48 protein-coding genes and 2 pseudogenes (2 of these 50 cut by a window edge) are annotated in these 57,671 nt (G+C 68.3%); 27 read left to right on the top strand and 23 right to left on the bottom strand.

The annotated features are described in order from the left end of the window. Window positions 1-876, bottom strand: the 5' portion of a protein-coding gene (locus A5789_RS21010; protein ID WP_063023706.1) for a UTP--glucose-1-phosphate uridylyltransferase. The gene continues 78 nt to the left of window position 1, outside the view; only the first 876 of its 954 coding nucleotides appear in the window; its start codon is at window positions 874-876; its stop codon lies off the left edge, out of view. A gap of 292 nt (window positions 877-1,168) precedes the next feature. On the opposite strand from A5789_RS21010, the gene A5789_RS21005 reads away from it, so the two are divergent. The 4 genes from A5789_RS21005 to mscL all read left to right on the top strand — a co-directional run bounded on the left by A5789_RS21005 (window position 1,169) and on the right by mscL (window position 3,751). Beyond that, entirely contained in the window at window positions 1,169-1,864 is a 696-nt protein-coding gene (locus A5789_RS21005) for a 5-formyltetrahydrofolate cyclo-ligase (protein WP_064905817.1), read from the top strand. A gap of 120 nt (window positions 1,865-1,984) precedes the next feature. Further along, entirely contained in the window at window positions 1,985-2,305 is a 321-nt protein-coding gene (locus tag A5789_RS35795; RefSeq protein ID WP_081879444.1) for an FmdB family zinc ribbon protein, read from the top strand. A 159-nt stretch (window positions 2,306-2,464) separates the two neighbouring features. Continuing rightward, a complete protein-coding gene (gene cpaB / locus A5789_RS21000) occupies window positions 2,465-3,199 on the top strand; it encodes a Flp pilus assembly protein CpaB (protein ID WP_064905819.1) in 735 nt (244 codons plus the stop codon). A 144-nt stretch (window positions 3,200-3,343) separates the two neighbouring features. Continuing rightward, window positions 3,344-3,751, top strand: coding sequence for a large conductance mechanosensitive channel protein MscL (gene mscL / locus A5789_RS20995; protein WP_063009130.1), 408 nt, complete (start codon window positions 3,344-3,346; stop codon window positions 3,749-3,751). Window positions 3,752-3,790: 39 nt separating this feature from the next. On the opposite strand, the gene A5789_RS20990 is transcribed toward mscL, so the two are convergent. From A5789_RS20990 to A5789_RS20965, 6 genes and pseudogenes are all read right to left on the bottom strand, one after another. Next, complete coding sequence (locus A5789_RS20990; protein ID WP_063009128.1) at window positions 3,791-4,477, bottom strand: MspA family porin; 687 nt, start codon at window positions 4,475-4,477, stop codon at window positions 3,791-3,793. A gap of 107 nt (window positions 4,478-4,584) precedes the next feature. Further along, window positions 4,585-4,806, bottom strand: a complete 222-nt coding sequence (locus A5789_RS20985) for a hypothetical protein (RefSeq protein ID WP_030515103.1) — start codon at window positions 4,804-4,806, stop codon at window positions 4,585-4,587. Between the two features lie 7 nt (window positions 4,807-4,813). After that, complete coding sequence (locus A5789_RS20980) at window positions 4,814-5,308, bottom strand: molybdenum cofactor biosynthesis protein B (RefSeq protein ID WP_081879443.1); 495 nt, start codon at window positions 5,306-5,308, stop codon at window positions 4,814-4,816. 98 nt (window positions 5,309-5,406) lie between these two features. Further along, window positions 5,407-6,946, bottom strand: a pseudogene (locus A5789_RS20975) (trypsin-like peptidase domain-containing protein). A 194-nt stretch (window positions 6,947-7,140) separates the two neighbouring features. Next, complete coding sequence (locus A5789_RS20970; protein ID WP_082857009.1) at window positions 7,141-8,538, bottom strand: HAMP domain-containing sensor histidine kinase; 1,398 nt, start codon at window positions 8,536-8,538, stop codon at window positions 7,141-7,143. A gap of 89 nt (window positions 8,539-8,627) precedes the next feature. After that, complete coding sequence (locus A5789_RS20965; protein ID WP_030515099.1) at window positions 8,628-9,317, bottom strand: response regulator transcription factor; 690 nt, start codon at window positions 9,315-9,317, stop codon at window positions 8,628-8,630. A 368-nt stretch (window positions 9,318-9,685) separates the two neighbouring features. Here A5789_RS20965 and A5789_RS20960 point away from each other — a divergent pair, with 368 nt between their 5' ends. The 5 genes from A5789_RS20960 (at window position 9,686) to A5789_RS20940 (ending at window position 14,987) form a co-directional block, all read left to right on the top strand. After that, entirely contained in the window at window positions 9,686-12,571 is a 2,886-nt protein-coding gene (locus A5789_RS20960) for a sensor histidine kinase (protein ID WP_064905823.1), read from the top strand. Next, window positions 12,568-12,978: a roadblock/LC7 domain-containing protein gene (locus A5789_RS20955; protein WP_174554973.1), complete on the top strand. Its 411-nt coding sequence runs from the start codon at window positions 12,568-12,570 to the stop codon at window positions 12,976-12,978. Before A5789_RS20960 ends, A5789_RS20955 begins: the two co-directional genes overlap by 4 nt. An 8-nt stretch (window positions 12,979-12,986) precedes the next feature. After that, window positions 12,987-13,361 carry a DUF742 domain-containing protein gene (locus A5789_RS20950; protein ID WP_030515096.1) on the top strand — a complete coding sequence of 125 codons (375 nt, stop codon included), beginning with the start codon at window positions 12,987-12,989 and terminating at the stop codon, window positions 13,359-13,361. A 151-nt stretch (window positions 13,362-13,512) separates the two neighbouring features. Next, window positions 13,513-14,136 (top strand): ATP/GTP-binding protein, encoded by a 624-nt coding sequence (locus A5789_RS20945; protein WP_051755848.1) that lies wholly within the window; start codon window positions 13,513-13,515, stop codon window positions 14,134-14,136. A 23-nt stretch (window positions 14,137-14,159) separates the two neighbouring features. After that, on the top strand, window positions 14,160-14,987 hold the full coding sequence (locus A5789_RS20940; RefSeq protein ID WP_064905827.1) for an MHYT domain-containing protein: 828 nt from the start codon (window positions 14,160-14,162) through the stop codon (window positions 14,985-14,987). 99 nt (window positions 14,988-15,086) lie between these two features. Here the strand turns inward: A5789_RS20940 and A5789_RS20935 are convergent, their stop codons facing one another. Next, entirely contained in the window at window positions 15,087-15,596 is a 510-nt protein-coding gene (locus A5789_RS20935; RefSeq protein WP_227462778.1) for a hypothetical protein, read from the bottom strand. Window positions 15,597-16,127: 531 nt separating this feature from the next. Between A5789_RS20935 and A5789_RS20930 the strand changes: the two genes are divergently transcribed. Further along, window positions 16,128-16,544 carry a hypothetical protein gene (locus A5789_RS20930; RefSeq protein WP_146098712.1) on the top strand — a complete coding sequence of 139 codons (417 nt, stop codon included), beginning with the start codon at window positions 16,128-16,130 and terminating at the stop codon, window positions 16,542-16,544. A 273-nt stretch (window positions 16,545-16,817) separates the two neighbouring features. On the opposite strand, the gene rpmF is transcribed toward A5789_RS20930, so the two are convergent. The 3 genes and pseudogenes from rpmF to mrf all read right to left on the bottom strand — a co-directional run bounded on the left by rpmF (window position 16,818) and on the right by mrf (window position 18,578). Next, entirely contained in the window at window positions 16,818-16,991 is a 174-nt protein-coding gene (gene rpmF / locus A5789_RS37980) for a 50S ribosomal protein L32 (RefSeq protein ID WP_063014266.1), read from the bottom strand. Between the two features lie 35 nt (window positions 16,992-17,026). After that, window positions 17,027-17,269, bottom strand: a pseudogene (locus tag A5789_RS20920) (type B 50S ribosomal protein L31); the annotation flags it as partial. A gap of 4 nt (window positions 17,270-17,273) precedes the next feature. Beyond that, entirely contained in the window at window positions 17,274-18,578 is a 1,305-nt protein-coding gene (gene mrf, locus A5789_RS20915; protein ID WP_227462777.1) for a ribosome hibernation factor-recruiting GTPase MRF, read from the bottom strand. A 94-nt stretch (window positions 18,579-18,672) separates the two neighbouring features. On the opposite strand from mrf, the gene rpmB reads away from it, so the two are divergent. The 4 genes from rpmB to rpsR all read left to right on the top strand — a co-directional run bounded on the left by rpmB (window position 18,673) and on the right by rpsR (window position 19,733). After that, on the top strand, window positions 18,673-18,909 hold the full coding sequence (rpmB, locus tag A5789_RS20910) for a 50S ribosomal protein L28 (RefSeq protein WP_063014262.1): 237 nt from the start codon (window positions 18,673-18,675) through the stop codon (window positions 18,907-18,909). Next, window positions 18,909-19,076, top strand: coding sequence for a 50S ribosomal protein L33 (gene rpmG, locus A5789_RS20905; protein WP_062964848.1), 168 nt, complete (start codon window positions 18,909-18,911; stop codon window positions 19,074-19,076). Before rpmB ends, rpmG begins: the two co-directional genes overlap by 1 nt. After that, the gene (rpsN, locus tag A5789_RS20900; protein WP_064901634.1) at window positions 19,076-19,381 is read left to right on the top strand and encodes a 30S ribosomal protein S14; all 306 of its coding nucleotides are present in this window, start codon (window positions 19,076-19,078) and stop codon (window positions 19,379-19,381) included. The genes rpmG and rpsN overlap by 1 nt, the downstream gene beginning before the upstream one ends. A gap of 97 nt (window positions 19,382-19,478) precedes the next feature. Then, window positions 19,479-19,733, top strand: a complete 255-nt coding sequence (gene rpsR / locus A5789_RS20895; RefSeq protein ID WP_040722001.1) for a 30S ribosomal protein S18 — start codon at window positions 19,479-19,481, stop codon at window positions 19,731-19,733. A gap of 60 nt (window positions 19,734-19,793) precedes the next feature. Here the strand turns inward: rpsR and A5789_RS20890 are convergent, their stop codons facing one another. After that, window positions 19,794-20,354: a LysM peptidoglycan-binding domain-containing protein gene (locus A5789_RS20890; RefSeq protein WP_063014260.1), complete on the bottom strand. Its 561-nt coding sequence runs from the start codon at window positions 20,352-20,354 to the stop codon at window positions 19,794-19,796. A 187-nt stretch (window positions 20,355-20,541) separates the two neighbouring features. Here A5789_RS20890 and A5789_RS20885 point away from each other — a divergent pair, with 187 nt between their 5' ends. Beyond that, window positions 20,542-21,003: a hypothetical protein gene (locus tag A5789_RS20885; protein WP_051755844.1), complete on the top strand. Its 462-nt coding sequence runs from the start codon at window positions 20,542-20,544 to the stop codon at window positions 21,001-21,003. An 85-nt stretch (window positions 21,004-21,088) separates the two neighbouring features. On the opposite strand, the gene purH is transcribed toward A5789_RS20885, so the two are convergent. The 6 genes from purH to sucC form a co-directional block, all read right to left on the bottom strand. Next, window positions 21,089-22,678 (bottom strand): bifunctional phosphoribosylaminoimidazolecarboxamide formyltransferase/IMP cyclohydrolase, encoded by a 1,590-nt coding sequence (purH, locus tag A5789_RS20880; RefSeq protein WP_064901635.1) that lies wholly within the window; start codon window positions 22,676-22,678, stop codon window positions 21,089-21,091. Beyond that, window positions 22,671-23,315: a phosphoribosylglycinamide formyltransferase gene (purN, locus tag A5789_RS20875; protein ID WP_193615579.1), complete on the bottom strand. Its 645-nt coding sequence runs from the start codon at window positions 23,313-23,315 to the stop codon at window positions 22,671-22,673. The genes purH and purN overlap by 8 nt, the downstream gene beginning before the upstream one ends. A 65-nt stretch (window positions 23,316-23,380) precedes the next feature. Further along, the gene (locus A5789_RS20870) at window positions 23,381-25,129 is read right to left on the bottom strand and encodes a DUF6350 family protein (RefSeq protein ID WP_064901637.1); all 1,749 of its coding nucleotides are present in this window, start codon (window positions 25,127-25,129) and stop codon (window positions 23,381-23,383) included. A 155-nt stretch (window positions 25,130-25,284) separates the two neighbouring features. Then, on the bottom strand, window positions 25,285-26,436 hold the full coding sequence (locus A5789_RS38415; RefSeq protein WP_267466199.1) for a DUF5336 domain-containing protein: 1,152 nt from the start codon (window positions 26,434-26,436) through the stop codon (window positions 25,285-25,287). A 346-nt stretch (window positions 26,437-26,782) separates the two neighbouring features. Beyond that, window positions 26,783-27,697 carry a succinate--CoA ligase subunit alpha gene (gene sucD, locus A5789_RS20860; protein ID WP_030515078.1) on the bottom strand — a complete coding sequence of 305 codons (915 nt, stop codon included), beginning with the start codon at window positions 27,695-27,697 and terminating at the stop codon, window positions 26,783-26,785. A 14-nt stretch (window positions 27,698-27,711) separates the two neighbouring features. Beyond that, on the bottom strand, window positions 27,712-28,878 hold the full coding sequence (sucC, locus tag A5789_RS20855; RefSeq protein WP_064901639.1) for an ADP-forming succinate--CoA ligase subunit beta: 1,167 nt from the start codon (window positions 28,876-28,878) through the stop codon (window positions 27,712-27,714). Between the two features lie 633 nt (window positions 28,879-29,511). Between sucC and A5789_RS38600 the strand changes: the two genes are divergently transcribed. Further along, window positions 29,512-30,804, top strand: a complete 1,293-nt coding sequence (locus tag A5789_RS38600) for a M23 family metallopeptidase (protein ID WP_063014243.1) — start codon at window positions 29,512-29,514, stop codon at window positions 30,802-30,804. 26 nt (window positions 30,805-30,830) lie between these two features. Next, window positions 30,831-31,358: a GNAT family N-acetyltransferase gene (locus A5789_RS20845; RefSeq protein WP_064901640.1), complete on the top strand. Its 528-nt coding sequence runs from the start codon at window positions 30,831-30,833 to the stop codon at window positions 31,356-31,358. A gap of 24 nt (window positions 31,359-31,382) precedes the next feature. On the opposite strand, the gene pcrA is transcribed toward A5789_RS20845, so the two are convergent. After that, window positions 31,383-33,932, bottom strand: a complete 2,550-nt coding sequence (gene pcrA, locus A5789_RS20840; protein WP_064901641.1) for a DNA helicase PcrA — start codon at window positions 33,930-33,932, stop codon at window positions 31,383-31,385. A gap of 326 nt (window positions 33,933-34,258) precedes the next feature. Between pcrA and A5789_RS20835 the strand changes: the two genes are divergently transcribed. Next, window positions 34,259-34,567, top strand: a complete 309-nt coding sequence (locus A5789_RS20835; RefSeq protein WP_036505489.1) for a chorismate mutase — start codon at window positions 34,259-34,261, stop codon at window positions 34,565-34,567. A 146-nt stretch (window positions 34,568-34,713) separates the two neighbouring features. Here A5789_RS20835 and A5789_RS20830 read toward each other — a convergent pair whose 3' ends face one another. After that, window positions 34,714-36,165, bottom strand: coding sequence for an NAD-dependent succinate-semialdehyde dehydrogenase (locus A5789_RS20830; protein ID WP_064903677.1), 1,452 nt, complete (start codon window positions 36,163-36,165; stop codon window positions 34,714-34,716). A gap of 124 nt (window positions 36,166-36,289) precedes the next feature. On the opposite strand from A5789_RS20830, the gene pgi reads away from it, so the two are divergent. From pgi to A5789_RS20815, 3 genes are all read left to right on the top strand, one after another. Then, the gene (pgi, locus tag A5789_RS20825) at window positions 36,290-37,942 is read left to right on the top strand and encodes a glucose-6-phosphate isomerase (protein WP_064903711.1); all 1,653 of its coding nucleotides are present in this window, start codon (window positions 36,290-36,292) and stop codon (window positions 37,940-37,942) included. A gap of 105 nt (window positions 37,943-38,047) precedes the next feature. Then, on the top strand, window positions 38,048-38,473 hold the full coding sequence (locus A5789_RS20820; protein WP_063014237.1) for a hypothetical protein: 426 nt from the start codon (window positions 38,048-38,050) through the stop codon (window positions 38,471-38,473). Between the two features lie 114 nt (window positions 38,474-38,587). Continuing rightward, a complete protein-coding gene (locus A5789_RS20815) occupies window positions 38,588-39,358 on the top strand; it encodes a metalloregulator ArsR/SmtB family transcription factor (protein WP_197516676.1) in 771 nt (256 codons plus the stop codon). A 36-nt stretch (window positions 39,359-39,394) separates the two neighbouring features. On the opposite strand, the gene A5789_RS20810 is transcribed toward A5789_RS20815, so the two are convergent. Continuing rightward, window positions 39,395-41,014: an acyl-CoA dehydrogenase family protein gene (locus A5789_RS20810; protein ID WP_064903680.1), complete on the bottom strand. Its 1,620-nt coding sequence runs from the start codon at window positions 41,012-41,014 to the stop codon at window positions 39,395-39,397. A 10-nt stretch (window positions 41,015-41,024) separates the two neighbouring features. Continuing rightward, complete coding sequence (locus A5789_RS20805; protein WP_063014230.1) at window positions 41,025-41,621, bottom strand: TetR/AcrR family transcriptional regulator; 597 nt, start codon at window positions 41,619-41,621, stop codon at window positions 41,025-41,027. 53 nt (window positions 41,622-41,674) lie between these two features. Between A5789_RS20805 and A5789_RS20800 the strand changes: the two genes are divergently transcribed. Both A5789_RS20800 and A5789_RS20795 read left to right on the top strand, forming a co-directional pair. Then, window positions 41,675-42,448, top strand: coding sequence for a crotonase/enoyl-CoA hydratase family protein (locus A5789_RS20800; protein ID WP_036524266.1), 774 nt, complete (start codon window positions 41,675-41,677; stop codon window positions 42,446-42,448). A 6-nt stretch (window positions 42,449-42,454) separates the two neighbouring features. Beyond that, the gene (locus tag A5789_RS20795) at window positions 42,455-43,681 is read left to right on the top strand and encodes a hypothetical protein (protein ID WP_064903682.1); all 1,227 of its coding nucleotides are present in this window, start codon (window positions 42,455-42,457) and stop codon (window positions 43,679-43,681) included. Here A5789_RS20795 and A5789_RS20790 read toward each other — a convergent pair. Further along, window positions 43,668-44,342, bottom strand: a complete 675-nt coding sequence (locus tag A5789_RS20790; protein ID WP_063014226.1) for a pyridoxamine 5'-phosphate oxidase family protein — start codon at window positions 44,340-44,342, stop codon at window positions 43,668-43,670. The genes A5789_RS20795 and A5789_RS20790 overlap by 14 nt on opposite strands. A 121-nt stretch (window positions 44,343-44,463) precedes the next feature. On the opposite strand from A5789_RS20790, the gene A5789_RS20785 reads away from it, so the two are divergent. The 4 genes from A5789_RS20785 to A5789_RS20770 form a co-directional block, all read left to right on the top strand. Then, window positions 44,464-45,870 (top strand): PLP-dependent aminotransferase family protein, encoded by a 1,407-nt coding sequence (locus A5789_RS20785; RefSeq protein WP_227463084.1) that lies wholly within the window; start codon window positions 44,464-44,466, stop codon window positions 45,868-45,870. Window positions 45,871-46,039: 169 nt separating this feature from the next. After that, window positions 46,040-47,425, top strand: a complete 1,386-nt coding sequence (locus tag A5789_RS20780) for a hypothetical protein (protein WP_082955844.1) — start codon at window positions 46,040-46,042, stop codon at window positions 47,423-47,425. A gap of 16 nt (window positions 47,426-47,441) precedes the next feature. Continuing rightward, the gene (locus A5789_RS36745; RefSeq protein WP_064903683.1) at window positions 47,442-49,046 is read left to right on the top strand and encodes a hypothetical protein; all 1,605 of its coding nucleotides are present in this window, start codon (window positions 47,442-47,444) and stop codon (window positions 49,044-49,046) included. 9 nt (window positions 49,047-49,055) lie between these two features. Further along, on the top strand, window positions 49,056-57,671 hold the beginning of the coding sequence (locus tag A5789_RS20770; protein WP_155525859.1) for a LuxR C-terminal-related transcriptional regulator. 9,735 nt of this gene lie beyond the right edge of the window; the window shows 8,616 of its 18,351 coding nt (coding positions 1-8,616); its start codon is at window positions 49,056-49,058; its stop codon lies off the right edge, out of view.

Genomic DNA, 57,671 nt, shown 5'->3' with positions numbered 1-57,671 from the left:
GTCTCGCTCCAAAGCGAAATCGACCGCAGCACGAAGATAACCGCCAGGGTTGCCGAGGTCGTGGCGCGACCCACGGTGGACAACGACATGTACCGGATGTCCCTCCGCGATCAACAGCGATACGGCGTCGGTGAGCTGCAGCTCACCGCCCGCACCCGGCTCGATGCGGCGCAATGCGTCGAAGATCGCGCGATCGAGCAGATACCGGCCCGCGGCGGTGAAGGTCGACGGCGCCTCCTCGAGCGCCGGCTTCTCCACCATGCCGACCACACGCAGCACGTCGGGGTTCGTACTGTCGGTCACCGGCTCCACGTCGAAGACGCCGTAGGCGCTGACCTCCTGCTTCGGGACGTCGATCGCGCACAGCACCGTGCCGCCGCGTTTGCGGCGGACACGGCTCATCACGTCGAGGACGCCGCAGGGCAGCACCAGATCGTCGGGCAGCAGCACCGCGATGGCGTCCTCGTCGGGGTCGAGCGCCTGCTCGGCCTGGGCGACGGCATGGCCCAGCCCGAGGGGCTCGTCCTGCACCACCGAGGTCACATCGAGCAGGCCCGGAGCCTTGCGCACCTTCTCCAGCAGCTGGAACTTCCCGCGCTCGGCGAGCGTGCTCTCCAGCACCAGGTCCTCGACGAAGTGGGCGACGACCCCGTCCTTACCGGGCGAGGTCACGATGACCAGCCGCTCGGCGCCCGATCCGGCGGCCTCGGCGGCCACCAATTCGATACCGGGCGTGTCCACCACCGGCAGCAGCTCTTTCGGCACGGTCTTGGTCGCGGGCAGGAACCGTGTCCCGAGTCCGGCCGCGGGGACCACCGCGGTACGGAAGCAGGAACGCACGGCCTGCGTCGCGTCCGATCCGGCGTCAGCTGTCATAAGTGCACACCCTATCCATCGCTCTTGTCGTCGGACCGGCTCAACACCGGCCCGGCATCTGGGAAGCCTAGGCGGCCGCGGCGGCGCCGTCGCACCGAAACGGTGCGGCAGCAACCCTGCCGAGGTCCGCCGCCGACCCCCGCGACTACCCGTCGGGGAACCGGCCGCAACCATGGTTTCACTGCGTTACCAGCGTGTTCGCGATACCGCGTCGGGTCAGCGATTCCCCGCCGAGGGCACCTGGAAACACGGGAGCGGGCAAACTCACCGTTCGCCCACCTAGGGTGAGCCTGTGGAGATCGCCGGTCAGCGGGACAAGGGGCGGTGGCGAGCGGAATTGCTGGCCGCCCGGGCGGCGGTGCCGCCGGAGGTCAGGGCCGCGGAGGCCGACGCCCTGGCCCGTTCCGTGACGCGGGTACTTGACATCGACCGGTCGCGTATCGATGGGTCCGGTGGCGAGCGGCACCGCCCGGCGGGCGGATCCGGCTCTGGTGCTCCGGGCTCGGCGTGGGTGGCCGGGTATCTCCCGGTCGCGGGTGAACCCGGTTCGGTGGCGATGCTCGACGCGCTGCGGGCCGCGGGGGCCCGGGTGATGGTCCCCGTGACCGGACCGCCCGGACCACTGGACTGGGCGGAGTACACCGGAATCGAAGGGCTGCGGCGCGCCCGCTACGGCCTGCTCGAGCCCGAGGGACCGCCGCTGGGCGTGGTTGCGATCGAGTGGCCGGAGGTGATCGTGATACCCGCGCTCGCCGTCGATCGGCGCGGCGTGCGGCTGGGACGAGGCGCCGGCTACTACGACCGGACACTGCCCGCGGCACGACCGGACGCACGCCTGGTGGCCGTCGTCCGGGACTCGGAACTGCTGGATGTGTTGCCGGAGGAACCCCACGATCGGCGCATGGGCTGGGCTCTGCTGCCGGAGGCCGGGCTGTGCACGCTCGACGCGGACGATCGCCGGATCGACGTCCGCCCGGTGCCACGGTGAGAGCGAGACCACCGCACCGCCGCCCGACCGCACCGGCACCATGGGAATCAATACCGGATTGGCACTGTTGGCACTGTCGGCTGTAGAGTGCTAAAAGACGAAAACCGTGGAGGTTCGCAGGTGCCTACTTACTCGTATCAGTGCACGCAGTGTGGCGACAAGTTCGACATCGTGCAGTCGTTCTCCGATGACGCCCTGACCACCTGCGAAAAGTGCAACGGCAAGCTGCGCAAGCTGTTCAACTCGGTCGGCATCGTCTTCAAGGGCAGCGGCTTCTACCGCACCGACAGCCGCAACGGCTCCTCGTCGGCCAGCGAGCCCGCCGCGAAGTCGAGCGAATCCAAGTCGAGCGATTCGTCCGCCTCGAGCAGCTCGGCCGGCTCGTCGAGCAGCTCGGGTTCCTCGTCGAGCTCCTCGTCGACCAGCACCGCCGTCGCCTGACCCGGCCCGCAATCGGGCGGCCACGGACCGCCCGGTCGGCCACTGTCTTCTGTCCGCGCCGGTCTCCGGTTGTCCACAGCCTCTTCGTTATCCACAGAGAAGTTCTGACCTGCTCTTTTCCGGGATGACCGAGCTGCTGCGGCCCCTACGGTGGCCGGTATGCGGACCTTGCGATTCGATCGTCTACGCCCCCTCGACGCCGATCTCGGCCGTGCTCGCGGCACCGAATTCCTGTCCCGGATACGGCCACCCTGGCTCGACGTGACGCTGATACGGCGCCTGTCGGCCGTCGGACTGGCCGCCGCCGCGGCCGTCGTCGCCCTGCGCGGCGACCCCGCCGGGCATCGCACGCCGGTCGTCGTCGCGGCGCGGGATGTGGCACCCGGACAGGTGTTGTCCCCCGCGGATCTGCGGGGCGCGAACCTGCCACCCGACGCGATACCGGACGGCGCCGTCACCGATCCCGCGAAACTGCTCGGCGCGACCTCCACGGGCGCCGTGCACGCCGGGGAAATACTGACCGATCTCCGGATCGTCGGCCCCCGGCGGGCAGCCGCGGCGACCGGTGTGCCGAATGCCCGGATCGTGCCGATGCGATTGGCGGACAACGCCATTGCCGATATTCTTCGGCCCGGCGACCGGGTGGACGTGGTCGCCGCGGAAGAGACCGGCGGCCACGGCGATCCGGATACGGTTGCGCCACGGGGGCGTTCACCGTCCGCGCACACCCTCGCGTCCGATGCCGCGGTGGTCTTGATCTCCGGCGCCGCCGACGCAGGCTCCCGGACCCGAGCCGCCCCCGACCGAATCGTGCTGCTGGCACTCGATCCGGGCCATGCGACCACCGTCGCGGCCGCCTCGTTGCAGACGGCGCTGACCGTGGTGTTTCACTGATGTTCGCTGTGTTCGCCAAGCATTTGCCGTAACTGTCCGTTAGCATCCCGAGTACCTCATTCGATAGCGGAAAGCGATCGCATCGGATGCCACGACCAGACCGAACGGCGAGGCGGGGGCACGCCGGATGAGACAGGAGCCGCAATGCTGAAGGGTTTCAGGGATTTCCTGCTCCGTGGGAACGTGATCGATCTGGCGGTTGCGGTGGTCATCGGTACCGCGTTCACCGCGGTCGTCACCGCCATCGTGAACGGAATCGTCAATCCCCTCTTGGATTTGTTCGGCGGCGCGAACGAACACGGCTGGGGCTTCTATCTGGATTCCAGTAAGCCGTCCACGTTCATCGCACTCGGCCCGATCGTCACCGCCGTGGTCAACTTCATTCTGATCGCGGCGATCTTGTACTTCATCCTGATCCTGCCGGCGGGCCGCCTGATGAAGCGATTCGGCACCGAGAAGGAAGCGGTGATGACCGAGGTCGCACTGCTCGCCGAGATCCGCGATCTGCTCTCGGAGAGCAGCAAGAGCGCCGGCGGCCGGCACGAGTTCTGAGATCGAATCCGCAGGCCGCCAGGGGTATCCGGCTCGGGCTCAGCCCAGGCTGAACGGCTCGCCCCACAGCGTCACCCATGAGATGACGTTGTCGGTCTCGACCTCGACGCTGACGAATGCGCGCGCCTGCGCGTCACCGCCACATCCGGTCAGGCCGATGGTTTCGTCGGACCAGGCCACCGAACCGCTGTCACCCCGGAACTTGTTGCGGGGCTTGTGCACATCCTGGCCGACGTCGTCCTTCTCCTCGATGTCTAGGACATAGAACGACTTCGCCTGGCCCGGCGCGAGAATCAGGTTGCCGCCGACATTTCCGCCGGCATCCGGCTTGGCGTTCTCGCCGTCGCTCCAATCCATGCTCGCGCCGGGACCGCCGTCGACGCCGACACCGGAGATGTCGACCTGGCAGCCCACGGTGTACCCGGGGTAGATGCTGCCGCCCACGACGGTCGTGTCGCCGGACAGTTCGACATGGGCGTTACCCGAGACCCGGGCAGTGCGGTGCACCGCCGGGACAACGATCGCCGGATCGATGGTCGCGGATTCGCCGTCCAGCCGGACGTGCACCACGGTGCCGTCGGACAGCGTCTTGGACAGGTCGCCGCCGGGCAGCGGGACGAAGGTGCCGGCGTTGGCGGCGCCGGTGGAGAACAGGCCGAGCGCGGCGGTCGCCACGGCACCGATGCCGGCGATGCGCGCACCCCAGACCCGACCGTTCGTATTCATATTTCTCTCATCAGCTTCTTGCGGTCGGCCGCGATGAACGTCGAGATTCACAGCTGCCGACAGGGGACGGTGACATGCCTCGGCATCCGAGACACCGCAAAGTCCGATTATCCGTGATGTGGCGGGACCTGCGCGCGCAGCCAGTCGTCCCCGGAGCGGGGCAACTCACCGTCGGGGGCGCGCTCGTCGCTGCTGGTGCGCGGCAGCGCCTCGCCGAAGATCCGCGCCAGGCGCGCGGACTCGGCGGCCGAACGGGTGCGCCCCTTCGCCGGGCGTTCCGCCGATTGCGAATCGTCCGGGCGCTGCGCCCCCGCCGGCCGGTCGGTCATACCGCGATTATTCCGCCAATCCGGACAGTTCGTCGACGACCCGGCTCACGAGCGGACCGAGCGTGGCCATGCCGTCGCGAACGGCGTCGCGCGTGCCGGGCAGGTTGACGACCAGGGTGCTGCCCGAGACGCCGGCCAGACCACGGGACAGACCGGCGTCGAGCGAACCGGCCGCGAGTCCGGAGGCGCGCAGGGCCTCGCTGATTCCGGGCAGTTCGCGATCGAGCACCTCCAGGGTCGCCTCCGGGGTGACATCCCGCGGCGACATACCGGTGCCGCCCACGGAGATCACCAGGTCGACCCCGCCGATGACGGCGGTGTTGAGGGCATTGCGAATCTCGATCTCGTCACCGGCCACCGACACCGTGGCATCCACGAGGAAGCCGAATTCGGTGAGCAATTCGGTCACCAGCGGGCCCAGCGAGTCCACCCCGCCGTGCGCGGTTCGATCGTCGACGACCACAACAAGTGCCCGGCCCGCCACGGGAGCATCGATTTCCATATTGCTCACCGTAGCGTCCGTGGGCGACAACCACTCCGGTCCCCCGGGCTCGTCGGCGTCGGGTGTCGGGAGCACTGTCAAAGGACGCGGTTCACGGATCATCGGCCACCCTCCGCCGGTGCGGCGCCGAGGGTCACCTCGACGGTTTTCGGATTCTGTCCCTGTGGATCGGTGTAGGTGACCTTTACCTTGTCACCTGGTTGGTGCGACCGCACGGCGGCGATCAGCGAATTGCCCGAGTCGATGACCTGATCGTCGACGCGGGTGACGATCGCGCCCGACGGGATGCCCGCCTTGGCGGCCGGACCGTCGGGTGTCACGTCCAAGACCCGGGCGCCGTTGACGTCGTCCTGCGCGCGCACCGAGATCCCGATTTGAGCATAGGTGGCGTGACCGGACTTGGTCAGTTCGTCGGCCACGCGACGGGCCTGATCGACCGGAATCGCGAAGCCCAGGCCGATCGATCCGCTCTGCGAACCGGGCATCTCGGAGGCGCCGAGCGTGGCGATCGCGGTGTTGATGCCGATCAGCTTGCCGTTCGTATCGACCAGCGCGCCACCGGAATTGCCGGGGTTGATCGCGGCGTCGGTCTGGATCGCGGAGATGACCGTGCTGTGAGCCGGCCTCACCACTGGTCGACACCGGGCGGCTGAGCGCCGACACGATCCCGGTGGTGACGGTTCCGGCCAGGCCCAGCGGCGAGCCGACCGCCACCACGGGCTGGCCGACCATGAGGTTGCGCGAGGTGCCCAGTTCGATCGGCGTCAGGTTGGTCTTACCTGCCGCCTTGATGACGGCCAGATCCGACACCGGGTCGACACCGACGACCGAAGCATTGGCGGTACTGCCGTCCTGGAAGGCGACCTCCATCTTCGCGTTGGGACCGGCACCGCTGGCGACATGGTTGTTGGTGAGGATCAGCCCGTCCGAGGACAGCACCACACCCGAGCCCTCGCCCTCCGCGCGGGCGCCCGCGACGCGGATCATCACCACGCTGGGGAGGACCTTCTGCGCGACCGCGGGGACGGATCCGGGCGGCGCGCTCGCCGAGGCCGGATCGACCGGAGCGGGCGCGTTCAGGGCATTGTTGACCGGCGCGTTGTTGTCAGAGCGCGTGGCGAGGCTGCCGACCGCACCGCCGATACCACCCGCGACGAGCGCCAGCACGACGGCGCCGGCGAGCAGCCCCGCCCGGCCGCGGCGGCGAGGTGTCCCGGCGTGGACACCGCTGGGATCGACGCCGGGTGGATACGGTTCGCCCGCGCGATGTTCGCCGGTGGCGGCGTAGGGCGTACCGGAGGGGTACGAGCCGGGCTGCTGATAGCCCTGACCCGAGGCGTGGCCCGGCGCGGCGTACGGGTTGTACGGCGGCATCGGCGCGGTGTGCGCGGGCTGTTCCTGCGGTCCCCCACTCGGACCCGCCGGTCCCGGCGACTGCGCACCGGCTTCGGCACCACCGGCCTGCGACGACGGCCCTGCCCATTGCGACGGTTGTCCCCACCCGCGCGACGCGTTTCCGGCATCGCCCTCCGGCGAAGCGGGCTGCGCCCCACTCGACGGCGACGTCGGCTCGGGCCCTCCCGACTGGGGAGTCGAACCGGTCGGCTCGTCGCGCCTGTCCCTCGAATCCTCGGTCATATTTCTCGTTTCTCCTCGAGTCTGTCGCCCAGCCTGGTGACAGCGACTGAGAGCGGACTGAGACCGTGCTTTCAGTTCTCCGTGACTCCCTGCCGTATCCGGCCGCCGCAGCCGGGTTTCCGCGGGACGGTACGCATGCGTGCCAGTTTATGGGGCCGCCCCACGCGCGCCCATCGATTCCGGATCGCCGCTGATCACTCCCGGCGGTCGGCGGCGGTCGGCGGTTCGCCGGGAAGGACGATGCGCACCAGCGTGCCACCGCGTTCGGAGGTGTCCACGGTGATCGTGCCGCCGTGCTTGGACACCACCTGCTTCACGATGGCCAGCCCCAGTCCGGATCCGGGCATCGATCGCGACGCCGTGGTGCGGTAGAAGCGTTCGAAGACCAGTTCCCGTTCCTCCGGCGGAATGCCCGGCCCGGCATCGTCGATCGCGATTTCCATGAGCCCCGGCCCGGTTTCGCGCATGGTCAGGACGACCTGCGCCTCCGGCGGACTCCACTTCGCCGCGTTGTCGAGCACGTTGAGGATGGCCCGCTCGAGTCCGGCGTCGTGGCCGTAGACGAACCACGGCCGCAGCTGCGCCGAGAATTCGACGTCCACGCGCCGCCGCCGCACCCGTTCCAGCGCGCGCTCGGCGACTTCGCCGAGATCGACCCGCTCGTAGACGGTTTCGGGCGCGTCCTCGCGAGCCAGGTCCACCAGGTCACCGACCAGCGTAGACAACTCCTCGATCTGGGCGATCACATCCGCGCGCAGCCCGGCCATATCCTCCTCGGGAATCGGCGGTGCGTCCGGGCGCGAGGAGGCGATGAGCAGTTCCATATTGGTGCGCAGCGAGGTCAGCGGCGTACGCAATTCGTGTCCGGCGTCGGCGACCAGCCGCCGTTGCCGGTCGCGAGATTCGGCGAGCGCCCGCAACATCAGATTGAAACTCTCGGTGAGCCGCGCCAGTTCGTCGTCACCGGTGACCGGAATCGGCGCCAGATCGTCGGTGCGCGCGACGCGTTCGGTGGCCGCGGTCAATCGGGCGATGGGCCGCAGCCCCGTCCGCCCGACCGTCGCGCCGGCGGCCCCGGCGACCAGCACGCCGCAACCGCCGATCGTGAACAGCAGCCACGCGAGCCGGTCGAGCACTTCACGGGTGGGTTCCAGCGACCGCGAAATAACCAGTGTCGCACCGGATTTCGTGCGCCGGGCGAGTACGCGCTGATTGTTCGCGGTCCGCAGCGAGACATCGGCCTTTCCGTGCGCCACCGCCATCTCGGCCGGGCCGATCGGCGGATCCATCGGTTGCGGCGGGGCATAGGGCACATCGACGTCGGGATAGATCAGCGCGATGCCGATATCGTTGGAGTACAGGCTGCTGAACATGATGATCGCCTGGAAGCCCTGCAGGTCGATGTTGTTCTTGACCATCACCTCCGAGCGGCTGCGCAACTGACTGTCCACATCGGCGTACAGGGCGCGGGCGACCAGTGCGTAGGCGGCGATCGAGGTCACCGCGACGGCGATCGCCACCACCGAGGCGGCCAGCAGGGTCACCCGCCAGCGCAGCGACACCGAGCGGGTCAGCGGCATCGGCGGGCGCATCTCGTGCGGATCGGGGCGCGGCCCCAGCCGAGCCACACGATCGGGGCGGCCGCCGTGCCCAGGATGAGCTCTTGCCACGACGACCCGGCCTACGGAGGAGTCTCGCGCAGCACGTAACCCACCCCGCGCACGGTGTGGATCAATCGCGGCTCCCCCTCGGCCTCGGTTTTGCGGCGCAGATAGCCGATATAGACCTCGAGCGCATTACCGGAGGTCGGAAAGTCGTAGCCCCAGACCTCTTCCAGAATGCGGCTGCGCGTCAGCACCCGGCGCGGATTCGCCATCAGCATTTCCAGCAGCGAGAATTCGGTGCGGGTCAGGCTGATGGCGCGCTCCCCGCGCGATACCTCGCGCGTCACCGGGTCCAGGGACAGATCCGCGAAACGCATCGTCTCCGAGGAATCGGTGGCCGCGTCGGGGGCGGTGCGGCGCAACAGCGCGCGCAAACGCGCCAGCAATTCCTCCAGCGCGAACGGTTTGGGCAGATAGTCGTCGGCGCCGGCGTCGAGGCCGGCCACTCGCTCCGATACCGAATCCCGGGCGGTCAGCACGAGAATCGGCAGATCGTCACCGGTGCTGCGCAGGCGGCGGCATACCTCCAGGCCGTCCAGCCGCGGCATCATCACATCGAGCACCAATGCATCGGGCCGGGACGCGCTGACCTTCTCCAAGGCGTCGACGCCGTCGACCGCCAGCTCGACGGAATATCCATTGAAGGTGAGCGACCGGCGCAGCGACTCGCGCACCGCGCGATCATCGTCGACTACCAGAATGCGCATGGCCTCCAGTTTGACCGGATCGACTGAGAGCCGACTGAGAACCGACCATTCGACACGCCGCGCATCCACAACAGGTGACCTGCGGAATCATCGAAAATAGTTCCGAGAAGTATCTGTTGCACACGAAAGTTGTTGCGCCGAGCCGTTTTAGACCGTTGTCGCCGGACCCCTCCAAATTGCCGCGAACGTGTTCTCGCGGTATGTTGCCTGCGGTAAAAGTAAACCTCTAGTTGGTTCTCAACCCGTTGGACCCGAACGGCCAGACGCGGGCGGCGGCCGGAACCCGGGGCACGTGCGCGAGCGGAGGCGACGGAAGCGGGATGGGCACTGCACCGCGGCCATGGCAGAGGAGTCTGTCCAATCTGTCCGTGACTAGCAAGGTCGGCATCGTGCTACTGCTGCCGGTCGTGCTGGCATCGGCATTCGCCGTTCTTCGAATCAAGGACGAACTCGGCACCATCTCACAGCTGAACACGGCCAGTGAGCAGGCGCGGATCATTCGGCCGACCCTCGACTTCGGTTCGGCGGCCAACAATCTCGCCGTGACCCTCGGCAACGGCGAACACGTTCCGCAGTCGGCGCTGGACCAGGCCGCGGCCCGGTTCGACCAGGCCGCGGCGGATCTGCAGACGGCGCTGCAGAATTCGGCGACCGACAAGCGGGTCGCCACCGAACTCACCGAGGCGCTGGCGGCCGGGCGCACGTTGCGCAACAGCCTGCACGGCGGCGCGCCGCAGGAGGTCGTCAAACAGGCGAGCGAGGTGAACGGCCACGTCAGCAACGCCGTCTCGTCCCTGGCGACGCCGAAGGAGACGACCCTCGAGCGCTATTACGTGCAGATGGGTGTCATCGCCATCGCCCGCCAGATGTTCACGCAGCAGCAGCTGGCCCTCGAGAGCGGTGAGATCGGCAACAACCCGGCCGTGCTGGCCCAGGTCCTGACCGCCACCGGCGCCGAACTCACCATGATCAACCAGTACGCGGTCGTGCAGCCGGAATCGGCGCTGAAGCCGGATGTGCTGCTGGGCGCGCTGCAGACGCGTATCGCGGCGATGAGTCAGAACGCGGTCGAGCCGATCAACGTGCCCGGTGTCGTGCAGTCGATGCAGACCAGTACCGACACCTACAACGAGGCCACCAACCATCTGGTCGACCTGATCGACTCCGGACTGTCGGACCGCTCGGTCGACGCGCGCGGCACGGTCCTGCGCGATGTGGCGCTGGTGGTCGTGACCCTGCTGGCCGGTCTGGCCCTGGCGCTGGCGGTCGCCCGCTCGCTGGTCGTCCCGATTCGCCGCCTGCGCCGCGATTCGCTGCAGGTCGCGCATACCGACCTGCCCGCCGAGCTCGCGGTCGTGCGCGGCGGCGGCGCGACTCCGGAGATCGTCCCGGTCGACGTGCAGACCACCGAGGAGATCGGTCAGCTGGCCCGAGCGGTCGACGACATGCACCGCCAGGCGCTGTTCCTCGCCGCCGAACAGGCCCGCCTGCGCCTGCAGATCAGCAACATGTTCGAAACGCTCTCGCGGCGTAGCCAATCGCTGGTCGAACAGCAGCTGTCGCTGATCGAGGATCTGGAACGCGACGAGGACGACTCCGATCGGCTGCAGAGCCTGTTCCGCCTCGACCACCTCGCCACCCGTATGCGCCGAAACGGCGACAACCTGCTGGTGCTCGCCGGTACCGCGTTGCGCCGCGGCCATCTGCCGCCGGTACCGCTGTCGGACATGCTGTGGAGTGCGGTCTCCCAGGTCGAGGACTATCAGCGCGTCGAAATCGGTTCGGTGCCCGACGGTATCGTCGCCGGTGAGCCCGCCGTCGACATCGAGCATCTGCTGGCCGAGCTGATCGACAACTCGCTGCGCTACTCGCCGCCGAACACGCCGGTGGCGGTCTCGGTGTCGCGCGCGGTGGACGGCGGATATCTGATCGAGATCACCGACCGCGGCCTCGGCATGTCCGCCGAGGATATGCGCGCGATCAACGAGCGCCTGGCCTCCGGTGGTGAGGTCACCATCGAAACCGCGCGCCGCATGGGTCTTTTCGTGGTCGGACGGCTGGCGGCACGGCACACCATCACGGTCGGCCTGCGCCGCACCTCCACGATGGCACAGCAGCCGGGCATCACGGCCAGCGTGCATCTACCGGGTGCGCTGGTCTCGCCCGCGGAGGCCGTGGTCCCACCGGCCATCTCGACCTTCACCACGCCGATCGCGGACTTCCCCTCCCCGGTCACCGAGTTCCCCGCTCCGGGCCGCACTCTCACCGCGGTGCCGAATCCGCCGGAGCGGTTCGGGGACAGTTCGGAGCCGGCCCGATTCACCAGCGCCGGACTGCCGCAGCGACGCCCGGCCGGTCAGTCGGACTCCGAAACCGCGGCCCCGGTCACCCGGCTCACCCCGCTGCCCGATGTCGCGGAGACCGACAACCGAGCGGCGGAACCCGTCGACGACGGCGTACTGCGCGGTGCCGAGACCGGACGTGAGGACGTTTTCCACGACGACCGCGCCGAGGAGCCTCCCCGCGACGAGCGCGCCGAGGCCGAGGAGCCCGAAACCGCGGGCCGCGGCGAAAGTTTCGCTCCGGCCTCCGATCCGTGGAACCCGGTGACCGACCGCGACCTGGAACAGATCGCGCCGCCCCGGCGTCCCGCCCCGGCCGATCCGCGGCCGCAGCCGCGGCCGCAGCCGCAGCCCATCGATATCTGGGCCGAAACGGCGATCATGGCCCCGGCGCAGCGCGCTCCGGACCGCGAACCGGCGCCGCTGTCCCGCCACGGCGCGACCCTCGCGCCACCCCGGCCCGACGCCTACCAGCACGATGCCCACCAGCAGGATGCTCAGGCGCCGGCCAAACCGGAATCCCCCACGCCGATCTATCAGCGCATGGTGTCGGAATGGCTGGTCGAACCGTCCTCGAACGCGCCGACCGGCGCCTGGTCGTCTCCCGCCGACGAGGGCTGGGCGGCGGCAGCGGACGCCAGCAGCCCGACCGCGACCACCCGTACCTCGGGTGGCCTGCCCATCCGCCGGCCCGGTGCGCAGCTGGTGCCCGGCGGACTGACGCAGGAGGATGTCGTCGAGGCTCGGGATCCGGAGGAAATCCGCAACAACTTGTCCAGGCATTTGAGCGGCGTCCGCAGCGGCCGCGTCAGCGTCCGAGACAACACGGCCCAGTACGACCCGGCCGATACGGCCGGCTACGACCCGGCCGGGCGGAACAACGCTCAGCAGAACGACGGAGGCTTTGCATGACCGACACTGCGCAGAACACCACAGACGAGAATATGAACTGGCTCGTCACCCGCTTCACCAGAGAGGTGCCTGGAGTCTCGCACGCGGTGCTCGTGTCGGCCGACGGCCTGCTCCAGGCGACCAGCCCGCATCTCCCGTCCGATCGCGCCGAACAGCTCTCCGCGGTGACCGCCGGTCTGGCGAGTCTGTCGGCGGGGGCGGCGCAATTGTTCAACGGCGGCAAGGTGATGCAGTCGATCGTCGACATGCAGCGCGGCTACCTGCTGGTGATGAGCGTCGGCAACGGCTCGCACCTGGCGGTGCTGGCCAACAAGCAGCACGACATCGGCCGCATCGGTTACGAGATGGCCCTGCTCGTCGATCGAGTCGGATCGGTCGTGCAAGCCACGGCCCGTTCGGCGGTCTGACGATTGCGATGTCCAGCTCGTTCGGAGCCGGGTCCGGCCGGCCAACCACACGCGTCCGTCCTTATGCGCTGACCGCTGGGCGCACCGAGCCCGCGGTCGAACTGCCCCTCGAGGCTGTCGTGGAAACACTGCCCTACGCCAATCAATTCGATTGGCCCGCAGGCGATATTCGAACAGATATTCTGCGTCTGGGCGCGGGTCGGCTCTCGGTCGCCGAAATCGCCGCCCATCTGCAACGTCCCCTGGGCATGATCCGGGTGGTGATCGGCGACCTCGTGGTGGCCGGAACCCTCCGGGTGCACACCACGCTCAGCGAGGACGCCAGTTTCGACGAGCGGCGATCCCTGATGGAGAGGACCCTGCGTGGACTCCGTGCCCTTTGACACCACGGCACCGCCCCAGAACGCCGCGGCGCCCTCGACTGCAGAGCGTTATCCGCCGCTACCGCAGACGAATTCTTCGCAGATCGCTCAGCCCGGAGCCAATTCCCCCGGCTCACACCCACAACCGCCGCTTCCATACCAGAATCCCCCCATGCACTTTCAGAACTCGACGGCTCCGACGCCGCCCCACCCGGAGCTCGACAGCCGCACCGCCTCGACCAAGATCGTGGTCGCGGGCGGGTTCGGCGCCGGGAAGACCACCTTCGTCGGTGCGGTCTCGGAGATCGTGCCGCTGCGCACCGAGGCCATGGTGACCGGCGTATCCGACGGTATCGACGACCTGTCCGCCACCCCGGGCAAGGAAACCACCACGGTGGCCATGGATTTCGGCCGCATCATCCTGCCCGGCAATCTGACGCTGTACCTGTTCGGCACGCCCGGACAGCGCCGATTCTGGTTCATGTGGGACGACCTGATCCGCGGTGCGATCGGCGCCGTCGTGCTGGTCGACACGCGCCGGATCGAGGACAGCTTCGCCGCGGTCGACTTCTTCGAGGCGCGCGGGCTCCCGTTCCTGGTGGCCGTCAACAGATTTCCGAGCGCACCGCGTTTCCCGGTCGCCGAACTGCGTGAGGCGCTGTCGATCCGCGAGGGTGTGCCGGTGGTCGACATCGACGCCCGTGACGCCGGGGAGGTGCGGCGGGCGCTCGCCGCGGTCACCGAATACGCGATTCAGCGGTTGACCGCCACCCACGCGACGGTGGGACAGAGCTGAGCGGTGCGAGCGGAGGGGAAGCGATGAACTACTTCACCATGGGGTACTGGGTGCTGGGCCTGGCACTCGGGGTTTCCGCGGCCGGCGCGGTCGTAGGACTGGCGTGTGTTCGCCAGTCGACGCTCTCGGTCACCGCGCGGTTCCGGATGGTGTGGCTCACCGCGGCGGCAGTGTCCATCGGCGGCGTCGGCACCTGGCTGGCGGTCTACGTCACCATGCTCGGCATCGGGGTGTCGACCGGTGAGATCCGTTACGACATCGCCCGGATGGTCGTAGCGACGGTCGTCGCGGTGGCGGGGGTCCTGGCGGGACTGGTGATCACGGGCAAGGTGAGCACGATCGTGCGGGTGATCACCGGCGGCGTGGTGATGGGCCTCGGCATCGGGATCATGCATCTGCTCGCCATGGGCGCGATCCGAGTGCAGGGATCGGTCGATGTGAACATCTGGATGTCGCTGGCGGCGGGAGCGCTGGCCATCGTGGCCTCGATCGGTTTGCTCTGGGCCACCACGCGTTTCGCCGCGATGCTGCCCCTGGCCGGTGCGGCCGTGCTGTACGCGGTGGCGGTCACCGCTGTGCACTACCTCGGTCAGGCCGGGGTGCACGTCCATCTCGACACCGCGGTCGGCCAGCCCGGCGGCGACGATCTGTTCACCCTCTTCGTCCCGGTCTTCGTGGTGGGCACGCTGTCGCTCGCGGTACCGATCACCGCGGTCCTGGTCGCACCCGACCGCACCGGCACCACCCGCTCGCGGCAACTGGCTCAGGCGGCGAATTCCACTGCCGGGCAGACCGCGTCGCCGGCCGCCAAGGCGCGGCCCGCGGGACGGACGCCGCAACCGGTGGGCTGAACCCCTCCGCGCCGGCCGGCCGGACGGGGCCGAGCCGCACACAGACGAGAATCGGGGCGGGCCGTAGGGCCCGCCCCGATTGCGTTGCGCTGTCCGAGATTACGATTCGGCGGGCGCGTTGATCCGGTTGAAGTACTCGATCGCGACCAGCACGCCGGAGATACCGCCGACGCCGACCAGACCGGCCGCGGCACCCAGCGGGGCGCCCAGGGCGGCACCGGTCAGGCAGCCGCCGATCCAGCCCGGAACGACCAGGAACGGGGTGCCGAGGACAGCGCCGAGCACGCAGCCGCCGGCCAGGCCGATCGCGGTGCCGACGAGGGTGCCGATGCTGGTGGCGATACCGAGCTCGTTGATCGCGCTCTGGTTGGCCGCGTCGAGATCCGAACGGCTGGCCACGTCGTGCAGCATCTGCGCCGGGTGGGCGGCAGCGCGGTCGGTGCTCGGGACCAGCGTGGCCTGATTGCCGTCGATCTGCGCGGCGATCGGGTACTCCAGACCGTCGTGCTGATAGCTCAGCGGAAATCCGGCTACTACCTTGCCCTGGTTGTCGCGAACCTGGAACTCGTTGCCTTCGGTCGTCAGCGATCCGGCGTCGGTCTTCACCACGACGGATTTGTCGACAACGTTTGCCGTGTAATGAATATCGGGGTTGGCGGCCGGAGCGGGGGCTGCGAATGCGGTGCCTGTGGAGATCCCAAGAGCAGCGATGACCAGAGCCGATGTTGCGGCGAACTTCCTGAGCTTCATTCCCTCATACACTTTCTTCAGCAGTTTGCGGCGCCGATACCCTGGCGCCTGAGCTCGAAATCGAAACCCTTAGACAGGCTGTCGTGACCCCATTACGAACACGTAACAAAGGCCGTTAATAAGCCGCCAAGAAGATGCCAGGAATGTTAAGAAGCTGAAAATTCGGACATTTTCGGGCCGATGAGCACCAGTTGGCAAATGTGCAGCCGCCCGCGAACCGGCCTCTTCCACTTCCGAATCACGGTGGCGTCCACACCCCTCACGGCCACGCCGGAACCGTCGCCCCACGGCATGGGCGCCCCGGTCTCGATGCACGGGAGGGGCTCCGCGAATTACAGTGTGGAGCAGGCAATTCGGCCCGCCGCGGAAGCGATGAGAGAGGTACCGGATGTGACTCCGGAGCAGGAAGCGATGTTGCGCGATGTACAGGTTCAGCTGCGTGGCCCCGGTTTGGCGGGCTGGCCCCAGCTGGGCGACGACGATGGCACGGACGGCGGCGCCATTTCGGAGCGGACGGTCGTCGAGGCGCTGGGTGCCGCGCTACGGCAGATCGGCGAGCTGCGCACCGAGATCGCCGACCTGGAGACGACTGTGCTGGAACTGACCGGACAGACGCCGCCGCCGGCCGAATTGCCGTGGCCGCTGTCGCTGGTGGCCGCCCTGCTGGAGAATCCGGCGGCGGTAATCGGCGAGCAGATCGCGCGCTGGGAGTCACTGCTCGACGCGCTGCGACCGAGGCCGGACGAGGCTCCACAGCCCGGGCAACGAGCCCTGGAAGCGCCGCCCTCTTCCGAACGACAGGGGTGAAAGGCCCCGAAAGTGGCGATGAGCGGGTTCTCCTGTCACCAGGAGAACCCGCCCTCAGCCACGAGGGTACCGGCATCGGCCTCGGAAGGCAGCGTTTCCACCGGACTTTTTCCGACGCCAAAAACCAACCAGCAGTTGCCGATTCACGTTCCAGCTACCACATCGCAAGCCCAGCGGCGGCGATATCCCAGCTGACTCCGGTTTGTTCGATAACCAAGTGATCGCTCGATTCAGGCAAATGATACAAACCATCGACTGATCGAAACGTGTGTCCTACAGCCGCTTCGGGTCGACCAGCCCACGCCGGACGGCCGCGACCAACCGGCGCGGGACCTTGTGGACGACACCCCCGACACTCACCGGCACCAGGTCGGGAGCAGTCGCCTTCCAATTCGAACGCCGGCTGTGGGTATTGGCGCGCGACAGGCGTCGCTTCGGGACCGCCATATCAGTTCTCCCCGCGCACCGAGTCGGGACGCGGTGCGCCTGCCGTATTTGCGTTCGAATTTCTCCACCCGGCCCTGGGTGTCGAGGACGCGGTGCGCGCCGGTCCAGAACGGGTGGGAATCCGCGGTGACATCGACGGTGATCAGCGGATAGCTGTTGCCGTCGGACCATTCGACGGTGCGGACGCTCGTCGCCGTCGAACGAGTGAGGAAGCGTGTGCCGGTGCTCACATCCTCGAAGACCACCGGGTGGTACTCCGGATGAATCCCTGATTTCATCGCCCTACCTTTCATTCGGCCGGGAATCGACACCGCGGCCGCTCGAGTTGTCGGATTGTGTTGTCTCGCAAGGGTCCTCGTGGAATTCGCCGAACGGATCGGCCCAGTGCGCGACCAGATCCGGCGCATTGCGCAGCAGGATCATCTCGCCCTCGTCGAGCAAGGCCCAGTGCAGCGCGGTACGGATCTCGTCCGCATCGGCGCCGCAGGTGAGGATCACCAGCGAGATGTCACGGTCCCCGAAATCCTCGTCCCAGCGCAGTGCCGCCAGCGCGCGCCGATCGGGGTCGACACACGCCAGTTCCGCGGGACTCATCGCCGCGAGCCACCGTCCCGCGTCGCCGACCCGCAATCCGCCACCGGCGGATTCCAGCCACACCACACGCTCGGGCTGAGTCGCCAGCCATATCCGCCCGCGCGCGGTGATCACACCCTCGAAGAGCACATCCAGCGCTTCGTGCAGGCGGGTCGGATGAAATGGGCGAGCGGTGGCGAATTCGATCAACGCCACACCGTGTTCCTCCACCAGCGGCGGCCGGCCACGCAACAGCGGCGCATGTGCGTCGAAGACGCGGCCGCGCCGGGAATCGGCGGGAATGCGGTCGAGTAGCATCTCGATGCGCGCCGCGGCGATGTCGCGCCCGTCACCGGCCCAGATCGACGGAGCCCGGGGCACCAGCCGATCCACGACCGCCCGCACCACGTCGCGCTCCGCGTCGCTCACCTGATCGGCCGCGAAAACCACCAGCGCATCGGCGAATTCGACCTGTCCGACGGCGAGCTGCGCCACGGTTCGATCGTCGTCCCCAGGCCCTCCCGCCCGTTCGTCGACGGTCTCGTCACTCAGCGCGTCCGCCGGCCAGCTGCGCGCATCGAGGCCGGTGACCACCGCCTCGATCCGCACATCGCGACCGGCAGGGCCGTCCACGCGGCCCACCAGGCCGACCACGGGTACGGTGTCGATCGCGTGGCATACGGCTTCCGCCTCGAAGGCCGGGTCGAGCGCGATCACGATGCGGCGCACCGAATCCCGGGCCGCCAACCGGCACAGCAGCGGCAGCAGATCGGCGCGCAGGGTGCAGGAGACGCAGCCGTGCGCGAGTTCGTGCACGCTCGCGGTCTCCCGGCCGTCGAGGCGCACCCGGCGACGCACCACGCCTTCCCGCAGCGAACTCAGATCGTGTCGCACGACGACCGTGCCGGGCGCCGCGCCCAGCAGTTGTGCGATGTGGTCCATGCCGTCCGCGACCGGCCCCTGGAAGCCCGCCAGCAGCACGACGGGCGTGCGGCGGTCGGGATGTGACAGCACCGGAACCCCTTTCGATAACGATTTTCATTTGCTACAGCCTCACGGTACAGTCTGCGGCGACCGTTGTCGAAAATCATTTTCAGAAAGGAGCCCCATGTCGGCCCACTGCCAGGTCACCGGCCGCAAGCCGGGCTTCGGTAAGTCCGTCTCGCACTCCCACGTTCGGACCAACCGGCGCTGGGATCCGAACATCCAGCGCAAGACCTACTTCCTGCCCAGCGAGGGCCGCCGCATCACGTTGCGGGTCTCGGCCAAGGGCATCAAGACCATCGACCGCGACGGGATCGAAGCGGTCGTGGCCCGGATCCGGGGTCGCGGGGAAAAGGTCTGATGGCGCGCAGCAACGAGATCCGTCCCATCGTGAAACTGCGGTCGACGGCCGGTACCGGGTACACCTACGTCACCCGCAAGAACCGCCGCAACGACCCCGACCGCATGGTGCTGCGCAAATACGATCCGCTGCTGCGCCGGCACGTCGAATTCCGCGAGGAGCGGTGATGGCGAAGAAATCCAAGATCGCGCGCAACGAGCAACGCCGCGACATCGTGGCCCGCTACGCCGAACGCCGCGCCGAGCTCAAGGAGCTGATCCGCGATCCGGCCACCGACGACGATCGCCGGGCCGCAGCGCAGCTCGCGCTGCAGCGGCTGCCGCGCGACGCCAGTCCGGTACGATTGCGCAATCGGGACGCCACCGATGGCCGCCCCCGCGGTCATCTCCGCAAGTTCGGACTATCCCGGGTACGTGTGCGCGAGCTGGCCGACCGGGGGGAGCTGCCCGGTGTACACAAATCGAGTTGGTAGACCATCGCAGATCTCGTCGGAAGGAACCGGCAGGAGCGGTCGGGGCGCCCGCGCGACAGCGTAGGACCAGAGCTCACGCCGAGAAAGGATGGCCCACATGGCAGTCAAGCGAGCACCGTCGAAGCGGATCCGCGCCGAACAGGCCCGGCGGCCCAAGAAGAACCCGCTGATCGCGGCCGGCGTCGAAACCGTCGACTACAAGGATGTGAACCTGCTGCGCACGTTCATCTCCGACCGCGGCAAGATCCGTAGCCGCCGCGTCACCGGACTCACCCCGCAGCAGCAGCGGCAGGTGGCGGTCGCGGTGAAGAACGCGCGCGAGATGGCGCTGCTGCCGTTCACCAGCAGGTAGCGAACGGACAAACGAGCGCCCCCGATACCGCGGCATCGGGGGCGCTCGGTCGTTTCCCGGTCAGGGAATGGTCAGCAGCTGACCCTCGTTGATGACATCCGGATTCTCGATGCCGCTCGCCCCGGCGATCTCCAGGTAGCGGTTGCCGTCGCCGTAGAACCGTTCCGCGATGGCCCACAGCGTGTCACCGGACTCCACGGTGTAGGTGCGGGGTTCCGGCGCCGCCGGCGGCGGAGGCACCTGCTCGGCGGCCGGAGCGGCGACCGGCTCCTCGACCACGATCGGGCTGTCGGTGTTGGTACCCGACGCCCACAGCGAGGCGCCGTCCCGGCCGTACAGGACGAGGTTGCGGTCCGATTGCAGGACCAGATGATCGGCGGCCTGCCCGTTGGTATCGGTGGCCCAGACGGGCCCGCTGCCGGAGTACAGCACGAAGTTGCCGTCCTCCTGCAGTACGGCGCGCTCGACGCCCCGCTCATGGGTCATGGTCGCCCACACGACGGTGCCGTCGGGCTCGGAAAGCACCAAGTTGCCGTCATTTTGGAGAGTCAGCGTGTACGCGCCGCCCTGAAGGGCCTGACCCAGGCCGAGTTCCTCGCCTACCTGCAACGTGTCGCCCACGCGGTGGATCCTTTCGAGAAGAGGTCGTGTCGATCGGTGATTCGATGGCGCAGAACCGCATTCGCTCATCGTTTGCGAACACTACTTGGCGCGCCTCGGATTTCGCAGCAGTTACGCGCCGGCGTTCGCAGAATGTTCACTGGGACGTGGCTCACAGCCACCTCGCCCCCGCCGATAGGGTGACTCCATGGACTCCATCCCCGGACGACGCCGCATCGCAGCGGCGGCACTCGCGCTCCTCGCACTACCGGCCCTCCTGGTCACCGCCTGCGGGAACTCCGACAACGGTGGGGCACAAGCGAATACGACGACAGCCGCGGTGAGCACTCCCACCGAGCAGAATCCACCGCAGCCCGGCCGGATGTTCACCGCCAACTCGACGATCACCAATCCGCACCCGCTGCCGTTCGACAGTTGGAGCCGGGTGGCTCCGGACCGGATCGCGGTGAATTTCCAGATCGGCTCACCGGAGTGTTACGGCGTGGACGCGACCACCACCGAAACCGACAGCACCGTCACCGTCGCCCTGAAGGCCGGCACCCTGCCCGAGGCGGCCGGGCGCATGTGCACCATGATCGCCGTCTTCGGCACCCTGGAGATTCCGCTGAAGAAGCCGCTGGGCGACCGGAAAGTGTTGAGCGCGAACTGATTCGCCCGGGTCAGCGAACGGCCCCGTCGAACGACGTCGCCGCCCGCCGGAGACTCCGGCGGGCGGCGACGTTCGTGTTCACCGATCAGTGCGCGAAGTGACGCGCCCCGGTGAGGTACATCGTGACTCCGGCCTCCCGGCAGGCATCGATGGTCAGCTGATCGCGCACCGAACCACCCGGCTGCACAATGGCTTTCACGCCCGCGGCGATCAGCTGCTGCGGACCGTCGGGGAACGGGAAGTAGGCGTCGGAGGCCGCCACCGACCCCTTGGCGCGGTCACCGGCGCGCAGCACCGCCAGATGGACGGCGTCGACCCGGTTGACCTGCCCCATGCCGACCCCGACCGAGGCGCCGTCGTGGGCCAGCAGAATCGCATTCGATTTCACGGCCCGGCATGCGCGCCAGGCGAATTCGAGGTCGGCGAGGGTTTCGGCATCGGCCGCTTCGCCGGTGGCGAGCGTCCAGTTGACGGGGTCGTCACCGTCCGCGTCGACGATATCGGTCTGCTGCAGCAGCGCGCCGCCGCTGATCGGCCGCAGTTCGACGCCACCGCGCCGGGGCTCGTCGGCGATCAGGATGCGCACGTTCTTCTTGCGCTGCAGCACCTCCACCGCGCCGTCGGCGTAGCCCGGAGCCACGATGACCTCGGTGAAGATCTCGGCCACCTGTTCGGCCATCTCGACGGTGACCTGGCGGTTGGCCGCGATCACGCCGCCGAACGCACTTACCGGATCGCAGGCGTGCGCCTTGCGGTGCGCTTCGGCGATATCGGCACCGACCGCGATGCCGCACGGATTGGCGTGCTTCACGATGGCCACCGCGGGTTCGGCGTGGTCCCAGGCGGCCCGCCAGGCGGCATCGGCATCGGTGTAGTTGTTGTACGACATCTCCTTGCCGTGCACCTGCTTCGCCTGCGCCAGCCCGGCCGGGCCGGAGTCGTTGCGATACAGCGCCGCCGCCTGATGCGGATTCTCGCCGTAGCGCAGCACCGCGTCGCGGGTCCACACACCGCCCATCCAGGACGGGAACCGGCTGTCCGCGTCGGAGTCCGCGGAATCGTCGGCGGTCAGCACGTTGGTCATCCAGCTCGCGACCGCGACGTCGTAACTCGCGGTGTGCTGGAAAGCCTTGGCCGCCAGCGTGGTTCGCTCGGCGAGGGTGAAACCGCCACCGCGCACCGCCGCCAGCACGTCGTCGTAGTCACCGGTGTCGACCACGACCGCGACCGAGGGGTGGTTCTTCGCGGCCGCTCGCACCATCGACGGACCGCCGATATCGATCTGCTCGACGCATTCGTCGGGTGTGGCGCCACTGGCGACGGTCTGTGTGAACGGATACAGGTTCACCACCACCAGCTGGAATGCCTCGACGCCCAGCTCCACCAGCTGATCGAGGTGTTCCTGCTTGCGGGTGTCGGCGAGGATGCCGGCGTGCACGCGGGGATGCAGCGTCTTCACCCGGCCGTCGAGGGTTTCGGGGAAACCGGTGAGGTCTTCGACCTTGGTCACCGGAATTCCGGCGTCGGCGATGCGGGCGGCGGTCGAACCGGTCGACACCAGCTCGACACCGGCCTCGTTCAGTCCGGTGGCCAGCTCGATGAGCCCGGTTTTGTCATAGACGCTCACCAACGCCCTGCGGATCGCCCTGCGTGCACTAACCGGGGACTCACTCATCTGGAATTACTGCCTTTCGTCCGTCGCAGACAATGCCTCGCGTGGCGACGGCGGCGACGGTCTCCGCCAGCAGCCGACGCTCCACAACTTTGATGCGCTCGTGCAGACTCGCCTCGTCGTCGCCGGGCAGCACCGCGACCGGCTCCTGAGCGAGGATCGGTCCGGTGTCGACGCCCGCGTCGACCAGATGCACGGTGGAACCCGTCACCCGCACTCCGTATGCCAACGCGTCGCGCACCCCGTGCGCGCCCGGGAAGGCCGGCAGCAGCGCGGGATGGGTGTTGATGATCCGGCCCTCGAATCGCTCCAGGAATTTCGGGCCGAACAGGCGCATGAATCCCGCCGACACCACCAGGTCGGGGGCGTAGGCAGCAACCGCGTCGGTGAGCGCGATATCCCAGGCGGACCGATCGGGATGGTCGGCGGGGGCGACACGGAAAGCCGGAATGTCGGCCCGCACCGCATGGTCGGTCGCCGCGCAGATCCGGTCCACGCCCACGGCGGCGATGCGCGCCGGGTAGTCCGGGCGCTCGGTGGCCGTGATCAGCGATTGCAGCAGCGATCCCGTGCCCGAGGCGAGTACGACAAGGGTCGCAGGCGCGGTCGGAGGGACCAGCTGGGCGGGCGGGGTGGTCAGCGCTCTACTCCCTGTGCGTCGGGGCTGCCGGAGGGCGGCGAACCCGAGGTCCGCCGGGTTAGAGCCTAACGACCGCCCCTGCCAGGACTCTCCGGCAGGTCACCCTCTATCACTTCGGCGTCGACGATGTCGGAGTTCCCGGCGTCGAATTCGTCGTCCGGATCGGCGTGCGCGGGCGCGAGATCGTCGTCGAGCAGTTCGCCGTCGACCTCCACCACCTCGACGGAGCCGGTGCGGCGGTAAGCCGGTCGTGGATAGTCGTCCTCGACGGCGATACCGTCGACATCGTCCTCGAATTCGTATTCGACATAGCGCGGGTCGTCGTACAGCTGGTCGATGTAGCCCGGCTCGGCGCGGTCGTCGTAGTCGTCGTCACGGTCGAAGTCCGGGTCGTAGCCGTGATCCCGGTGCTCGTGGTCGTACCCGCCCCTGTCGTACTCGTCCCCGTCGTTCTCGTCAATGTCGTACTCGTCTCGCGAGTAGTCGGTGGGCAGGTACCGGCCGCGGTGGCCGGAACGCCCGCCGAACCCCGGCTCGACCACAGCGGGCGGAATTCCGAGAATCCTTCTCCCACACAGCAATCCGAGATATCCGGCCACGGTCAGCCAGGCGAAGGTCAATCCCGCGGTGACCAGCACGCCGGGACCGATCTCGCCGAACGACCCGACCGCGCCGCCCGCCGGAAGTCCCAGCAGCACCATGGCGAGCGCCGCGAGCGCCGCCGAGAACACCGTCGCCCACGGACTGCGCACCTCGTCGGCGGAGTCGCGCGCGCAGTCCAGCCCGCCACGCACGCCGACCGCCGCCGGAACCAGCAGCAACACCGGCCACCAGGCGGCCGCGGGCCCGCTCGGCACCGCCGCGAGTACCGGCAGCGCGGGCACCGGCGCCCCGGCGACCGAGAAGACGCTCAGCGCCCCGGCGCCGATGTGCACGTCCGCACCGATCAGAACGCTGGTCGCCGCGATCACGACGTTCGGCAGATAGGCCAGCGACAGCACGGTCAACCCGACGACACCCGCGAAATTCCCTGCGGCCGCATAGGTATCGCCGATCACCGACCAGTGCAGCACGAACGACACCAGCGTGAGGATCGACCCGCCGAGCAGCAGTCGCCACAGCGCCCGCGCCGCCGCCCGCGCCCCGGCGAAAACCCAGTCCGGCAGATAAGAGGCGATCCGGTCGCGTAGCGCATTGGGCCTGGTCGCGATCCCGGTGGCCGCCGCGAGCAGATGTAAACCCCCGACACAGCAGAAGGCGGTGAGCGTATCGGGCGACTGCAGGGGCACGGCCGTCGCGGCGTCCTCGGCCACGGCCAGGCAGACGGCGGTGACCAGCAGCGGGCCCGCGAGCGCCGCGCCGACGATCCAGCCCGGATCGGCCCGCGAGGAACGCGGCGAGACGGCATGCGCGCAGTCGCGCATGGTCAGCCACAACACCACCGCGGTCGGCAGCAGCGGCAGCAGGCCGAGTGAGGTCTTGCCGACCACGACCGGGACCTGATGCACGGCCAGCCATCCGGCCGCGATCGCGCCGGACGCGCCGGTCATACCGCTGCCCGCGGCCATCAGCGTGACCAGCACGATCGCCACGATGGCGACCACGGTGAAACTCGACGCGCGGGCCGCGATGATGAGCAGCACCTTGGCCCGCTCGGGACTCAGTGAGAGGAATACCGGATCCTCGGGTCCGTCCGCGCCCGGGCCGTGACCGCTCCGCTGCTGCGGCGCATCGCCGTGCGAGTGAGCCTGCGCCGGTCTCGCGCCGGCCCGCTGTTCGCGAAGGTCGGCCCATCGGACCAGTGCGGACTTCATAGAACTACCTCGCGGGATCCTGGTTGACTCGTCCGGTTGACTCGCCGAAGCACGACACCACCACCGACATGTCAGGGTGTCAGCTGGAAACGGATCGGCGAGTCAGGCGCGCCGTGAAGAGCGCCTGACTCGCCGATCGTCGCGTCGGAGCGGATCTACTTCTGGTCGTCCTCGGGACGGAAGGCCTTGGTGGCGTCGGCGGCCGGGTTGCCGGTCTGCTCGCCGCCGAACGGCTGGGCGCCGGGCTGACCGGTCTGCCCCGCCTGGCCCTGCTGGCCCTGCTGACCGAAGTTCAGCGAACCGTACTGCTGGCCGGGCTGACCGGGCTGCTGGCCCGCGGCGCCGAAGTGCTGGGTCGCGGCCTCGTCACCACCGGTCTGCGGGCGCTGACCGTAGGGCGACTGGGCGCCCTGCTGGCCGTAACCCTGCTGGCCCGGCTGACCGTAGGGCTGCTGGCCGGGCTGGCCGTACGGCGAGGGCTGCTGGCCGTACTGCCCCTGGGCGTACTGCTGGCCGTACTGCCCATAGCCGGCCTGCTGCTGACCTGCCTGCTGCTGGGCCTGACTCTGCGCCTGGCCGTACTGCTGGCCGTACTGGCCGTAAGCGGCCTGCTGGCCGGCCTGGGCCTGACCGTAGGACTGCTGCTGGGCCGGCTGGCTCTGGCCGTAGGAGGACTGCTGGCCGTAGGCGCTCGACCCGCCGGCGCCGGGAGCGGCGGCCGCTGGCTTGGCCTCGGGCGCGGAGAGGATACCGGTCTCGAACAGCAGCGCGACCACGGCGGCGGCGAGCTGCACGAGCGCCAGGAAGACCAGGACCCAGGCGGTGCCCGCGGTCTTGTACAGCGTCGGCGTCACGAACGCCTGGAACAGGACGCCGAGGAAGCCGGCCGCCGAAGCCGCCGCGACCACCCCGTTCTTGGCTTCCTGCTTGGGCAGCAAGGCGATACCGGCCACGAGACCCGCGAACAGCAGCAGCAACAGCGGGGCCGTGCCGCCCTCCTGGAACAGGCTCATGCCCTTGTCGGGCTCCTTGGAGCTGTTCATCGCGCCCTCGTCGAAGGTCGAGAAATCGAGGAAGCCCAGGAAGAAGTTGATTACGCCCAGCGCGGCGATTCCGACGGTCAGGTAGAACGTCAGACCCTTGCCGCTCAACGCCGAAAGCCCCGAGCCGCCGCCGGTACTACCTGTCGGCTGCTGGCCGAAGCTCGGGGCGGACGAGGGTGTGGGCCCGGGCGTCTGATTGGGCGCGTTGTACCCGGATCCCCCGGTCGGGTAGGACATGTGGTCGTCTCCTATCGAGTCCTTCATCGGCTTTCAGGCTGAATGCCCTTGACGCTACTGCACTCGAGCGCGCCGGTCACGGCCACGACGCCACTGGCGGCAAGCTCGAGAATTCACTATGAACCGCATACCCGTCTCGATCGTGTTGTCACCGAAGACGATCGGAGGTATCGGATGGACGTTTCGGAAATGTTCTGCACGGTGGTGCGGACGCTGGGCCTGTGCCACCTGCTCCCGGCACCCTGAACGACGGTTGTTCCCTGCCCACGACAACCGCTGCCGACCTGCCCACTGCCCGGCAGCACGTCGTTCACCTGCCGAGATGAAAGAAGGCCGCCTTGTCGCAACAAGGCGGCCTTCGCAGTACCTGCGATCAGGCGGTGATCGAGGCCTTCTCCAGGATCTCGCGCGCCAGGGCGGCGGTCTCGGACGGGGTCTTGCCGACCTTCACGCCCGCGGCCTCGAGGGCCTCCTTCTTCGCGGCCGCGGTACCCGAGGAACCGGACACGATGGCGCCGGCGTGGCCCATGGTCTTGCCCTCCGGCGCGGTGAAGCCCGCGACGTAGCCGACGACCGGCTTGGTCACGTTCTCCTTGATGTAGGCCGCGGCCCGCTCCTCGGCGTCGCCGCCGATCTCGCCGATCATGACGATGAGCTTGGTCTCCGGGTCCTTCTCGAACGCCTCGATGGCGTCGATGTGGGTGGTGCCGATGACCGGGTCGCCACCGATGCCGATGGAGGTCGAGAAGCCGAAGTCACGCAGCTCGTACATCATCTGGTAGGTCAGGGTGCCCGACTTCGACACCAGGCCGATCGGACCCTTACCGGTGATGTTGGCCGGGGTGATGCCCACCAGCGACTCGCCCGGGGTGATGATGCCGGGGCAGTTGGGGCCGATGATCCGGGTCTTGTTGCCCTTCTCCACGTTGTAGGCCCACGCGTAGGCGGTGTCCTGCACCGGGATGCCCTCGGTGATGACCACCAGCAGCGGGATCTCCGCATCGATGGCCTCGATGATGGCGTCCTTGGCGAACTTCGGCGGCACGAAGGCGATCGACACATCGGCGCCGGTCTCCTTGATGGCCTCGGCGACGGTGCCGAACACCGGCAGCTCGACGGCCGAGCCGTCCTTGGCGGTGTGCGACACGGTGGTGCCGGCCTTGCGGGCGTTGACGCCGCCGACGACCTGGGTGCCCGCCTTCAGCATCAGCGCGGTGTGCTTGGTGCCCTCACCGCCGGTGATGCCCTGGACGATGACCTTGGAGTCCTTGTTCAGGAAGATAGACATTTCTCGTTCGTCCTTTACTTGGCCGCAGCCAGTTCAGCGGCCTTGTCGGCGCCTTCGTCCATGGTCTGGGCGAGGGTGACCAGCGGGTGGTTGGCATCGACGAGGATCTTGCGACCCTCCTCGACCTTGTTGCCGTCGAGGCGGACGACCAGCGGCTTGTTCGCCTCCGACCCCAGGATCTCCAGGGCCTTGACGATGCCGTTGGCCACCGCGTCACACGCGGTGATGCCGCCGAACACGTTCACGAACACGCTCTTGACCTGCGCGTCGTTGAGGATCACGTCGAGACCGTTGGCCATCACCTCGGCCGAGGCGCCACCACCGATGTCGAGGAAGTTGGCCGGCTTCACGCCGTCGTGCTTCTCACCGGCGTAGGCGACGACGTCCAGGGTCGACATGACCAGGCCGGCGCCGTTGCCGATGATGCCGACCTCACCGTCGAGCTTGACGTAGTTGAGGTCGTTCTCCTTGGCCTTGAGCTCCAGCGGATCGGTGGCGTCACGATCGGCGAACTCGGCGTGGTCGGGGTGGCGGAAGTCGGCGTTCTCGTCCAGGGTGACCTTGCCGTCCAGCGCCAGGATCTCGTTCTCCGGCGTGCGGACCAGCGGGTTCACCTCGACCAGGGTCGCGTCTTCGGCGACGAAGACCTCCCACAGCTTCTGAATGGTCACCGCGGCGGCGTCCAGCACGTCGGCGGGCAGGTGGCCCTGCTCGGCGATGGAGCGCGCGAAGGCCAGGTCCACACCCTTGACGGCGTCGACCGGCACCTTGGCCAGGCGGTCGGGCTTGGTGGCGGCGACCTCTTCGATCTCCACACCGCCCTCGACCGAGCACATGGCCAGGTAGGTGCGGTTGGCGCGATCGAGCAGGAAGGAGATGTAGTACTCCTCCGCGATGTCCTTGGCCTCGGCGACCAGGATCTTCTTGGTCACGTGGCCCTTGATGTCCAGGCCCAGGATGTTGGAGGCGTGGGTGAAGGCGTCGTCCGGGGTGGCGGCGTACTTCACACCACCGGCCTTACCGCGGCCACCGACCTTGACCTGCGACTTGATCATCACAGGCTTGCCGATTTCGGTCGCGATGGCACGGGCGTCCTCGGCCGAGTCCGTGACGCGGCCCTCCGACGAAGGCACTCCGTGCTTCACGAAGAGTTCCTTCGCCTGATATTCGAAGAGATCCATGTACTCACCGTCTCGTCTGCGTTGTTGTGACAACGACTTTGTTGGCGGCCCGTCGTCGGAAGCGGGTCGAGTCGGACTCTAATCAGTTCGATGTCGCCGAAATCAGCCGCATACAGCCTAAGTGGCGCAGGTCACGAGCGGGCATCCGCCCGGGCAAAACCGCTGGCCAAGGCTACTGGCGAGTAGCTTGCTGACACGCCGCCAGGTAGGGCGGACGATGGTCCGAATTGCCACATTGGCTACTACATAGTGTAGTTGCCTGTTCTCACTCGCGTGCCCAGCGGGATGTGAGATATTCCGAGAGTCAGACGTGATCAATCTCACAAGTACCCCCTTATCGAGCGGAGCGCTTGCCCACCTGCAATCGTTTCGTTACCGTCGATGCGGTCGATGTCACAGCCAGATCACAGGCGTGACGGGAATACTCGTCACTCGGTCGGAAGACCCAGCTGGTAGAACACCTGGTACAAGACATCGGCGAACCCACCCGGATGAGGCCGCGTACACCGCACCGATCAGGAGGACGGCAGGCTTGTTGCAGCACAGTGCTCCGCAGGTAGCGAGCCGTTGTACCGGCGCAGCGCGTCCCGCGTCATCCGGCTCCCCCGCGTTATCCGGTCTCGGAGTCCGCCGATGAGTCACGGTCGCCTACAACCCGGGCATCGGCCGCAGTCCGCTCGCCGTTACCGCGCCGACGGTGAATCCCTCGACCAGCATCCATACTTCGGTGGTAACCAATCCTTCGGCGGTTACACCGGTACCCGTTCCGAGGAGCCCGCGGCCGCGCCCGTGCGCAGTATGCCGGGGCGTGCCGACAGCTGGATGCCGTCCGGTGGCGCGGCCGTCGTCGGTCTCACCGCGACCACCGCACACTCGACCGAGAACACCTGGGGCGCAACCGGTTCGGACGATTCCGGGCAGTGGCAGCCGTGGGGCGCCCAGGCCCGGCCCGACGGTGACTGGACCGCCGATCCGCAGTGGCCGCGGACCGATGAATGGGCCGCCGCCGATCCCGGTTACGACGACAGCCGGGGCGTGCACTACCCCGAGGACGAGGCCGACTACGAGGCCGCCGACGGCTACGACGAGCCCGCCGGCAACGAACCGTTCAACCTGGCCCGGCTGCGCAGCCCCTGGAAGCGTGACGGCGCCGAGGCCGAAGAGGCCGGCGCCACCGCGGAGGGCCCGAAGCGGTTCAGCGGCGCACACCGGGTGCCGACCCCACCGGCCGCGCTCAAGGGCCGTGCCGCCGTGGTGGCGGTCGCCGCCGGCGCGGTGGTCGCCGCCGGACAGGCCGGAATGGAGTCCGGCAGCCAGCACCACAATGCGACGGCCGACTACGACGCCGCCGGTCAGGTTCACGAGATCGCGGCCCAGGCGGTCAGCACCCAGGCGGGTAATCCGCAATCGCCGCAGGTTCTCAATGTCGCGCCGGTCGCGGATCTCAGTCAGTTCCAGGACATCCTGCAGCACGGCCAGGAATTCGCCGCCGGACTCGCGGCCCAGGAATCGGCGAAACTGCGTCCCCTGTTCTCCAAATTCGCCAACGGCACCTTCACCTCCGGCTTCGGTAGCCGCTGGGGTGTGCAGCACCTGGGTGTCGACATCGCCGCCCCGATCGGTACCCCGATCTACGCGGTCGAGGACGGCGAGGTGATCAGCGCCGGCCCGGCCTCCGGTTTCGGCATGTGGGTCCGCCTGCGGCACGCCGACGGCACCATCACGGTCTACGGCCACGTCGACACCGCCACCGTCTCGGAGGGCCAACACGTGCTGGCCGGCGACCAGATCGCCACCGTCGGCAACCGCGGCTTCTCCACCGGCCCGCACTGCCATTTCGAGGTGTGGCTCAACGGCCAGGACAAGATCGACCCGCTCCCCTGGCTCGCCTCCCGCGGCATCTCCCTCGGCCCCGAACGCGACTAGGTTCGGGCGGCGGTCACTCCGGCGTCATGATCGAAATCAGGGTGGTCGGCGCTGAGGACTGGCGCATCTGGCGCCGAGTTCGGCTGGCAGCACTGGCGGGGGCACCGCGGGCGTACCGGACCCGGCTGGCGGAATGGCAGGGCGACGGCGATCGCGAGCACCGCTGGCGCGCGCGGTTGGATATCCCGGGAGCCCGCGATCTGCTGGCGTTGCACCACGGCGAACCGGTGGGAATAACCAGCGGGGTGCCCGGGCCGGAAGATACTGCGGCCAGGGTGATTTCGATGTGGGTCGACCCGTCCGCGCGGGGTTTGGGCGTCGGCGATCTGCTGCTGACGACTGTCGAGCGCTGGGCTGCCGAATGCGGCTACACCACGCTCCGGCTCGGTGTCTTCGCCGACAACGAGCCCGCCATCGCGCTGTACCGCCGTAACGGATTCGAATTCGAGACCGGGCCCGGCGAAGACGCCGAACGGTTCCAGCGCACCGATCTCGACTCGGACGACCGCGTGGAACTCGTCATGGTCAAGGCCGTGGTCCCGGCGCGCCGCTGAGCGCGAGTCCGCCGGAACCGCCGCTCAGAGCTTGACCAGGGTCCGGCTGTACTGCGGGATGAGGCGGATCTTGCCGGCGGTGCCGAAGTCGATGGTGACCGTGGCGAGGGCGCCGAAGCCTTCGGCGGCGACCACTCGGCCGAGGCCGTACTTGTCGTCGCTGACGCGGTCACCCACCGCGAGGACGAGGCCGGAGTTGTTGTGTTTGGCCGCGGGCCGGGCGGGACCGCGGTCGCGCAGGCCGGGGCGCTGCTGGGACCAGCCGTCGCCGCGGGTCCAATCGCGTTCCAGGCCGTCGTCCTCGCCGCGGCGGCGGAAGCCACGTCCGCCCGAAGGCGGAGTCGGCTCCAGACGCTGCCAATCCATCAGATGGCCCGGAATCTCCTGCAGGAAGCGGGACTCCGGATTCGACACCGCCTGTCCCCACCCGGACCGCACCACCGCACGGGACAGGTAGAGCCGTTTCCGGGCGCGGGTGATGCCGACGTAGGCCAGGCGGCGTTCCTCGGCCAGTTCGGCCGGATCGCCCAGCGCGCGCATATGCGGGAACTGGCCGTCCTCCCAGCCCGTCACGAACACCACCGGGAACTCCAGCCCCTTCGCGGTATGCAGGGTCATCAGGGTGACCACGCCGGAGCCCTCGTCCGGGATCTGATCGGTATCGGCCACCAGCGAGACCCGTTCCAGGAACGCCGCCAGAGAACCGGGGTCCGGCTCGCCGTCGGCCGCCTCGGGCAGCAGACCCTCCTCACGGGCGGCCTCCACATTGTTGCGCGCCTCGGAACTGAATTCCCTTGCCACGCTGACCAATTCGTTCAGATTGTCCAGCCGGGCGCCGTCCTGCGGATCGTCGGAGGCCTCCAGTTCGGCGCGGTAGCCGGTCTTGTCCAGCACCGCCTCGACGACATTGCCCACATCCGGGAATTCGGTGTCCCCGGTAACGCCCGCGGCGCGGATCTCGTCGAGCAGATCGAGGAAGCCGGCGATCGCACGCTGCGCGCGGGTGTTCAGCAGGGCCACCTTGCCGTCGGCGGCGTCGCGCAGCGCGGCCGCGAAGCCGATATCGCGCTGTTCGGCGTGCACCGCCACACAGGCCTCGGCGCGGTCACCGATACCGCGGCGCGGCGTGTTGAGGATGCGACGCAGGCTCACCGCATCGTCGGGGTTCTCCAGCACACGCAGGTAGGCGACCACATCGCGGACCTCCTTGCGCTCGTAGAACCGGACTCCGCCGACCACCTTGTAGGGCAGGCCCATGCGGATGAAGATCTCTTCCAGCGCGCGCGAATTGTTGTTGGTGCGATAGAACACCGCGACATCGCCGTAGTTGTAGTCGCCCTGTTCGACCAGCCGGTCGATCTCGCGCGCGACGAACGACGCCTCGTCGTGTTCGTTGTCGGCGACGTAGCCGACGATCAGATCACCCTCGCCGGAATCGGTCCACAACTTCTTGTCGCGCCGATTCTCGTTGCGGGAGATGAGCGCATTGGCCGCCGAGAGAATGTGCTGGGTGGACCGGTAGTTCTGTTCCAGCAGAATCGTTTCCGCGTCCGGGAAATCGCGCTCGAATTCCTCGATATTGCGGATGGTCGCCCCGCGGAACGCGTAGATGGACTGGTCGGCGTCACCGACCACGCACAGTTCGCTGGGCGGCACCACATCGTCGCGGCGCGCCGGTGTGAATTCCGGATCTGCGGCCTCGGCACCCGCGTCGGCGTCGGCGAGTTCGCCGGCCGGCGGTCGCACATGATGGCCGACCAGCTCACGCACCAGTACGTACTGGGCGTGGTTGGTGTCCTGGTACTCGTCGACCAGCACATGCCGGAAGCGACGGCGGTAGTACTCGGCGACCTGCGGGTGGCTCTGCAGAAGCGCGACCGTCTCGCCGATCAGATCGTCGAAGTCGAAGGCATTGGCCGCGCGTAGCCGCCGCTGGTATTCGGTGTAGACGCGGGCGACGATGCCGGGCAGTTCGGTCTCGTCGGATTCCGCGTCCGCCGTGGCCGTTTCGGGGTCGATGAGCTCGTTCTTGAGATTGGAGATCGCGGTCGCGAGCAGTCGCGGCGAATACTTCTTCGGATCCAGATTCTGGTCGCGAATGATCATCGCCAGCAGGCGGCGCGAGTCGTCGGCGTCGTAGATGGAGAAGTTCGAGTTCAACGCGCCGGGCAGCAGGTTCGCCTGCATGCGCAGGATGCGCACGCAGGAGGAGTGGAAGGTGGACACCCACATGGCGGCCGCACGCGGACCGACCAGGTCGGTCACGCGCTCGCGCATCTCCGCGGCGGCCTTGTTGGTGAACGTGATGGCGAGGATCTGCCCGGGCGTGACGCCGCGTTCGGCCAGCAGATAGGCGATGCGCCGGGTGAGGACCGCGGTCTTCCCGGAGCCGGCGCCGGCCACGATCAACAGTGGCGAACCCGCGTGCACGACCGCCGCCCGCTGCTGCGGATTCAAGCCCTCGAGCAGGCGCTGCGCCTGCCCCTCGGCCTGCGCGGACCCGACCGCGCCTCGCGTTGCCGCCGTACTCACCGTTGCCGTCCCCGCCGCTGTTCCCGCCACCGTCGTCTCCATCGTCCATCCACGCTACCGGCGGCCACCGACATGCTGTAGTCCGGCGCGATCTCAGCGCATTCTCGACCGCGATCTCAACGCATTCTCAACGACGAGAACTTTGCCTCACTTGCCCCACGTGGCAGACTGGCCACATGACCAGCGCGCTCACGACCTCTGCTGTTCAGGCGTACGAAGGTATTCGTGGTCGCCGATTTCGCACGTGAGCGCACACTCGACGGGGGACAATTCAAGGCCGAACAGGTCTGTTTCACGGTGGAGGAACTAGATCGGTAACGGGGCAGGGCCGCACGCCGATCGAAGTTCTGACACGAGGAGAAGAAAGTATGAGCACCTCTACTGAGCCGATTGATCAGCCCGCGACCGGTTCCGATGCGACGTTGCCGAGTAGCGAGGCGGAGATCGAGAAGCTCCGCAAGGAGATCGATCGCCTCGACGCCGAGATTCTCGCGGCCATCAAGCGGCGCACCGAGGTCTCGCGCATCATCGGCCGCACCCGTATGGCCAACGGTGGCCCGCGCCTGGTGCACTCTCGCGAGATGAAGGTGCTGGAGCGCTTCAGCGAACTGGGCCAGGAAGGTCACACGCTGGCCATGCTGCTGCTCCGCTTGGGCCGCGGCCGCCTCGGCCACTGATCTACAGCCGCCTCGGCCACTGACCGGACTGCCGAACAGGCAGCCCTCGAGACCACGCGGCGATCGTCTCGACGAACTCCGCGACCCCAGGCCGCCCCGGGTGCCGATCCCCCGGGGCGGCCGTTTCGTATCCGGGAACCGCCGGATCAGGGCAGGGCGATGTACTTCGTCGACAGATACTCCTCGATTCCCTCGAAGCCGCCCTCCCGGCCGAATCCGGAGGCCTTGACCCCGCCGAACGGCGCCGCCGGATCGGAGATGACGCCGCGGTTGATGCCGACCATTCCGCTCTCCAGCCCCTCCGCGATGCGCAGCGCACGATCCAGATCGCGGGTGTACACGTAAGCGACCAGACCGAATTCGGTGTCGTTGGCGGCGGCGAGGCCCTCCTCCTCGGTATCGAATCCGACGATCGGCGCGACCGGGCCGAACACCTCCTCGCTGAGAATGCGGGCCTGCTCGGGTACCTCGCACAGCACGGTCGCCGGGTAGTAGTACCCGGTCCCGCCGGGCGCCTTACCACCGATGCGCACCTCGGCGCCGCGTTCGACCGCGTCCTCGACCAGTTCGCTGACGGTGTCGAGCTGGTCCTGGTTGATCAGCGGGCCGAGGGTGGTCGACGGGTCGTCACCCGGGCCGAGCTTGACCTCCTGCATGGCGACGACGAGTTTGTCGGTGAACTCCGCGCGGACCGAGTTGTGCACGTGGAACCGGTTGGCGGCGGTACAGGCCTCGCCGCCGTTGCGCAGCTTCGCCAGCATCGCGCCCTGCACCGCGGCATCGATGTCGGCGTCGTCGAAGACCACGAACGGGGCGTTGCCGCCCAGCTCCATCGAGGTGCGCAGCAGGCCGTTGGCGGACTTCTCGACCAGTTTCTTGCCGACCCCGGTCGAGCCGGTGAAGGTGAGTTTGCGCAGCCGCGGATCGTTGATCAGCGGCTCGGTCACCGCGCCCGAGTGGCTGGAGGTGATCACCGACAACACGCCGTCCGGCAGCCCGGCCTCACTGCACAGCTTCGCCAGCAGCAGCATGGTCAGCGGCGTGGCCGAGGCCGGCTTGACGATCATCGTGCAGCCGGCGGCCAGGGCCGGGCCGATCTTGCGGGTACCCATCGCGAGCGGGAAATTCCAGGGGGTGATGGCCAGGCACGGTCCGACCGGCTGCTTGTGGACCACGATGCGACCGGTGCCGGTGGGCGCGGTCTGGTAGCGGCCGTGCACCCGGACCGCCTCCTCGCTGAACCAGCGGAAGAATTCGGCGCCGTAGCGCACCTCGTTGCGGCTCTCCGGCAGCGCCTTACCCATTTCCAGGGTCATCAGCAGTGCGAAGTCCTCGGTGCGCTCGACGATCCGCTCGTAGACCGAGCGCAGGATCTCACCGCGTTCGCGGGCCGGGGTCGCCGCCCAGCTGTCCTGAGCGGCCACGGCCGCGTCGAGGGCCCGCACGGCGTCCTCGGGCGTGGCGTCGGCGACGTGTGCGAGGGGCTCTCCGGTCGCCGGATTCTCGACCGCGAAGGTGGCGCCACCGGTGGCATCCACCGGCCCGCCGATCCAGAGTTGAGTGGGGACGGATTCGAGTAACTCGGTTTGCGACACCATGTGCTCAGGGTAGGCCGCGATGGACGCGGGCGCGGGCAACTGCCGGGTGGGCGGTGACCATCTGCGAGAGAGCCGGCGACATCACTCCCTGCGCATACGGGAACAGGTCTGTAATCTCGCGGGAGTGAGCAGCGACATCACCGCGACGGCGGCCTGGCGGAAACTGCACGATCACTATTCGGCTGTGGCCGACCGGCATCTGCGCGAATTCTTCGCCGAGGATCCGGACCGGGGACGCGAGCTGACCGTCGAGGTCGGCGATCTCCACATCGACTACAGCAAGCACCGCATCACGCGCGAAACCCTGGATCTGCTGCTCGATCTGGCGGAGACGGCGGGTGTGGCGCGGCGCCGCGACGCGATGTTCGCGGGCGAGCACATCAACACCTCCGAGGACCGCGCGGTGGGACATGTGGCACTGCGCCTGCCGACCGGCGCGTCGATGATGATCGACGGCGCCGACGCGGGTGCGCAGGTGCACGAAGTCCTGCGCCGGATGGGCGATTTCACCGATGCGGTGCGGTCGGGACAGTGGCGCGGCGCCGGCGGTGAACGCATTTCCACGGTGGTGAACATCGGCATCGGCGGCTCGGATCTGGGTCCCGCCATGCTGTATCAAGCGTTGCGGCACTACGCGGATGCCGGGATCTCGGCACGATTCGTCTCCAATATCGATCCGGCGGATCTGACCGCGAAACTCGACGGCCTCGATCCGGCGCGCACTCTCTTCGTCGTTGCCTCCAAGACGTTTTCGACGCTGGAGACGCTCACCAACGCCACCGCGGCGCGGCGCTGGCTGGTCGCGGCGCTCGGCGAGGACGCGGTCGCCAAACATTTCGTGGCGGTGTCCACCCACGCGCAGCGGGTGGCCGATTTCGGTATCGATACCGCGAATATGTTCGAGTTCTGGGATTGGGTCGGCGGCCGTTATTCGGTGGATTCCGCGATCGGGCTGTCGATGATGGCGGTAATCGGGAAGGAGCGGTTCGCCGAATTCCTGGCCGGAATGCACAGTGTCGACGAACATTTCGTCTCCGCGCCGCCGGAGCGCAATGCGCCGATCCTGCTCGGCCTGCTCGGGGTCTGGTACTCGAATTTCTTCGGTGCCCAGTCGCGCGCGGTGCTGCCGTACTCCAACGATCTGGCGCGCTTCCCGGCCTATCTGCAGCAGCTGACCATGGAGTCGAACGGCAAATCGGTACGGCTGGACGGCAGTCCGGTGACGACCTCGACCGGCGAGATCTTCTGGGGTGAGCCCGGAACGAACGGGCAGCACGCCTTCTACCAGCTGCTGCATCAGGGCACCCGGCTGGTGCCGGCCGATTTCATCGGATTCGCCCGTCCCACCGACGATCTCGCGACGCGCGACGGCTCCGGCAGCATGCACGACATTCTGATGAGCAATCTGTTCGCGCAGACGAAGGTGCTGGCCTTCGGGCGCACGGCGGCGGAGATCGAGGCCGAGGACGGCGGAACTCCGGGGTTCGATCCGGCCCTGGTGCCGCATCGCGTGATGCCCGGTAACCGCCCCTCCACCACGATCCTGGCCCCACAGCTCACCCCGTCGGTCGTCGGGCAGTTGATCGCGCTCTACGAACATCAGGTCTTCGTCGAGGGCACCATCTGGGGAATCGACAGTTTCGACCAGTGGGGCGTGGAGCTGGGCAAACAGCAGGCGCTCGCCCTGGAGCCGCTGCTCACCTCCGCGGAAGATCCGGCACCGCAATCGGATTCGTCGACCGATGCGCTGATTCGGTGGTATCGCGGCCACCGCTGACCCACCACCACGGAAAATACCCCGCCCGGATGCGTAATTGATCTCATGCCGGGAATGTGAGCAGGGCACTGCCATGGCCCGATGCCCCGTTGTAACGTCCGGAATATGACCTCGGTTGCACAACATCTGCTGTGGTTCCTGCCGATGCTGTGGCTCGGCATGGTGCTGGCCATCTCCTTCCTGGAGGCGCCGCTGAAGTTCCGCGCGCCGGGAGTGACGCTCGCCCTCGGGCTGGGTATAGGTCGGCTGGTGTTCAAGGCGCTCAACATCACCGAGGCCGTCTTGGCGGTGCTGTTGCTGATTTCGGCAGCCGTAGTAGGCCCGAGCGGGGCGACCTGGGGATGGCTGATCGGCGCGGCGGTCGTGCTGGCGATACAGGTGGTGGCGGTCCGGCCGCCGCTGACCCGGCGTTCGAATCGGGTCCTGGCCGGTGAGGACGGACCGCGCTCGACGGCGCACTACTGGTACATCGGGCTCGAGCTGCTGAAGGTGGTCGCGCTGATCGGCCTGGCCATCGCCGCCGCGCCCTGACATCGGTAACGCCCAACGGCGCCGTATCTTCGCCTGCTTGCTCACCCGACGCGTTGACTTATGCAGGTAAATGCCTGCATAATTTTCCCCGTGCAACCCGAACCGGATTTGGACGTGGTCTTCAAGGCATTGGCCGACCCGACGCGGCGGCTGGTGCTGGATCGGCTTCGCGCGCAGAACGGGCAGACTCTGCGCGAACTATGCGAGCGGGTGGAGATGGCGCGCCAGTCACTGACGCAGCATCTCGACATCCTGGTGCGAGCGGGACTGGTCACCGTGCTGCGACGCGGGCGGGAACGGGTGCACTACATCAATCCGGCACCTATCCACGACATCGAACAACGATGGATCTCCGTCTTCGACAGGCCGCGACTGGATGCGATCCGGGCCATCAAAAACCAGGCTGAGGAGTGCGCCATGAGCACCACCGTGCCCAACTACGTCTACGTCACCTATATCCGTGCCAGCGCCGACCAGGTGTGGAAGGCACTGACCGACGCCGATCTCACCGCCCGATACTGGGGACACGCGAATGTGTCGGACTGGCAACCGGGTTCGAGCTGGGAACACCGTCGCGTCGACGGCTCGGGGGCCGTCGACGTCGTCGGCGAGGTGATCGAATCGGATCCGCCGCACCGCCTCGTGGTGACCTTCGAGGATATGCCCGACGCCGACCGCTCGCCGTCGCTGGTCACCTTCCTCGTCGAACCGCACCGCGATATCGTCCGGCTCACCGTCACGCACGAGAATCTGCCGAATCAGGAGATGCTGCAAGGCATTTCGAGCGGCTGGCCGGCCGTGCTGGCCAACCTCAAGTCCCTGCTCGAGACCGGCGACGTACTGCCGCAGGCCCCGTGGGAGATGTCGAGCGAACCGGTGGGCTGAGCCGGATCGGGCGAATCCGGATCAGCCGAATTCGGATCAGACGAAGGCGCGCTGCAGGATCGCCTCGGTATCCACTCCCACCGGGAGGGTGCCGAAGGCGATTCCCCAGTCGCCACCGAATCGGCTGGCGCAGAAGGCATCCGCCACGGCGGCATGGCCGTGGCGCACCAGCTGCGCGCCCTGCAACACCAACGCCATCAGTTCGATCACCCGCCGGGCGCGGAACTCGATATCACTGAGGTCGGTGAGCTCCTTGCCGATCCGGTCGATCGCGTCGTCGAGGTGGTGGTTGGCGCCGCGGGCCAGCGAGACCTCGTTGAAGTAGGCCTCGACCGTCTCCGGCTGCCGGCCCATGGCGCGCAGGGCGTCCAACGCCGCCACATTGCCCGAGCCCTCCCAGATCGACATCAGCGGCGCCTCCCGATAGAGCCGCGGCATACCGGATTCCTCGACATAGCCGTTGCCGCCGAAGCATTCCAGCGCCTCGGCCGCGTGTGCGGGGGCGCGCTTGCAGACCCAATACTTGGTCACCGCCAATGCGATTCGACGCAGCGCCGCCTCGGCGGGATCGGTCGCCGCGCGGTCGGCGGCACCGGCCAGCCGCAGCATCACCGTCGTCGCGGCATCGGATTCGATGACCAGGTCGGCCAGCACATTGCACATGGCGGGCTGGTCGACGAGCTTGGCGCCGAACGCTTCCCGATGCCGGGCGTGGTGAGCGGCGTAGACCACGCCGGTGCGCATGCCGGTCGCGGAGCCGATCACACAGTCGAGACGGGTCATGTTCACCATCTCGATGATGGTCTTCACACCCGCGCCCTCGGCGCCGACCAGCCAGCCTGTCGCGTTCTCGTACTCGATTTCCGAGGACGCGTTGGACTTGTTGCCCAGCTTGTCCTTCAGGCGCTGCAGCCGCAGCGCGTTACGGGTGCCGTCGGGCAGCACGCGCGGCAGCAGGAAGCAGGACAGGCCGCCGGGCGCTTGCGCCAGCGTCAGGAACATATCCGACATCGGCGCGGAGGTGAACCACTTGTGCCCGACGATGCGATAGGTACCGTCGGATTGCGGTGTGGCCGTGGTGGTGTTGGCCCGCACGTCGGAGCCGCCCTGCTTCTCCGTCATCGACATCCCGGCGATCAGACCGGCCTTCGTCGAGGGCTCACGCAGGCCGAAATCGTAGGTGCGCGAACCGAGTAGCGGCTCGAAGCGAGCGGCCAGTTCGGGATTGTGGCGCAGTGCCGGAACCGCGGCGTAGGTCATGGAGATGGGACACATGTGTCCGGCATCGGCGACGCCCCAGGTGTAGAACTTCGCGGCGCGGGCGACGTGCGCGCCGGGCCGATCGTCGAGCCAGGGGCTGCCGTGCAGGCCGTGCCGTACGGCGACGTCCATCAGGTTGTGCCAGTAGGGGTGGAACTCCACCTCGTCCACCCGATTGCCGTAGCGGTCGTGGGTGTGCAGCACCGGCGGGTACTCGTTGGCCAGCCGGCCCCACTCCTGCGCCTCGAAACTTCCTGCCAGCGCGCCCAGTTCGCGCACCTCGGCTTCGGCCCAGCCCGCACCCTCACGGTGCAGGCCTTCGATCAGGGCCGGGTTGCGGGAGAAGTCGAACGGGGTGATCGGCGGGACCTGGTTGAACACTTCGTGGGTGGCCATATGAGTTCTCCTATTCGTGCGCGCCGAGCGCGCGCAGCGCGAAGGCGACGAGTTCGGGCACCACGGATTCGCTCTGCAGCTGCTCGGCCAACGGTCCGACCAGCACCTCACCGATGGCGCCGACCAGGGCGGTGGCGGTGGTGCGCGGGTCCTGGGGCGGCAGTTGCCCGGCGCCGACACCGTCGGCGATCGCGGACTCGAAGGTTTCGGCGAAGGCCCTGCGGAAGCGCAGGCGTTCGGTATCGACGCTCGCGTCCACGGGTTCGGCGAGCAGGACGTAGGCGAGTTTGGGATTCTTCAGCGCGCGCCCGGCGAAAGTCTCCACCGCGGCGGTGACGCGCTCGACGACGCCGCCCTCCGCCCCGGCCTGTGCGACCGCGGCGACCTCGCGCGTGACGACGTCCCGGAACACAGCGGTGACCAACTCGGCCTTCCCGCTGAAACTCTTGTAGACGGTTCCCGTGGCGACTCCGGCCTCCGCCGCGACGGTGGCCATCGACAGCCCGCCGAAGCCCTGCTCCGAGAGCACCTTCATGGCCGCGTGCACGATCGCGCGCGACTGTGCGTCCAGTCGCGCCTGCACGGCGGGGGTTCTGCGGTACGCCACGCAAGAAGTGAATCACAAATTCATTTCTTGACGCAAGGGCCGGGGCGGGCCGTATGGTCGAATTCGTGAGCGTACGAATCGAGCGCAGCGGGCCGGTCTTCACGGTGATCCTGGATCGCCCCGAGGCACGCAATGCCGTCGACGGACCGACCGCACAGGCGCTGGCCGCCGCGTTCCGCGAATTCGATGCCGACGACACCGCGGCGGTCGCGGTGCTCTGGGGCGCGGGCGGTACCTTCTGCGCCGGGGCGGATCTGAAATCGCTGGGCACCGAGAAGTCCAACCGGGCGGCCGAGGACGGCGACGGCCCCATGGGCCCCACCCGCATGACGCTGTCCAAGCCGGTGATCGCCGCCGTCTCCGGCTATGCCGTAGCCGGCGGGCTGGAACTGGCGCTGTGGTGCGATATGCGGATCGCCGAGCAGGACAGCACATTCGGTGTGTTCTGCCGCCGCTGGGGCGTCCCGCTGATCGACGGTGGCACGGTGCGCTTACCGCGCATCGTCGGCGCGGGCCGGGCGATGGACATGATCCTCACCGGCCGAGCTGTCGCCGCACCCGAGGCTTTGCAGATCGGGCTGGTCAACCGGGTCGTCGGCCCCGGTGAATCCCGTTCCGCCGCAGAGCGACTCGCGGCGGAGCTGGCCGCCCTGCCGCAGACCTGCCTGCGTTCGGACCGGATGTCGGCGCTGGAGCAGTGGGGGCTGGACGAATCGGAGGCGATGGCCCGCGAGTTCCGCTACGGCTTCACCGCGCTGGCCGACGGTGCGCTCGAGGGCGCGCAGCGGTTCGCCGGCGGAGCGGGCCGCCACGGATCGTCGGCCTGAACGGCGATGGGCCGGCTCAGCGTAGTCGACGAGATCTTTCTGCGCGCCCATCGCGGTCTCGGCACTCCCAGTGCGCTGCAGGGATTGTGGCGCACCGCCGACCCGATCGACAGGCGGCTGCTGGAACAGATCCACGCCGCCCTGCGCGTCGGCCCCCTCGGCCGCCGCGTCGTCCGCCCCCGAGTTCCGGGTGCGCGGCCGTACTGGCGGCGCAACGACGGCGCCCATCCGTTGCGCATCGCCGGCGGCGGTATCGCCGCCGCCGACCTGCTGAGCTGGGCCGACGAACAGGGCTACGATCTGGATCCGGAATTCGGGCCGGGGTGGCGGCTGTCCGCGGCGGCGCTGCGCGAGGGCGGTTCGGTGGTGGCACTGACGTGTTCGCATGCCCTCGCCGATGGACGCGGCCTGGCGCTGGCCGTCGACCACGCGCTGTCCGGCTCGCCGCTCACGGATTATGCGGCACCGCAGTCGGATTGGTCCGATGCGGCCAGGCAGTGGAGCACCGTGTTGTCCGGCAGTGCGCGCGCCCTGCGACACGGGGTGCCACGGGAACCCGGTGACGGAGCGTGCCGCAGCGCCGAGACGGCGACGACAACCGATGCGGTCCTGCAATTTCCGGCGGCGGACTGGGAGCTCGCCGCGGCGGGGCGGGGCGGAACGGCGAACAGCCTGTTCCTCCACGTCGTCGCGAAGATGCTGTGGGACAGCGGTTTTCCCGACTCACCGATAACCGCCGCCGTTCCCGTCGATACCCGCGACGATCGCCGCGTCAACAACGACATGGCCATGACCGAAGTGGTGGTCGAGCGCACCGATACTCCCGCGACCCTGCGTGAGAAGTGCCGTGCCGCATACGAATACCGTATGTCCGGTCCCCCGAGCATGCCCGCGGAACTGCTGCAGGTGCTGCCCGCGCGCGTCGCGCACCGGCTCTCCCGGGGTGCGGGCGAACGTGACATTCTGTGCTCGAACATCGGCACCCTCCCGGCCTCGCTGGCACAGCTGGGCCCGCATCGCTGCACCGGCGTAGCCGCCCGGGCCATCCATCCCGGACTGCAACCGACGGCGCTCCCCCGCACCCGCCTCGCGGCCTACCTGTGCCGGATCGGGCACACGTACACCCTCGCTCTGGTGGGCCTGGATCAGGAGCGAATCGAATCCTCCGATGCGCTGGTCGATTTCGCACGGAAGGCGATCGAACGATTCGAGGTACCGGTCACCGCGTGGTGAGGATCCGCGTCGTCACGTGGTCCGGGACGGCGCCCGGGCGTACCAGGTCCGGCGCCGGGATCGGAGTGCCGAAGACCTGACGGACCGGGAGCAGGCCCGCCCAGGCGTCGCTGTTCAGGTCGGCGGGATCGTCGGAGGGATCGCCGGCGCGGATCTTCACCGAGGCCTCGGTGAGGTCGAGGGCCAGGACCAGGGTGGCCGCCAGCTCCTTCTTGTCGGGCGCGCGCACGGTATCCCAGGCGCCGGGGGCGGAATGGTCGACGATGACGCGCAACGCGCGTAGCCGCTCCTCGGGGTCGGTGACCTCGACCGGGCGCCCGTGGATCACGGCGGAGCGGTAATTCATCGAAAAGTGCATGGCCGCACGGGCGTACACGATCGCATCGACCAGACTCACCGCGACACAGATGTCCCCGGTGAGGGCGGCGCGCAGGTTGCCGGCGCCGGTGGATCCGTGCAGGTACAGCGTGTCCGCGCTGCGGCCGTAGACCGTCGGCAGCACGACGGGCGCGCCGTGCAGGGTCACCCCGATATGGCAGATCAGTCCGGCATCGAGCACCTCGTCCAGGGCCGAGCGGTCGGTGGCGGCGCGGTCCCGATAGCGGGTGACGGTGCTGCGCGGGGTCGGCGAGAGCTTCGGGCGCGTGGGTGTTCCTGGCATATGACCAGGGTCTACGATCGGGTGGCATCGTCATATGGCCAATCAGGAGCTATTTCGGAAGTCCACTTGTGCGGACGCCGCGCGATCGTCGCAGTGGGGCATTCGAGCCGAAGGGAGCATCGTGGAGGACCTCCCGCTGTCGATCGATCGCGATGCACCACGCCCGCTGTCGGTCCAGGTGGCCGACGAACTGCGCGCCGCGGCGACGGCCGGCCGGCTGCGAGGCGGCGAGCGACTCCCTTCGTCCCGCGCTCTGGCCGAACGCCTGGGCGTCAGCCGCACGGTGGTCACCGCCGCCTACGACCAATTACATGCCGAGGGCTGGATCTCGGGACGGCACGGCTCGGGCACCTACCTCACCGCCGCACCGGCATCGGTACCGGAACCCGTTGCGGCGAGCGCTCTTTCGGATGCCGTCGGCGAACTGCTCGACCTGGCCCCGGGCGCACCCTGCGTGGCGGCGATAGACCGCGCGGCCTGGCGTCGCGCCTGGCGCGCCGCGAGTGACCGGCTGCCGTCGGCGCGCAAGGACCGCGGCGGCGAACCGGATTACCTCGCCATGATCACCGAACATCTGCTCCGCCATCGCGGCCTCGCTCCCGGCAGCGACAGTGTCGTCCTCGCCACCTCCGGCACCAGTTCGGCGGTCGGCGAACTCGCCCACGCCGTGCTGCGCCGCGGCGACACCGTGGCCGTCGAAGATCCCGGCTACCTCCGCGCGGTCGGCGCCTTCCGCGCCGCGGGTATCGAGGTACTGCCGATACCGTTGGACGACAAGGGCATTCGAGTGGACAGAATTCCCGCCGGTGTGCGCGCCGTCTACTGCACCCCGGCCCATCAGTTCCCGCTCGGCGCCCGGATGCCCGCCGCCCGCCGCGTCGAACTGATCGACTTCGCCCGGCGTACCGGCGCGCTGATCATCGAGGACGACTACGACGGCGAATTGCGTTACGACAGTGCCCCTTTGCCATTGCTGGCGAGCCTCGACCCGAGTCGGGTCATCCATCTCGGCACCACCTCCAAAATCCTGTCCACCACGCTCGGCGTCGGCTGGCTCGTCGCCTCCCGGGCTGTCACGGACGCCGTGACGGCCCACCGGGAAAGCACCGGCACCTGTCCGGCTCCCGCCGGTCAGCTGGTGTTCGCCGAGCTCGCCCGGCACGGCGACCTGGCCCGTCATCTGCGCCGCCTGCGCCGTGAGATGCCGCCGCGCCGGGCACTCGTGGTTGCCGAACTTCGCGCCCGCGGGCTCGATGTCGTCGGCGACCATGCCGGATCACATGTGCTCGTCCCGCTCGAATCCGCCGCGGTCGAGGAAGCCGCGATCGCCCACGCTCGTGATCGCGGGGTACGGCTCGACGGCCTCGCCCGCCATCACGCCGATCGACCGCACACCTTCGGCGCCCCGATCGGCTACGCGGCCCTACCCTCCGCCGAACTGCGCGCCGCGATCACCATCGCCGCCGAATGCCTCGCGGCCGCGTCATACGCCGGTCCGATGCGGCCCCCTTTTCACGGGTGGCAATAGCAGCTCGGTTGCGTGCTGGCCTCGGGGTACGAAATTCTCGAACCGAGTGCGACCCTGACGAGCGATAGATCGAGGCGGTTGTGGAAATTGCTTCTGCTCCTCCCGAGGTCGAGGTGCGCAGCTGCGAGCGTGGTCGCGTATCGGCGGTTCGTGGATCGGGGAGTGTGTGGTGAGCGGTTCCGGGGGTGAGGATCTCGCGGACGTGGTGGACCGGATCACCGCCGGCTTGCGCGAGCTCGCGCCGCCGGGATGGCAGCGGCTGGAGGCATCGTTCGCGTTGACCGTTGTCACCGAATCGGCGTTGTTCGTGGTCGATGACGGGCACGGGCCGGTCAGGTGTCAGGTGTCGGATGAGGTGTGGGCGTCGGTGCGCCGGCACCGGCAGGTTTCGGCCGAGCTGGAGAGCGAGCCGTGGTGGCGGATGGTGGTGCGCGCCGACGCGGAGGACGTCGAGGTCGTCGTCGATCACGGGGCCGAGCCGTTTCCCGGTGAGCAACTGTTCGCACCACAGGCGTATCTGGCCGACCTGGAAAGGTATCCGCGCGGCCGGCTGCCGGTGTGGTTGGCGGCTTACATCGGGCGCGGTGAATCCCAGTCGAGGCCGCCGCGCGCCGCCTGGGACGGAATGCGGGCGGACCGGAGTGCGGGCGTGCGGGCGGTGCCGGTGACCGGCGAGTTGCCGGACCTGCGAACACTGTGGGCGCGGTGGGCGGTGCTGGCCTCGGCCTTCGTGGCGGCCGGCTCGGAACGGGGGCCACGGATCGGTCCATCCGTGGGCGTCTTCGAAAGTGCGGGACACAGCGGTTCGACGTTGACGCTGCTCCCCGGAGACCGGGCGGTGCTGTCGGGTGGAGTATGGGAGGCCCCCGCGTTGGACCTCGCCTACAACGGTGGTGGCGCGATGCCGAATGTGTTTGCGGGAGCACCTGATTGGGTGGCCGACCCGGTGCTCGATCCGCGGGTGATGACCGGCATGCTGTCGTTTTGTTACTGGTGGGAGAAGGGGCGGTGGTACCGGGGCGGATCCGCTCCGATGTCGGAATGCGCGGCGGCGCTGCCCGCGGTGTGGACTGCCGACACGGTGGCGCGAGTGGTCGCCGACGTGGTGGAGCAGTCGTCGCCGGATGCTGCCGAGTTGCTGGTGTCGGCGGCGCAGGCCGCCGCGGTGACACGGGAGGCGATCGTGCAGGCGGTCGGTGACGAGACCGAGGTCGACGTCGCCGGTGCGCTGTTCCAGTTCGCACTCGCGGATCTGACGGCCGGCGCGGTCGCGGGGATCAGCGAAGCGGAGGCGTTGAAACTGGTTCGCGATCACATCCGCGAGCGAGGGTACGACACCGCGGATTATCCTCCGTCGTCCCTGCGCGCCGACCGGATCAGCGTGGGCTGGATGGTGCGATCGCCGGTGCCGGACAACGACATCGCCCTGGACCGTGCGGTCTTCTATGTCGCCGACGACGGCGCCGTGGAGCGATCGAGTTCGTCGGTGCCGCTGTCGGTTTTCGTGACCGACTTCGAGCGACGGTTCCGCCTGCGGGTCGGCGACCGGATGTGACGGCTCGAGGCGGGATATGAGCGGCGAACTTCGATTGGACCTGGCCGGCCTGCGCGAACGGGGTGCCCGGCTGGCCGAACTCGCCGACCGGGTGGGGCAGACCTATGCCGGACTACGGGATTGCCTGGACCAGGCCCAGGGCAGCTGGGGCGACGACTATATGGGCCGTCAGTTCGCCGAGCAGTTCACACCGCATGCCGATCAGATGCTCGCCAACGTGCGCGCGATGGAGAAGGGGCTGCACAGCACGGCATCCGGAATAATCGGTGTCGCAAACGAATTCGACGCGCAGGATGCCGGCAGCGCCGCCCGGCTGGCCGACGCCGCGGGGAATCGGGATCCGGGCACCGGGAGTTCGGCCACGGTTGCGCCGGATACCCCGACCGGCCGGCCGTCGCCAGCCGATGCCGGTCCACAGGTCCCGTACAACCCCGCCGCGGTCTCCCCGGCGCGGAACTCTCCGGTCGCCGGCGGTCCGGCGCATCCCACCGGCGGGGCGCAGCGCGCCGACCAGCCCCCGGCCGGTGGTTCGCGGTCACCGAACGGTTCTCCGACCGACCCACAGGACGGGACGGAGTCCCGCTCGCCGTGGAATCGGGACCGGCCGGAGTCCGATCCTTCCGGGCGGGACGGGCGCCCTCCCTCCGGCGACTCCGGTCGCCGGCCCTCATCCGTTTCGGCACCGCCCTCCTCCTCGTCGGGGCTACCTCCGGCCGACCGGCGCGGCGCGCCGCGAGCTGCGGACGCCTCGTCCGGGAGTGGCGCGGGACCTACGAAACGGGGCGATACTCCGTGGGACGGGCAACAGCCGCCTCGCCATCCCGGCACACCAGGAAGAGCCGAAGGCCCTGGAAAGCCCGGATCTCCCGGCAAGCCGGAGGCAAATCCCCGGCACGGTTCCCCGCCACGATCCGACCGCTCGTCCCGCGACAAGGCACGTGCGGGTGATCGGCGCCGCTCTCGCCAGCAGCAGGCGTCCGACCCGATGATCGGTTGGCTGGCGCGCACATTGGCCGAGCGCCACGGTGTACAGGTGACCGGGTTCGACACACCCGGCCTCCAGCTGCCGCCGATACGAGACTTCGTGGCGGCGGTGGACCGGGTGCTCACCGACTATCCGATGATCGGTCTGGATTCGGTCGCGGTGGCGGAGCTCGGCGGCGAACTCGGCACGGTGCGATGGAGTCGTGAACCGGGCATCGAGGACGCCGCCGGCTCGATGACGCTCGACCGGCGCACCGCGCAAGAGCCGGCGGCAGCCGCCCCCACCGTGGAACCCGACGGCGAGCCGGCGCGATCGGACATCTATCCGGCGACGCTTCGGGAATTCGGCCGGGCCCTCGACGCCGCAGGCGGCGGCGTAGCGCGCAAGCAGGCGCAACGTGTTCTGATCGCGGAATACCTGCGCCTGCAGCCGGACCGCACTCTCGCCGAAGTGGTGAGCGGTTACCGGGACTGGCGAGCCGGGCTGGCCGGGAATACCTCAGCCTCGAGCGAATTCGATGTGGGTGAGGCGCTCGGCATCGCATTCGCCGAGGTGGTGCAGCACGGCGAGGAGGCGGGCATACAGGCGAGATTGCTCCATGCGGTGCTGGTCGCCGCGGCGTCTCGACCGGTGTAGGTGGTGCCGGTGGACGGTTCGCTGTTCAGCCCGGTCGTGGAGCTGCGGAACACTTTCGAAAGTCTGCCCGGATTCCTGCGGACTCCGATCGAGATGGTGGTGTTCGGCGGAGAGCTCCCGCGCGCCGACATTTCCGAGATGCGCCGCATGGTTGCAGAGTTCCGGGCCCGCGCCCGCGAGCTGGAAAACCATTCGACCGATATCGAAGACCTTTTGGCACAAGAAGATTCAGCCGGAGAGCTGGCCGACAAATTGCGCGAGGCATTGCGGTCGTACCGAAAGGGTGCGGCCCGGCTCGGCGATGACGTGAACACCCTGGCCGATCAAGCGCAGCAAGCAGCCAATGACGCGGAGAAGTGGCTGTGCGTGATGTTCGCGTTCGGAATCCACTTGGCATGGAAGATCTACGGATTGATGGCCGGGGCTGCAGCAGCGGGGCCGGCCGGACAGATTGCGGCAGCACCGGCCGTGGAGACCGTGCTGGCCGAGGGACGCGCCGAGGCTGCCGTGATGCGCACGAGTATGGAGCGGGCAATTGCGACGGGCGGCGCGGAGGCGGCTGCACGGCTGAGCAGCATGGGGCCCCTGCAGTTCGTCACCATGCTGGGCAAGGCGGCCGCGCTGCCCGTAGGCGTCGACGCGGGTGTGCAGGCGCTGCAGGTCGCCACCGGCGATCGCACCGCCGACATCATCGGATCGGACGGCGCGAATCCGACCGGAATCGATCTGAATTCGATCGAAGTCGCCGCCTTGGCCGGCGCGGGTGGAGCGGTGGGCGGCATGGTCGCCGGCAAGTTCGCGCCGATGGTGTTCCCCCGGATCGGCAGCAGTCGCTTGGCCTTGGGCCTGGTGCACGGTACCGCCGGCGCGATATCGGGTTTGGGTGCGGCGTCGCTGGTGGCTGGTTGGCCGCGGCATTACGACCAGGTGCTCGCGCCGCTGCTCAACGGCGCATTCGCCGGGGGCGTGTATTCCCGCAGCGGAGCCCATCCGTCGGCGATCGACGGCGGCGCGACATTCACACCGCCCGACGCGATCTCGGCAGGGCACGACGGGAAAGCCGCGACACCTCGGCGACCGGTCGAGGTGTCGGCGGAATCGAAACGGGCGTGGGCGGACGCGCAGAAGGCCTGGGGCTCGACCGCGGAGACCACGAAGACCGCAGGTGAGCGTGGCGGAACCACGGAAAAGACCGGGGCCGCGGAACCACCCTCACGCGAGCAGGGCCCAACGATCGCGGCCGACGGAGCCGGTGGTCGACAGCCCGGGCAACCCATCCGTCCCGCATCTTCCGACGCCGCCGCGGCGCGGTCGGGAACACATTCCGAGACGGCGGCTCCGGTCGAGCGGCCACCGGCCGAGAAGCCGGTCGCCGCAGGGAAGGCGACCGCACCCCGATCGGTCGAGGCGGTGGGCGAGACCTCGCCGCCGCCGAAGCTCCCGACGAGCGCCCCGCCACGCCCGGTCGGCGAGGTTCACGAAAAGGCCAGCGCGCCAACAGGAAACAGCGCGCACGCGAAAGCCGGGCCGAGCCCGGCCGGAGAACACACGGCGGTCGCGGACGGTGCCGGTACGCATACATCGGCACGACCCCATCCAGCCGCTGCGGGCGAGGCGGGAACTCCCGGCGCTCGCGGCGAACCCGGATCGTCCAGTGCTCGCGGCGAACCCGGATCGTCCAGTGCTCGTGGCGAACCCGGATCGTCGAGTGGCGAAGAGCATGCGACCCCGCAGCGAGAGGAGACTGCCGAGCAGTCCGGTCAGGAAAGACCCGAAGGCTCCGGCCGGACCGAGGCGGACGGCACCGAAACACCTGCCGTGGAAGAACATTCGTCGTCGGTGCACGACGAGCAGAGCGTTCCGTCGGCCGATCACGACAGTCTCGCCGACGCCGCCGGTATGCCGCGCAGCGACCGCGACAAGGCGGTCGATCTGCTGATCGACTTCCACCAGGCCTCCGCCGAGCATGTTCCGGAAGGTCAACGCCTGTCCAACCTTCCGGACGACGTGCTGATGGCCGGCCTGCACAGCGGCGACGAGCACCAGTCGTTGCTGGCGACGATGGAGATCATCCGGCGCGGCACCATCAGCGAGAAAGTGCCCGGCGGAATGGTGTTGCGGGTCGAACAGGCGGAAGCCGTCTACGCGATGAAATCGCGTCCGGTGGAAATGAAACCCGGCGAGGGCAAATCGCTGGTATTCATGGCCGGCGCAATCCAACGTGCGGTGCAACACGGCTCGGTTCTGCTCGTGACCACCACCGATGGACTGGCCAATCGCGAAGTCAGCACGTATCGGAAGCTGTTGACCGGCGATGAGGAATTCGCCGACATGCAGAATGTGCTGGGCACATTCGGGATCGACGTGTTCCGCGCCGATCAGCAGAACGGTTTCGGGCCGATCACGAAGGGGCGGCCTGCGATCGTGGTCGCGACCGGCGAGACAGTCGGGCATCTGTGCAACGCCGGTATCAAGCCACCGCGCCATGCGCTGATCGACGAGATGGACGGCATCATCGACCGGGGCGAACGGCAGTTCCTCCGGTCGGAAGGTGCCGAGCAGGCGGCGCCGGAGGTCACGGCCCAGCAGGTGTTCGGCGCACACGACTTTCTCACCAAGGCACTGGCGGACGGGTCGCTGACGCACGACGATTTCGGCCTCAGGCGAATAGCCGAGGAAATCGGCATGCAGGCCGACGGCACACCGGAGGTCATGTACTGGTACGACGGTCAACCCGAGCTGACCCCCGAGGGGCGGGCGAAGGTCGAGGCGCTGCCCGGCGGACAAGACTGGCTGGATGGAATGGGGGCCTCCCGGCTGGAGACCGCGGCCCACGCAGAGTTCCTCGTCCGTAAGGGTGTCCACTACGAAATGGACACGGGCAAGATCGTCATCATCGATCAGGCCGAACATGGGCTGCAACGCAACCCGAAGACCTCGAGCGAATCACGGTGGAGCGCGGAGCCGGGTAAGGCGAGCCTCGCGCAGGCCATCGAGGCCAAGGAGATCCGCGCGGCCGAGAGCCGCAGGGAGAGCGCCGAGGAGCATCGGATCGTCGTGCGCGCGGATGCCGAGTCCGCCAAGCGTATCGATTCGGTCGAAATCTACCGTGTCGGAAGCGAATCCTTCTTCGATGAAGTGACAGGTGCGTCCGGCACTCTCACCGACCTGAACCCGGTGCTGCAGAAGATCTACAACCTGGAGCCGGCGCACGAGGTCGGGCGGTCGCAGACCCATCAGCTGGTGGAGGGCCAGCACGATGTGGTCGAGAGCACACACGCCAAACTGCGCACGATCGCCGAATACGCGAACGAGATGCGAGCCGACGGCAAGGGCCGGTTTCAGGAGATCCTCTGTCACCGCAACGATTTGGTCGCCCGTCAGGTCGAGGCGCTGGTGCGCGCGGGCGTGCCGAGAGACGCGATCGAAGCGGTGGACGCCAAACGGATCATCGTCTGGGGCGCGGACTGGGAAGCCCAGTTGCAGAAGGTGTTCGACGAGGCCGGTGAGCAGGGCAAGATCCTGGTGATCAACCGGCAGGGCCAGCGCGGGGTCGACATCTCGGTGTCGGAGGCGGTGAAGGCCAAGGGCGGCATGCACGTCTGGATGACGGAGGCCCCGGAGCAGTCCTACATCCACGAACAGGCCAAGAACCGCACCGCACGGAACGGGCAGCGCGGCAGCGCGCAGGTGGTGATGTCGGCACAGGACGCGCTGATCCGCAATGCCATGCACCTGCGCGGGGTACGGGAGACCGTTGTCGTCTACGAGAAGGCGGTGGCCGCGCACGCGACCGACCCCACCCCCCAGAACCATGACGCGCTGGTGGCGGCGCGACGAGCCGTCCGTGAGCTGGTGCCCGAACTGCAGCAGCGGGCGCTGCGGCACTCGACTGCCGAGTTCGTCCGCCATCACGCCGTCTCGACCGGCAACGCCTACCTGGCGCTCGCCGAAGCCGATACCGGGCTCTACGACCAACCCGACTCCGACCCGGCGGCGCGCCTGGCCGGACTGCTGGGAATCCCGGCTGCGGCCGTCGCCGACCGGATCGCCGAACTCGAACGCGACGGTGCCACCGACCCGATTCGTGAACTACTCGACCGGGCCGGTATCGCGCCCGCCACAGCCGTGGCGCTACAGCACCACGTCATGTCCACCGCCCCCGCTGCAGCCAGTACGCGGGAGGGGCAGAGCGCCGCGGACGCGCTGATCCAACCGGGGACGTTGCGCCGGGACCTTGCCGCCGAACTCGGAATACCGATAGCAGACCTCGAGGGCGCCGAAGGCCTGCGCACCCTCGACCCGCTGCACACTCAGGCACGCGATGCCCTCGCAGCGGCGCTGGGCTACCCGGCCGCCGGCATTACCCCGATCATCGCCCGCGACATCCTCGGCGAAGCAGTCGGCGATCAGCTGACCGGCGCCATCTCATCGGCCACCGTCACAGACACCGGCACCGGTCACACCACCGATTCGCCCACAGATCGGACCCGCGCAGACACACCCGACCAGGACGCCGACACCCAGAACGCCGACGCCCCGGATACAGGCCCCAACCAGACCGCAGCGCCGCCCCACAACCCCGATGCGGCCACAACCGACGACATCGTTGCCGCCGCCTCCCGGTATCTGGCCGTCGCCGCGTTGTTCGACGCGGTGTTCGAGATCCACCGCCTCAGCCCCAACAACTGTGTCAACAACGCAGTCACCGGCATGCGAGTGTTGTGCCCCGACAAGGCCAATCGCTTCCGGATGCCGGACTTCAAGCTCCGGGGCCACGACAGCAACACGGTGCGCGACACATTCGGCGCCGAGCTCCAGCGTGCCGGATCGTTGGACGAGGTGGCCGAATCGCTGAGATCCCGGCCCGGCGGTATCACCGTCCTGGTCTACAAATGGAAAGACACCTACGCCGCGGGCACCAGCATCGAAGCCGACGACCACATGGTGCTGCTGGTCAACGACAGCACCTCGGTCGACAAGCCGAATCTGGTCGTCGTCGACCTGGCGGCGTCCCGGGACGGCAACACCGACAACGACCACGGACCCAAGGATCTGCGCAACCGCCGCACCTTGCTGAACAAAGCCGAAGGATTCGACGACTGGCGCCGCGAGCAAGAGAAATACATCAAGAAGCTGGGACCGAAACAGCGTCTGTTCCGGACCATCGAGTTCGACCGCGACGGCAACCTCGTCCCCCGTCTCAGCGCGGAAGCGCCCGACGCCGAGAAACTGCCGCAGCGCCCCCCCGTTTCGCAGGCCACGCAGGACGAAATCAACTCGAGTGCAGACCCGGGCCTGTACGCGGAGATGCTGGCGCGATTGGATGCTGCCGGAAACGGGTCGAACGCCCGACGTCGAGACGAACGCTCACCGGTCGGCAGCAGACCCTCGGAGGACCCGGCGAATCCGCCGCCGCCGAGCACCCGCAGGCAGTACACCGTGACGGAAAGCGGCCGGTTGCGCGACGACCTCGCCACCGCGTACCGAGAGCTGGAGGATGCCGACGACTCGGACCCTCTCGCCGAATCGTTCTCTCGAGCCATCCCATCGCAGTTCGACGAGCACTTCCGCGCCCTGAGCCCGATTCAGCGACGCATCCTGACACTGCGCTATCAACAGGGCCTGGCGCACAACGAGGTAGCGGACACCTTGAACGCGCGGGGTTGGGCGGCCTCGGCGCTGACGCCCCAGGCAGTGCGGACGGCTGAGGCCGGTGCGCTGCGCCGGCTGGCCGGATCACTGGCCCGGAACGGGACCCCTATGGCAAGCGATCCATCGCGAGAACGACAGCAGACGCTTCTCAGGCTGATCGCCCGTGGCGTGTCGTGGTCCGGAGTCATCGAACAGACCGGCTGGTCGCGGGCCACGGGGCGCAGGACCTACTCACAGCTCTTGCAGGCCCTCAATGTCACGAAGCGCGCATCCGTGGTGCCGGAGGCGGTCCGCCACGGCTTGCTGGACATCACCGAACTTTCGGCGGTACCCGAGCAGACACCGGCCTTGTCGCCCGACGAGCACACCATGCTGCTCCTGGTAGCCACCGGATTGTCGAACCGTGCGGTCGCCGACGCGCTCACCGCCATACGTGGTGTGCCCGTCGGGAAGGACGCGGTGAACAAGCGCCTGCGCGCCCTCGGGCAAAGGATCCGCATCGGAGACCGCGCCGGAATGGTGGGCGCCGCCATTCGCGCGGGATGGCTGGATGTCAATGCCGACGACTGGAAGTCCCACTCAGGCACTCGCGGCACCGCTGTGCGCCTCAGCACGCAGGAGCTCCGGACCCTGGGCCTGATCATCTCCGGTCGCACCGACGATCAAATCGCGGCCGAGCTGAACACGACCCGGCAAACCGCGGTCACCTATCGCAACCGGATCTTCGTCAAACTCGGTGTGCACTCCCGTGAGGAGGCGATCGTTGCCACGTACACGATGCCGGAACTCGTGGACGCGCTGCCGGATTCCGGCGAGGATATTCGGGCGATTGTCGATATTCTGCGGATGGTCGAGGAGGCCACCGACGGCCGTGAAGCCGGGCAGCCGGAGTGGCGCCGATTGCTCGTGCATCAACTGCGTCACGCGATACTGTCGGGCGACGTGGTTGCGGGGCGGGCCTTGCCCTCGGCCCGGCTGTTGATGCGGCAACTGAACCCCGAAAAGATACAGGCGTACACGGTCCGAGACGCGTACCGGCAGCTACGCGACGAAGGCTATCTCGTCGTCGTCAGGGGCCGACCGACTGTCACCCGCCGAGACAGCTGGCCCATCACCGCCGATACGCTCCGAAACCACTTCGCCGACAGAATTTTCGACCTGGCTACCAGAACTGTCGGCGCCGCGTCGGGATCGCAGATTGTCGCGGAAGTGTGTGCGCGGGCGGCGCGCGGGGCCGAGACGGGTGGCCGGACGGTGACGGAACGGGTGGATCTCGTCGCGCGCAATGTGATCGCCGAACACCGGCCGGCCGCCGAATTCTTGCGGCACTTGACAGATTTCGTGCTGCGCGGCGCCGGAATGTCCGGAGACGACACACTCGCACTGACACTGGCGAATGTCTCCACCCACGAAGTGCGCCAGCTGCGCGCCGCACTCTCCCTCAATCGACAGTTACGGCTCGCCAGGTTCTGGCCGGCGCGGCGCGATTCGACGGCGCCGCACGACATTCCCACGGATCCGATGACCGAACCGCTCGAACTGTGGTCAACCGCACGGGATCTCGCCATTCTGCTCGCCGAACGCCATGGCGTCACCGTTTCCCTCCCGGTGGCACCCACCGGTCACCAGCCTTGGCGGATCCTCGACAACTGGTCGGGCAAACCATCCGCCCGACCGACCAGGGATTTCCGTCTGACGCCGTACCAACGGAGACTCGTCCGTTTGCTCGCACAGGACCTGACTTATCGGGAGATCGCTGCCGAGCTGGGCGTTTCGGTAGACTCGTTGAAGTCCCTGGTAGCCGATGTGACCCGCGAACTCCACGGCGAAGGTCGCGCCGAGATCGTCGAGATCGCCCGTCGCTCGGGCCTGCTCGATGACATCTCACCGGCCGGGCATTCCGCACACCCCCGGCCGGGACGAGCGCCGTCTCCGGTCACGGAGCAGCCGGACGCATCTCGCCGAGCGCGGCTGACAAACCGCGAGAGTCACATTCTCGCATTGTCCGAACAAGGTCTGTCGAAGCGGGAGATCGCCGAGCAGTTGGGTGTCAGTCCGCATACGGTGGAAGACCACCTCGGCAGCGCGCGGCGCAAGATCCGGAAAATCACCGCGTTGCTCCGGGCGTGCGTCCCCTATGTCTCACGGCTCACCAGGGCGGTCGGCCTCGAGGAGGCCCCCGAGCTCCCGCTGAATGCCGACGACCCGCACTCGCTCGAACGTGGCATCCATGCGGAGCTCACGCTCGTTCCGGCCCACGACATCGTTACCGAGCCCGCAGCCGATGAATTCGGCCCGGCCGATCCGCTGCGCAGCATCGCCGACAACGTTTACGACCCCGACCATCCTGCTGACGGTGCGGTGGTGGTCGTCGGCAAGGAGGGCACCGATCACGCCTATCTTCTGCTCGATATCGAGGGAGAACTCTTCGTCTTCGACTCACTGCTGCCCTCTCCCGGCATCCGTCCCTACCGGGACTGGAAACCCGGATACATCGAATCGGATCCGAAGGAAACCTTCGTTTCCTATCTCACCACGACAAGGGGGAGGCTGGAGGCGCTGCACGCCCCCTCCGGCGATCCCGACCGGCCGTTGCCGGGCAATTCCATCAACGGGCCGCGTGGCGAAGCGGCACGGCCGGAATACGCTGTGGCGACGCCCGTTTCACCCGATGCGTACCAGCCGAGGCTCGCGGAGAATACGCGAGTACGGAAGCTGATTATCCGGAACGGCCTGTTTTGCGACTGGGACGGGACGCCGCACAACAGCGATGACTACGAATTCTTTCTGATCGGCGTCGAGCCGGACGATTTCCGGGTCGCCGGGGCAGACGACTTCCCGGAATTGGACGACGACGACGATTCCTACGACTTCGTCCATCCGCACGAAATCCTGTTCAGCACCTATGCCGATCCCGCCGACGCTCCGATCGGGGCCGGGCTCTGGGGCCGAATGGTCAACGGTGTTCCG

It is taken from the genome of Nocardia sp. 852002-51101_SCH5132738, from assembly GCF_001665695.1.
Lineage (GTDB): Bacteria > Actinomycetota > Actinomycetes > Mycobacteriales > Mycobacteriaceae > Nocardia > Nocardia nova.
Note: the sequence above shows the minus strand (reverse complement) of the source record. Positions and strands in the feature narration are given on the sequence as shown.

Excerpts from the sequence above, each read along its gene's own strand:
- A5789_RS20965 (WP_030515099.1), bottom strand. The coding sequence starts at position 9,317 with ATGCGCATTCTGGTAGTCGACGATGATCGCGCGGTGCGCGAGTCGCTG.
- A5789_RS38600 (WP_063014243.1), top strand. The coding sequence starts at position 29,512 with ATGAGTCACGGTCGCCTACAACCCGGGCATCGGCCGCAGTCCGCTCGC.
- mscL (WP_063009130.1), top strand. The coding sequence starts at position 3,344 with ATGCTGAAGGGTTTCAGGGATTTCCTGCTCCGTGGGAACGTGATCGAT.
- A5789_RS20885 (WP_051755844.1), top strand. The coding sequence starts at position 20,542 with ATGGACTCCATCCCCGGACGACGCCGCATCGCAGCGGCGGCACTCGCG.
- pcrA (WP_064901641.1), bottom strand. The coding sequence starts at position 33,932 with ATGGAGACGACGGTGGCGGGAACAGCGGCGGGGACGGCAACGGTGAGT.
- cpaB (WP_064905819.1), top strand. The coding sequence starts at position 2,465 with ATGCGGACCTTGCGATTCGATCGTCTACGCCCCCTCGACGCCGATCTC.
- A5789_RS20820 (WP_063014237.1), top strand. The coding sequence starts at position 38,048 with ATGACCTCGGTTGCACAACATCTGCTGTGGTTCCTGCCGATGCTGTGG.
- A5789_RS20940 (WP_064905827.1), top strand. The coding sequence starts at position 14,160 with ATGAACTACTTCACCATGGGGTACTGGGTGCTGGGCCTGGCACTCGGG.
- A5789_RS20985 (WP_030515103.1), bottom strand. The coding sequence starts at position 4,806 with ATGACCGACCGGCCGGCGGGGGCGCAGCGCCCGGACGATTCGCAATCG.
- A5789_RS20845 (WP_064901640.1), top strand. The coding sequence starts at position 30,831 with ATGATCGAAATCAGGGTGGTCGGCGCTGAGGACTGGCGCATCTGGCGC.
- rpsR (WP_040722001.1), top strand. The coding sequence starts at position 19,479 with ATGGCAGTCAAGCGAGCACCGTCGAAGCGGATCCGCGCCGAACAGGCC.
- A5789_RS20980 (WP_081879443.1), bottom strand. The coding sequence starts at position 5,308 with ATGGAAATCGATGCTCCCGTGGCGGGCCGGGCACTTGTTGTGGTCGTC.
- A5789_RS20790 (WP_063014226.1), bottom strand. The coding sequence starts at position 44,342 with ATGCCAGGAACACCCACGCGCCCGAAGCTCTCGCCGACCCCGCGCAGC.
- sucD (WP_030515078.1), bottom strand. The coding sequence starts at position 27,697 with ATGTCTATCTTCCTGAACAAGGACTCCAAGGTCATCGTCCAGGGCATC.
- A5789_RS20955 (WP_174554973.1), top strand. The coding sequence starts at position 12,568 with ATGACCGACACTGCGCAGAACACCACAGACGAGAATATGAACTGGCTC.
- A5789_RS20800 (WP_036524266.1), top strand. The coding sequence starts at position 41,675 with ATGGTCGAATTCGTGAGCGTACGAATCGAGCGCAGCGGGCCGGTCTTC.
- rpsN (WP_064901634.1), top strand. The coding sequence starts at position 19,076 with ATGGCGAAGAAATCCAAGATCGCGCGCAACGAGCAACGCCGCGACATC.
- A5789_RS38415 (WP_267466199.1), bottom strand. The coding sequence starts at position 26,436 with ATGAAGGACTCGATAGGAGACGACCACATGTCCTACCCGACCGGGGGA.
- A5789_RS20830 (WP_064903677.1), bottom strand. The coding sequence starts at position 36,165 with ATGGTGTCGCAAACCGAGTTACTCGAATCCGTCCCCACTCAACTCTGG.
- sucC (WP_064901639.1), bottom strand. The coding sequence starts at position 28,878 with ATGGATCTCTTCGAATATCAGGCGAAGGAACTCTTCGTGAAGCACGGA.
- A5789_RS20795 (WP_064903682.1), top strand. The coding sequence starts at position 42,455 with ATGGGCCGGCTCAGCGTAGTCGACGAGATCTTTCTGCGCGCCCATCGC.
- A5789_RS20945 (WP_051755848.1), top strand. The coding sequence starts at position 13,513 with ATGCACTTTCAGAACTCGACGGCTCCGACGCCGCCCCACCCGGAGCTC.
- rpmF (WP_063014266.1), bottom strand. The coding sequence starts at position 16,991 with ATGGCGGTCCCGAAGCGACGCCTGTCGCGCGCCAATACCCACAGCCGG.
- rpmB (WP_063014262.1), top strand. The coding sequence starts at position 18,673 with ATGTCGGCCCACTGCCAGGTCACCGGCCGCAAGCCGGGCTTCGGTAAG.
- rpmG (WP_062964848.1), top strand. The coding sequence starts at position 18,909 with ATGGCGCGCAGCAACGAGATCCGTCCCATCGTGAAACTGCGGTCGACG.
- purH (WP_064901635.1), bottom strand. The coding sequence starts at position 22,678 with ATGAGTGAGTCCCCGGTTAGTGCACGCAGGGCGATCCGCAGGGCGTTG.
- A5789_RS20810 (WP_064903680.1), bottom strand. The coding sequence starts at position 41,014 with ATGGCCACCCACGAAGTGTTCAACCAGGTCCCGCCGATCACCCCGTTC.
- A5789_RS20990 (WP_063009128.1), bottom strand. The coding sequence starts at position 4,477 with ATGAATACGAACGGTCGGGTCTGGGGTGCGCGCATCGCCGGCATCGGT.
- A5789_RS20870 (WP_064901637.1), bottom strand. The coding sequence starts at position 25,129 with ATGAAGTCCGCACTGGTCCGATGGGCCGACCTTCGCGAACAGCGGGCC.
- A5789_RS36745 (WP_064903683.1), top strand. The coding sequence starts at position 47,442 with ATGAGCGGCGAACTTCGATTGGACCTGGCCGGCCTGCGCGAACGGGGT.
- A5789_RS20950 (WP_030515096.1), top strand. The coding sequence starts at position 12,987 with ATGTCCAGCTCGTTCGGAGCCGGGTCCGGCCGGCCAACCACACGCGTC.
- A5789_RS20970 (WP_082857009.1), bottom strand. The coding sequence starts at position 8,538 with ATGCGCCCGCCGATGCCGCTGACCCGCTCGGTGTCGCTGCGCTGGCGG.
- A5789_RS20835 (WP_036505489.1), top strand. The coding sequence starts at position 34,259 with ATGAGCACCTCTACTGAGCCGATTGATCAGCCCGCGACCGGTTCCGAT.